General features: G+C 59.3%; 62 protein-coding genes and 1 pseudogene (1 of these 63 only partly in view). 48 read left to right on the top strand and 15 right to left on the bottom strand.

The window, feature by feature from the left end; all coding sequences use genetic code 11:
• A protein-coding gene (priA, locus tag AB5Y83_RS07925; protein ID WP_368174962.1) for a primosomal protein N' crosses the window boundary here: on the top strand, nt 1-1,869 show its 3' portion. The gene continues 339 nt to the left of window position 1, outside the view; the window shows 1,869 of its 2,208 coding nt (coding positions 340-2,208); its start codon lies off the left edge, out of view; its stop codon occupies nt 1,867-1,869.
• A 60-nt stretch (nt 1,870-1,929) separates the two neighbouring features.
• Here the strand turns inward: priA and AB5Y83_RS07920 are convergent, their stop codons facing one another.
• Nucleotides 1,930-3,036: a hypothetical protein gene (locus tag AB5Y83_RS07920; RefSeq protein WP_368174961.1), complete on the bottom strand. Its 1,107-nt coding sequence runs from the start codon at nt 3,034-3,036 to the stop codon at nt 1,930-1,932.
• 158 nt (nt 3,037-3,194) lie between these two features.
• Here AB5Y83_RS07920 and AB5Y83_RS07915 point away from each other — a divergent pair, with 158 nt between their 5' ends.
• The 5 genes from AB5Y83_RS07915 to dtd all read left to right on the top strand — a co-directional run bounded on the left by AB5Y83_RS07915 (nt 3,195) and on the right by dtd (nt 9,093).
• Complete coding sequence (locus tag AB5Y83_RS07915) at nt 3,195-4,628, top strand: DUF2867 domain-containing protein (protein WP_368174960.1); 1,434 nt, start codon at nt 3,195-3,197, stop codon at nt 4,626-4,628.
• Between the two features lie 168 nt (nt 4,629-4,796).
• On the top strand, nt 4,797-6,023 hold the full coding sequence (locus AB5Y83_RS07910) for an aromatic amino acid transporter (RefSeq protein ID WP_069527627.1): 1,227 nt from the start codon (nt 4,797-4,799) through the stop codon (nt 6,021-6,023).
• Between the two features lie 254 nt (nt 6,024-6,277).
• Nucleotides 6,278-7,519, top strand: coding sequence for a malic enzyme-like NAD(P)-binding protein (locus AB5Y83_RS07905; RefSeq protein ID WP_368174959.1), 1,242 nt, complete (start codon nt 6,278-6,280; stop codon nt 7,517-7,519).
• 177 nt (nt 7,520-7,696) lie between these two features.
• Nucleotides 7,697-8,569: a virulence factor BrkB family protein gene (locus tag AB5Y83_RS07900; RefSeq protein ID WP_005340664.1), complete on the top strand. Its 873-nt coding sequence runs from the start codon at nt 7,697-7,699 to the stop codon at nt 8,567-8,569.
• Between the two features lie 86 nt (nt 8,570-8,655).
• A complete protein-coding gene (dtd, locus tag AB5Y83_RS07895) occupies nt 8,656-9,093 on the top strand; it encodes a D-aminoacyl-tRNA deacylase (RefSeq protein ID WP_201947708.1) in 438 nt (145 codons plus the stop codon).
• On the opposite strand, the gene AB5Y83_RS07890 is transcribed toward dtd, so the two are convergent.
• Nucleotides 9,082-9,762, bottom strand: a complete 681-nt coding sequence (locus tag AB5Y83_RS07890) for a spermidine synthase (protein WP_368175002.1) — start codon at nt 9,760-9,762, stop codon at nt 9,082-9,084. The genes dtd and AB5Y83_RS07890 overlap by 12 nt on opposite strands.
• 51 nt (nt 9,763-9,813) lie before the next feature.
• Here AB5Y83_RS07890 and AB5Y83_RS07885 point away from each other — a divergent pair, with 51 nt between their 5' ends.
• The gene (locus AB5Y83_RS07885; RefSeq protein WP_005340658.1) at nt 9,814-10,722 is read left to right on the top strand and encodes a bifunctional GNAT family N-acetyltransferase/hotdog fold thioesterase; all 909 of its coding nucleotides are present in this window, start codon (nt 9,814-9,816) and stop codon (nt 10,720-10,722) included.
• Nucleotides 10,723-10,776: 54 nt separating this feature from the next.
• On the opposite strand, the gene AB5Y83_RS07880 is transcribed toward AB5Y83_RS07885, so the two are convergent.
• From AB5Y83_RS07880 to gntU, 4 genes are all read right to left on the bottom strand, one after another.
• The gene (locus tag AB5Y83_RS07880) at nt 10,777-12,894 is read right to left on the bottom strand and encodes an AsmA family protein (RefSeq protein ID WP_368174958.1); all 2,118 of its coding nucleotides are present in this window, start codon (nt 12,892-12,894) and stop codon (nt 10,777-10,779) included.
• A 58-nt stretch (nt 12,895-12,952) separates the two neighbouring features.
• Complete coding sequence (recG, locus tag AB5Y83_RS07875; RefSeq protein ID WP_368174957.1) at nt 12,953-15,022, bottom strand: ATP-dependent DNA helicase RecG; 2,070 nt, start codon at nt 15,020-15,022, stop codon at nt 12,953-12,955.
• A gap of 190 nt (nt 15,023-15,212) precedes the next feature.
• Nucleotides 15,213-16,562 carry a CDP-diacylglycerol--serine O-phosphatidyltransferase gene (pssA, locus tag AB5Y83_RS07870; RefSeq protein ID WP_005342654.1) on the bottom strand — a complete coding sequence of 450 codons (1,350 nt, stop codon included), beginning with the start codon at nt 16,560-16,562 and terminating at the stop codon, nt 15,213-15,215.
• 150 nt (nt 16,563-16,712) lie between these two features.
• On the bottom strand, nt 16,713-18,053 hold the full coding sequence (gene gntU / locus AB5Y83_RS07865) for a gluconate transporter (protein ID WP_368174956.1): 1,341 nt from the start codon (nt 18,051-18,053) through the stop codon (nt 16,713-16,715).
• Between the two features lie 245 nt (nt 18,054-18,298).
• Between gntU and AB5Y83_RS07860 the strand changes: the two genes are divergently transcribed.
• Genes AB5Y83_RS07860 through AB5Y83_RS07850 form a run of 3 tightly spaced genes read left to right on the top strand, consistent with a single transcriptional unit; the run spans nt 18,299 to nt 21,252 of the window.
• Nucleotides 18,299-18,808, top strand: a complete 510-nt coding sequence (locus tag AB5Y83_RS07860) for a gluconokinase (RefSeq protein ID WP_005340649.1) — start codon at nt 18,299-18,301, stop codon at nt 18,806-18,808.
• Nucleotides 18,805-20,601 (top strand): phosphogluconate dehydratase, encoded by a 1,797-nt coding sequence (gene edd / locus AB5Y83_RS07855; protein ID WP_236322893.1) that lies wholly within the window; start codon nt 18,805-18,807, stop codon nt 20,599-20,601. The genes AB5Y83_RS07860 and edd overlap by 4 nt, the downstream gene beginning before the upstream one ends.
• 9 nt (nt 20,602-20,610) lie before the next feature.
• Entirely contained in the window at nt 20,611-21,252 is a 642-nt protein-coding gene (locus AB5Y83_RS07850; RefSeq protein WP_005342660.1) for a bifunctional 4-hydroxy-2-oxoglutarate aldolase/2-dehydro-3-deoxy-phosphogluconate aldolase, read from the top strand.
• 84 nt (nt 21,253-21,336) lie between these two features.
• On the opposite strand, the gene AB5Y83_RS07845 is transcribed toward AB5Y83_RS07850, so the two are convergent.
• Nucleotides 21,337-22,344 carry a substrate-binding domain-containing protein gene (locus AB5Y83_RS07845; protein WP_076493932.1) on the bottom strand — a complete coding sequence of 336 codons (1,008 nt, stop codon included), beginning with the start codon at nt 22,342-22,344 and terminating at the stop codon, nt 21,337-21,339.
• A gap of 89 nt (nt 22,345-22,433) precedes the next feature.
• On the opposite strand from AB5Y83_RS07845, the gene AB5Y83_RS07840 reads away from it, so the two are divergent.
• The gene (locus AB5Y83_RS07840; protein ID WP_368174955.1) at nt 22,434-23,084 is read left to right on the top strand and encodes a Qnr family pentapeptide repeat protein; all 651 of its coding nucleotides are present in this window, start codon (nt 22,434-22,436) and stop codon (nt 23,082-23,084) included.
• Nucleotides 23,085-23,224: 140 nt separating this feature from the next.
• On the opposite strand, the gene envC is transcribed toward AB5Y83_RS07840, so the two are convergent.
• Both envC and gpmM read right to left on the bottom strand, forming a co-directional pair.
• On the bottom strand, nt 23,225-24,577 hold the full coding sequence (gene envC / locus AB5Y83_RS07835) for a murein hydrolase activator EnvC (protein WP_064335170.1): 1,353 nt from the start codon (nt 24,575-24,577) through the stop codon (nt 23,225-23,227).
• A 9-nt stretch (nt 24,578-24,586) separates the two neighbouring features.
• On the bottom strand, nt 24,587-26,116 hold the full coding sequence (gene gpmM, locus AB5Y83_RS07830; RefSeq protein WP_005356867.1) for a 2,3-bisphosphoglycerate-independent phosphoglycerate mutase: 1,530 nt from the start codon (nt 26,114-26,116) through the stop codon (nt 24,587-24,589).
• Between the two features lie 246 nt (nt 26,117-26,362).
• Here gpmM and AB5Y83_RS07825 point away from each other — a divergent pair, with 246 nt between their 5' ends.
• Genes AB5Y83_RS07825 through gpsA form a run of 3 tightly spaced genes read left to right on the top strand, consistent with a single transcriptional unit; the run spans nt 26,363 to nt 28,322 of the window.
• Nucleotides 26,363-26,794: a rhodanese-like domain-containing protein gene (locus AB5Y83_RS07825; protein ID WP_005340640.1), complete on the top strand. Its 432-nt coding sequence runs from the start codon at nt 26,363-26,365 to the stop codon at nt 26,792-26,794.
• A 50-nt stretch (nt 26,795-26,844) separates the two neighbouring features.
• Nucleotides 26,845-27,315: a protein-export chaperone SecB gene (gene secB / locus AB5Y83_RS07820; protein WP_005340639.1), complete on the top strand. Its 471-nt coding sequence runs from the start codon at nt 26,845-26,847 to the stop codon at nt 27,313-27,315.
• 2 nt (nt 27,316-27,317) lie between these two features.
• Nucleotides 27,318-28,322: an NAD(P)H-dependent glycerol-3-phosphate dehydrogenase gene (gpsA, locus tag AB5Y83_RS07815; RefSeq protein ID WP_368174954.1), complete on the top strand. Its 1,005-nt coding sequence runs from the start codon at nt 27,318-27,320 to the stop codon at nt 28,320-28,322.
• An 84-nt stretch (nt 28,323-28,406) separates the two neighbouring features.
• Here the strand turns inward: gpsA and nfuA are convergent, their stop codons facing one another.
• The gene (gene nfuA, locus AB5Y83_RS07810; protein WP_005340636.1) at nt 28,407-28,985 is read right to left on the bottom strand and encodes a Fe-S biogenesis protein NfuA; all 579 of its coding nucleotides are present in this window, start codon (nt 28,983-28,985) and stop codon (nt 28,407-28,409) included.
• A gap of 80 nt (nt 28,986-29,065) precedes the next feature.
• Nucleotides 29,066-29,794 carry a ComF family protein gene (locus AB5Y83_RS07805; RefSeq protein ID WP_279488557.1) on the bottom strand — a complete coding sequence of 243 codons (729 nt, stop codon included), beginning with the start codon at nt 29,792-29,794 and terminating at the stop codon, nt 29,066-29,068.
• A gap of 38 nt (nt 29,795-29,832) precedes the next feature.
• On the opposite strand from AB5Y83_RS07805, the gene bioH reads away from it, so the two are divergent.
• The 4 genes from bioH (at nt 29,833) to AB5Y83_RS07785 (ending at nt 32,035) form a co-directional block, all read left to right on the top strand.
• Nucleotides 29,833-30,597: a pimeloyl-ACP methyl ester esterase BioH gene (gene bioH / locus AB5Y83_RS07800; RefSeq protein ID WP_279488556.1), complete on the top strand. Its 765-nt coding sequence runs from the start codon at nt 29,833-29,835 to the stop codon at nt 30,595-30,597.
• Nucleotides 30,598-30,668: 71 nt separating this feature from the next.
• Nucleotides 30,669-30,902 carry a flagellar basal body rod C-terminal domain-containing protein gene (locus AB5Y83_RS07795; RefSeq protein WP_005340632.1) on the top strand — a complete coding sequence of 78 codons (234 nt, stop codon included), beginning with the start codon at nt 30,669-30,671 and terminating at the stop codon, nt 30,900-30,902.
• Between the two features lies 1 nt (nt 30,903).
• On the top strand, nt 30,904-31,671 hold the full coding sequence (locus AB5Y83_RS07790) for a putative metalloprotease CJM1_0395 family protein (RefSeq protein ID WP_368174953.1): 768 nt from the start codon (nt 30,904-30,906) through the stop codon (nt 31,669-31,671).
• Between the two features lie 85 nt (nt 31,672-31,756).
• Nucleotides 31,757-32,035: a hypothetical protein gene (locus AB5Y83_RS07785; protein ID WP_005340630.1), complete on the top strand. Its 279-nt coding sequence runs from the start codon at nt 31,757-31,759 to the stop codon at nt 32,033-32,035.
• Nucleotides 32,036-32,105: 70 nt separating this feature from the next.
• On the opposite strand, the gene AB5Y83_RS07780 is transcribed toward AB5Y83_RS07785, so the two are convergent.
• Nucleotides 32,106-34,415 (bottom strand): Tex family protein, encoded by a 2,310-nt coding sequence (locus AB5Y83_RS07780; RefSeq protein ID WP_031227719.1) that lies wholly within the window; start codon nt 34,413-34,415, stop codon nt 32,106-32,108.
• A 191-nt stretch (nt 34,416-34,606) separates the two neighbouring features.
• A complete protein-coding gene (greB, locus tag AB5Y83_RS07775; RefSeq protein ID WP_005340627.1) occupies nt 34,607-35,080 on the bottom strand; it encodes a transcription elongation factor GreB in 474 nt (157 codons plus the stop codon).
• Nucleotides 35,081-35,329: 249 nt separating this feature from the next.
• Between greB and ompR the strand changes: the two genes are divergently transcribed.
• Both ompR and envZ read left to right on the top strand, forming a co-directional pair.
• The gene (gene ompR / locus AB5Y83_RS07770) at nt 35,330-36,052 is read left to right on the top strand and encodes a two-component system response regulator OmpR (RefSeq protein WP_005340625.1); all 723 of its coding nucleotides are present in this window, start codon (nt 35,330-35,332) and stop codon (nt 36,050-36,052) included.
• Nucleotides 36,049-37,359, top strand: coding sequence for a two-component system sensor histidine kinase EnvZ (envZ, locus tag AB5Y83_RS07765; RefSeq protein ID WP_064339174.1), 1,311 nt, complete (start codon nt 36,049-36,051; stop codon nt 37,357-37,359). Before ompR ends, envZ begins: the two co-directional genes overlap by 4 nt.
• A 37-nt stretch (nt 37,360-37,396) precedes the next feature.
• On the opposite strand, the gene AB5Y83_RS07760 is transcribed toward envZ, so the two are convergent.
• Complete coding sequence (locus tag AB5Y83_RS07760) at nt 37,397-38,311, bottom strand: DMT family transporter (protein ID WP_227272841.1); 915 nt, start codon at nt 38,309-38,311, stop codon at nt 37,397-37,399.
• 356 nt (nt 38,312-38,667) lie between these two features.
• On the opposite strand from AB5Y83_RS07760, the gene rpsJ reads away from it, so the two are divergent.
• The 28 genes from rpsJ (at nt 38,668) to rplQ (ending at nt 52,291) form a co-directional block, all read left to right on the top strand.
• On the top strand, nt 38,668-38,979 hold the full coding sequence (gene rpsJ / locus AB5Y83_RS07755; protein WP_005307944.1) for a 30S ribosomal protein S10: 312 nt from the start codon (nt 38,668-38,670) through the stop codon (nt 38,977-38,979).
• Between the two features lie 22 nt (nt 38,980-39,001).
• Complete coding sequence (gene rplC / locus AB5Y83_RS07750; RefSeq protein ID WP_005340620.1) at nt 39,002-39,634, top strand: 50S ribosomal protein L3; 633 nt, start codon at nt 39,002-39,004, stop codon at nt 39,632-39,634.
• Between the two features lie 17 nt (nt 39,635-39,651).
• A complete protein-coding gene (rplD, locus tag AB5Y83_RS07745; protein ID WP_005340616.1) occupies nt 39,652-40,257 on the top strand; it encodes a 50S ribosomal protein L4 in 606 nt (201 codons plus the stop codon).
• A complete protein-coding gene (rplW, locus tag AB5Y83_RS07740) occupies nt 40,257-40,556 on the top strand; it encodes a 50S ribosomal protein L23 (protein ID WP_342690021.1) in 300 nt (99 codons plus the stop codon). The genes rplD and rplW overlap by 1 nt, the downstream gene beginning before the upstream one ends.
• A gap of 15 nt (nt 40,557-40,571) precedes the next feature.
• Nucleotides 40,572-41,393 (top strand): 50S ribosomal protein L2, encoded by an 822-nt coding sequence (gene rplB, locus AB5Y83_RS07735; protein WP_005340614.1) that lies wholly within the window; start codon nt 40,572-40,574, stop codon nt 41,391-41,393.
• A gap of 22 nt (nt 41,394-41,415) precedes the next feature.
• A complete protein-coding gene (rpsS, locus tag AB5Y83_RS07730; RefSeq protein WP_005307960.1) occupies nt 41,416-41,694 on the top strand; it encodes a 30S ribosomal protein S19 in 279 nt (92 codons plus the stop codon).
• Nucleotides 41,695-41,704: 10 nt separating this feature from the next.
• Nucleotides 41,705-42,049, top strand: a complete 345-nt coding sequence (gene rplV / locus AB5Y83_RS07725) for a 50S ribosomal protein L22 (RefSeq protein WP_005319741.1) — start codon at nt 41,705-41,707, stop codon at nt 42,047-42,049.
• 3 nt (nt 42,050-42,052) lie between these two features.
• Nucleotides 42,053-42,766: a 30S ribosomal protein S3 gene (gene rpsC, locus AB5Y83_RS07720; RefSeq protein WP_005307962.1), complete on the top strand. Its 714-nt coding sequence runs from the start codon at nt 42,053-42,055 to the stop codon at nt 42,764-42,766.
• 13 nt (nt 42,767-42,779) lie between these two features.
• Nucleotides 42,780-43,193, top strand: coding sequence for a 50S ribosomal protein L16 (gene rplP / locus AB5Y83_RS07715; RefSeq protein ID WP_005340612.1), 414 nt, complete (start codon nt 42,780-42,782; stop codon nt 43,191-43,193).
• Nucleotides 43,193-43,384: a 50S ribosomal protein L29 gene (gene rpmC, locus AB5Y83_RS07710; protein ID WP_005307965.1), complete on the top strand. Its 192-nt coding sequence runs from the start codon at nt 43,193-43,195 to the stop codon at nt 43,382-43,384. The genes rplP and rpmC overlap by 1 nt, the downstream gene beginning before the upstream one ends.
• Entirely contained in the window at nt 43,384-43,632 is a 249-nt protein-coding gene (rpsQ, locus tag AB5Y83_RS07705; RefSeq protein WP_005307966.1) for a 30S ribosomal protein S17, read from the top strand. Before rpmC ends, rpsQ begins: the two co-directional genes overlap by 1 nt.
• 147 nt (nt 43,633-43,779) lie before the next feature.
• Nucleotides 43,780-44,148 (top strand): 50S ribosomal protein L14, encoded by a 369-nt coding sequence (gene rplN, locus AB5Y83_RS07700; protein ID WP_005307975.1) that lies wholly within the window; start codon nt 43,780-43,782, stop codon nt 44,146-44,148.
• Between the two features lie 11 nt (nt 44,149-44,159).
• A complete protein-coding gene (rplX, locus tag AB5Y83_RS07695; protein WP_005307977.1) occupies nt 44,160-44,477 on the top strand; it encodes a 50S ribosomal protein L24 in 318 nt (105 codons plus the stop codon).
• A 13-nt stretch (nt 44,478-44,490) separates the two neighbouring features.
• On the top strand, nt 44,491-45,030 hold the full coding sequence (gene rplE, locus AB5Y83_RS07690; RefSeq protein ID WP_005331162.1) for a 50S ribosomal protein L5: 540 nt from the start codon (nt 44,491-44,493) through the stop codon (nt 45,028-45,030).
• 10 nt (nt 45,031-45,040) lie between these two features.
• On the top strand, nt 45,041-45,346 hold the full coding sequence (gene rpsN / locus AB5Y83_RS07685; RefSeq protein ID WP_005340609.1) for a 30S ribosomal protein S14: 306 nt from the start codon (nt 45,041-45,043) through the stop codon (nt 45,344-45,346).
• Between the two features lie 21 nt (nt 45,347-45,367).
• A complete protein-coding gene (gene rpsH, locus AB5Y83_RS07680) occupies nt 45,368-45,760 on the top strand; it encodes a 30S ribosomal protein S8 (RefSeq protein WP_005307980.1) in 393 nt (130 codons plus the stop codon).
• Nucleotides 45,761-45,773: 13 nt separating this feature from the next.
• The gene (gene rplF / locus AB5Y83_RS07675; protein ID WP_005340607.1) at nt 45,774-46,307 is read left to right on the top strand and encodes a 50S ribosomal protein L6; all 534 of its coding nucleotides are present in this window, start codon (nt 45,774-45,776) and stop codon (nt 46,305-46,307) included.
• A gap of 9 nt (nt 46,308-46,316) precedes the next feature.
• Nucleotides 46,317-46,670 (top strand): 50S ribosomal protein L18, encoded by a 354-nt coding sequence (gene rplR, locus AB5Y83_RS07670; RefSeq protein WP_005340606.1) that lies wholly within the window; start codon nt 46,317-46,319, stop codon nt 46,668-46,670.
• 14 nt (nt 46,671-46,684) lie between these two features.
• A complete protein-coding gene (gene rpsE, locus AB5Y83_RS07665) occupies nt 46,685-47,185 on the top strand; it encodes a 30S ribosomal protein S5 (RefSeq protein ID WP_005340605.1) in 501 nt (166 codons plus the stop codon).
• A gap of 6 nt (nt 47,186-47,191) precedes the next feature.
• The gene (rpmD, locus tag AB5Y83_RS07660) at nt 47,192-47,371 is read left to right on the top strand and encodes a 50S ribosomal protein L30 (protein WP_368174952.1); all 180 of its coding nucleotides are present in this window, start codon (nt 47,192-47,194) and stop codon (nt 47,369-47,371) included.
• A gap of 2 nt (nt 47,372-47,373) precedes the next feature.
• Nucleotides 47,374-47,811 carry a 50S ribosomal protein L15 gene (gene rplO, locus AB5Y83_RS07655; protein ID WP_005340604.1) on the top strand — a complete coding sequence of 146 codons (438 nt, stop codon included), beginning with the start codon at nt 47,374-47,376 and terminating at the stop codon, nt 47,809-47,811.
• A gap of 8 nt (nt 47,812-47,819) precedes the next feature.
• Nucleotides 47,820-49,148, top strand: a complete 1,329-nt coding sequence (secY, locus tag AB5Y83_RS07650; protein ID WP_005340602.1) for a preprotein translocase subunit SecY — start codon at nt 47,820-47,822, stop codon at nt 49,146-49,148.
• 27 nt (nt 49,149-49,175) lie between these two features.
• A complete protein-coding gene (gene rpmJ, locus AB5Y83_RS07645; RefSeq protein WP_005319705.1) occupies nt 49,176-49,289 on the top strand; it encodes a 50S ribosomal protein L36 in 114 nt (37 codons plus the stop codon).
• 139 nt (nt 49,290-49,428) lie between these two features.
• The gene (gene rpsM / locus AB5Y83_RS07640; protein ID WP_005307991.1) at nt 49,429-49,785 is read left to right on the top strand and encodes a 30S ribosomal protein S13; all 357 of its coding nucleotides are present in this window, start codon (nt 49,429-49,431) and stop codon (nt 49,783-49,785) included.
• A gap of 14 nt (nt 49,786-49,799) precedes the next feature.
• Nucleotides 49,800-50,189, top strand: a complete 390-nt coding sequence (rpsK, locus tag AB5Y83_RS07635) for a 30S ribosomal protein S11 (RefSeq protein WP_005307993.1) — start codon at nt 49,800-49,802, stop codon at nt 50,187-50,189.
• Between the two features lie 39 nt (nt 50,190-50,228).
• A complete protein-coding gene (rpsD, locus tag AB5Y83_RS07630; protein ID WP_005340600.1) occupies nt 50,229-50,849 on the top strand; it encodes a 30S ribosomal protein S4 in 621 nt (206 codons plus the stop codon).
• Nucleotides 50,850-50,874: 25 nt separating this feature from the next.
• A complete protein-coding gene (gene rpoA / locus AB5Y83_RS07625) occupies nt 50,875-51,864 on the top strand; it encodes a DNA-directed RNA polymerase subunit alpha (RefSeq protein ID WP_005307997.1) in 990 nt (329 codons plus the stop codon).
• 43 nt (nt 51,865-51,907) lie between these two features.
• Nucleotides 51,908-52,291 carry a 50S ribosomal protein L17 gene (rplQ, locus tag AB5Y83_RS07620; RefSeq protein WP_005307999.1) on the top strand — a complete coding sequence of 128 codons (384 nt, stop codon included), beginning with the start codon at nt 51,908-51,910 and terminating at the stop codon, nt 52,289-52,291.
• Nucleotides 52,292-52,527: 236 nt separating this feature from the next.
• On the opposite strand, the pseudogene AB5Y83_RS07615 reads toward rplQ, so the two are convergent.
• Nucleotides 52,528-52,635: pseudogene (locus AB5Y83_RS07615) on the bottom strand (gamma carbonic anhydrase family protein); the annotation flags it as partial.
• Between the last annotated feature and the right edge of the window lie 261 nt (nt 52,636-52,896).

The following is a 52,896-nucleotide window of genomic DNA, read 5'->3' as shown; positions in this document are numbered from 1 at the left end:
GCCGCCTATCGTGAGCTGGAGTTCTGGTTTGCTACCGAGGCTGGCATGGCCATCGACCTTAACGAGCTCAAGCGGGCGGCCAAGCAGCAGCAAGCGCTCGCCTTGCTGCGCAAGGGGCCGCAGACCCCCTCCGCCCTCAAGCAGGAGGAGATCCAGAGCGCCGCTCTCACCGCGCTGGAGAAGAAAGGCTTGCTGGAGAAGCGCTCGCTGGAGCCGAGCCACGATGGCGATTGGGCTGCCCGCTTTGAGCCGGGGGAGGGGCTGCGCCTCAACGGTGAACAGGCATTGGCCGTCTCTGCCGTTACCAGCCAGAGCGACAAGTTCGGTGCCTTCCTTCTCGATGGCATCACCGGTTCCGGCAAGACCGAGGTGTATTTAAGCATCCTCGAGCCCTTGCTCAAGGGGGGCAAGCAGGCGCTGGTGATGGTGCCGGAGATCGGTCTCACCCCGCAGACCATCAACCGCTTCCGGCGCCGCTTCAACGTGCCGGTGGTAGCGATGAACTCCGCCATGAACGACAGGGAGCGGCTCGATGCCTGGCTCGCCTGCCGCGACGGCGGCGCAGCCATCCTGATCGGCACTCGCTCTGCGGTGTTCACCCCGTTTCACAACCTCGGCATCATCATCATCGATGAGGAGCACGACGGCTCCTTCAAGCAGCAGGACGGTTTTCGCTACCACGCGCGGGATCTGGCGGTGATGCGGGCTCATCGTGCCGGTATTCCGATTCTGCTTGGCTCGGCTACACCGTCCCTGGAGACATTGCACAACGCTCGCACTGGCAAGTATCACCACCTCACCCTGACTCGTCGTGCCGGTAACGCCCAGACAGCCCGTCAGGTGATCCTGGATATCAAGAACGTGCGGTTGCAGGCCGGGCTCTCCCCTCAGCTGGAGCAGCTGATGGCGGAGCATCTGGCGGCGGGCAATCAGGTGATGCTGTTTCTCAACCGCCGTGGCTATGCCCCGGCTCTGATCTGCCACCAGTGTGGCTGGAGCGCCGCCTGTGAGCGCTGTGATGCCTGGTACACCTGGCATCAGGCCGGGCGACGGCTGCACTGCCACCACTGCGACAGCGTGCGCCCGCTGCCCCACCACTGCCCCGAGTGTGGCAGCAACGAGCTGATTGGCTCCGGGGTGGGCACCGAGCAGCTGGAGCAGCTGCTCACCACGGTTTTCCCGCAATATCCGGTAGTACGCATCGATCGGGACAACACCCGCCGCAAGGGGGAGCTGGAGACCCATCTCGGCGACATCAAGGCGGGCAAGTACAAGATCCTGATCGGCACCCAGATGCTGGCCAAGGGCCACCACTTCCCGGATGTGACGCTAGTGGGTCTGCTGGATGTGGATGGTGCCCTGTTCAGTGCCGATTTTCGCGCCGCCGAGAAGCTGGCCCAGCTCTACACCCAGGTGGCGGGTCGTGCCGGTCGCGCCAGCAAGCCCGGGCTGGTGGTGTTGCAGAGCCATCATCCCGAGCACGCCCTGCTGCAGGATCTGACCCAGAACGGCTATGGCCACTTCGCCGACACGGCGCTGAAAGAGCGCCGCCTGCTGGGGCTGCCGCCCTTCAGCTATCAGGGACTGTTTCGGGCCGAGGCCAACGGCCGTGACGAGGTGCAGCTGTTCCTCAGCCGCCTCGCCGATACCCTGCGCAGCGCCCGCTATCCCCACGTTCAGGTGCTCGGGCCCATCAGCGGCTTTATGGAGCGCAAGGCGGGCAAGTTCCGCATGCAGTTGCTGGTGCAGGGGGCGAACCGGGCTCCACTGGCCCAGCTGCTCGATTGGGCGGTGAAGGAGCTGGAAGGGTGGTCCGAGACCAAGCGGGTACGCTGGAGCCTCGACATCGACCCCACCGAGCTGAATTGAGTCAGGTTCTGGTCGCTGACGGCTTCGTCAGCGACCGGGTTTGCCATGCGGGTGCTGGGTTCAGACCCGCAGATCGATCTGCTGCACCCAGCCACCCTTGCCCTGTTCGGTCACATAGAGACCGGACTGGCGCAGTACCCCCTGATTGCCGCTTTCCCCCAGATGGTTGAAGGGGGTGTCGAGGGGATGGAGCAGTATGGCGCCGATCCCCAGCTCCACCAGAGCGATGGGGGATTGCTCCGGCTGCCAGAATTGCAGCGCCGAGAACTGGCTGTCCCGCTCGTCCAGCACCCCGTTGCCATCCTCATCCAGGGTCGCCAGCTCGCCGAAGCCATTGCCGGAGCGGGCCCCGAACAGCTCGCCACCGTCATCTATGGTGCCGTTGCCGTTGCGATCCAGCGCCACGAAGCCGCTCCCTTCGCGCAGGCCCGGCAGGCTGTCATCTTTGCCATCCTGATCGATGTCGAACTTGACCCGGGCGTCGGTCAGGTCGGCGATTTTTCCATCCAGACTGAGCACCAGCGGATCCTTGAGGGCATTGAGGGTAGTGCGGCGCTTGCTGATATCGAGCTGGCGCCAGTCCAGCACAAAACCCAGATCAAGTTGCAGGCTCTGGCCATCCTGAGTCTCTATGCTGGCCGAGGCGACTACGTTGAGCTGCTCCTTTTGCAGCAGGCTGTCGGTTACTTCCACCAGTTGATCCGGCTCGGCGGCGGGTTGACTGCTGTCGCCCGTCGGGGAGTTCACCCCCTCCGCGCTCTGGTCGGTCGGTTTGATCGGATCCGGCAGCTCGATTTCGTGGTCCAGCATCGCCTCGATCATCAGCTTGATAAGCCGCTGGTGGTTGTCGAGCCCGTCGTTGGGAACGCCGTTCTCCTCCTGATTTTTACTCCCCTCCGCTTTGGCTGGTGCGGCTGTCGTCTGCGGGGGAGTCTGGGTATTGCTCCGGCTGCTGGCTTGCAGCGTCAGGGCACTGGCTTGCATCAGGGTGGTTCGCTGCTCGCCAGATGGCGGTGTGGCGGCAGTTCCGTTGGTACTATTGGCCTGCGGCGCGACTGGCCCCAGTCTGCGCACCTTGCGGGCCTGCGCCTGTTGCTGCCGGTATTGCACCTCCCCCTGGAGGTCATAGTGATCGATGCGCATATCTTCGCCCTCGGCGCTATACATCTGGTCAGTTATCGACCAACAAATGAACCGGGATTAACACCAAATCGGACTAACAGGCAGAATTGTTAGTTCCATGTTGCAAAGTGACGGTGAGGCTGGATGATGGGCATTCAGGTTGCCAGCCCGGTAGCCGGGACGATAAGGGAAGGGGAGAGAGGATGAGAAATTGTCTGGTGATGGGGGCGGCGGGCTATATAGGCTCCTATCTGGTGCCTCACCTGCAAACCCTGGGCTACAGGGTGATTGCCGGGGCTCGCCGTCCCTGCCGCTTGCCTGAGGGAGTCGAGTTTCGACTCGCCGATAGCCTCAAGCCGATCACCTTGCTGCCTGCGCTGGCGGGCATCGATACCGTCTTCTATCTGGTGCATGCCATGGGGGCAGGGGCCGATTTTCACCGGCTGGAGCAGCAGGGGGTAAAGAATTTTGCCGCCGCTGCCCGCGCCGCCGGGGTGCGCCGCATCATCTATCTCGGGGCGATCCAGCCTGAACAGTGCAACAGCCGCCATCTCAACTCCCGCCGCCACTGTGGCGAGCTGTTTCGTGACTCCGGCGTTCCAACGGTGGAGCTGCGTGCCGGCATCATTGTCGGGCCCGGGTCAGCGGCGTTTGAGGTGATGCGGGATCTGGTGTTCAACCTGCCGCTGATGGTGACGCCCAAATGGGTGCGCTCGCGCACGCCGCCCATTGCGCTGTCCAACCTGCTGCACTATCTGGGCGGGCTGGTAGAGGCCGACGAGGTGGATGGCCGCATTTTCAATGCGGTCGGCCCCGAGCTGCTCAGCTATCAGCAGCAGTTGCAGAAGTTCGCCGCCCATATCGGCAAGCGCTGCCCCATCATTCCCATCCCGTTTCTGAGTCCGCGTCTCTCCGCCTGGTGGCTGCAGTTTGTTACCTCGGTGCCGCAGCCGGTGGCCAAGGCGCTGGTGGGTGGCCTCAAGCACGACATTCCGGCCGATGACGGCCCGCTGCGCACCCTGCTGCCGCAGACCCTGCTCAGCTTCGATGAGGCGCTGGCGGAGAGTCTGGCGCTGGAGCAGAAGCTGGGTGCCGAACAGCAGGGGCAGGAGACGCCGCTCGGCCTGCGCTGGCGCCATCCCGAATATGGCTTCTACGACCGTACCGCCAGCGGCGAGGCCATCTGCCTCGCCTCTCCCGAGGTGGTGTGGCAGGTGTTGCAGCAACTGGGGGGTGAGCAGCGCTACTTCTACATGAACGAGCTGTGGGTGGTGCGCGAATGGATGGATCACCTGATCGGCGGTCCGGCCCGCACCCGTGGCCGCACCAATCCGGATCGCTTCGTGAAGGGTGACATGCTCGACTCCTGGCAGATCCTCGGGGTGGATGAGGGGCGCAGGCTCGATCTGTTGTTCAACATGAAGGCCCCGGGCGTCGGGCGGCTGGAGTTCAACATCCTGCCGGAGGAGTCTGGCCTGACCCGCATCCGGGTCACCGCTCACTGGCATCCGCAGGGCGCCTGGGGGCTGGCCTACTGGCTCGCCATGCTGCCGTTCCACCTCTTTATCTTTCAGGGGATGACCGAAGCCATCGCCCGTCAGGCCGAGGCGAAGGCCGGTATCCCGGTGATGGATTAACCCTCTTCACATCATTCCCGCTGATAGAGTGCCCCGTTCGGGGCATTTTTTATGCGGCGGCCATGCCCGGTTATGACAGATAGTGGTAGGCGTCTTATGGCAAAGGCTGGCATCATGCCGCGGTCTTGTTTACCGCGGATAGATAATCAGTCAGAAAAAGAAGGGATTATGAAGAAAAAACCGTCAATTTTGGGGGGCGCCTGCATCATTGCCAGCGTCTGCGTGGGAGCCGGCATGCTCGGTCTGCCGAGTTCGGGGGCAGGGGCCTGGACCCTCTGGTCGGTGCTGGCGCTGACCGTCACCATGGTGATGATGACCCTCTCCGGCTGGATGCTGCTGGAATCCTTCCAGCACCACGACATGCGGGTCTCCTTCAATACCGTGACTCGCGAGCTGCTGGGGGAGAAGCTCAATCTCCTCAACAACCTCTCGGTCTACTTTGTTGGCGGCATTCTGCTCTACGCCTATATCACCTCCTCCGGTGCCATCCTGCAGGGGATACTGGGGATCGATAGCAAGCTTGCATCCGTGCTGTTTGTGGCGCTCTTCTCTGCGGTGGTGTGGCACTCGACTCGCGCCGTTGACCGCATCTCTGTGGTGCTGATCGCCTTCATGATCCTCAGTTTCGCCCTCGGTGTGGCCGGGCTGCTCGGCAGTATCAAGCTGCCGACCCTGCTCGATCTGGCGGGCAGCGAGAGTCGCTACGCCCCCTATGCCATGGCGATGCTGCCGGTGGCGCTCACCTCGTTCGGCTATCACCACTCGGTGGCCTCCCTCCGTGCCTACTACCAGAACGAGCAGCAGGCCAGATGGGCCATTCTGGGGGGAACCCTGATCGCGCTGGCGCTCTACGTGCTCTGGCTGTTGGGGATCTTCGGCAACCTGCCCCGTCAGGATTTTGCTCCCGTGATTGCCAAGGGGGGTGACGTGAGTGTGCTGCTCTCCGCGCTTTCAGGGGTGATCGAATCGGAGAAGGTGGCCAGCGCCATCAACGGCTTCTCCATGGCGGCGATCCTCTCCTCCTTTATCGGAGTGGGGCTCGGGGTGTTCGACTATCTGGCTGATCTGTTCAAGTTCGACAACAGCCGCGCCGGTCGCAGCAAGACCTGGGCGGTCACCTTCCTGCCGCCGCTGGTGCTCTCCCTGCTCTTCCCGTTTGGCTTCCTGCTGGCCATCGGCTATGCCGGTGCCGCCGCCACCATCTGGACCTGCATCATCCCGGCACTGCTGGTGCTGCGTACCCGGGCGCGGGCCGAGCGGGGCGAAGTGACACCCCACTTCGTCACCCCCGGCGGCAAGCTGATGGCCTGGCTGCTGATCCTGTTCGGATTGGCGACCGCGCTGTTCCACTTCCTGTCGATGGCGAATTTGCTGCCGGTCTATCTGGGCAACTGAGTCAGGTCTACAGCACTGACAGAAAGGGCGGCAAGGCCAACTTGCCGCCCTTTTTGCGCCATTTTTACCCCACACAGCAGGATCTATAACTAAAGTGGTAGGTGTGGGTGGGGTAAGGTGCTGAAATAACTGGTCTGATCTGGCTGATGGCAGCATGATCTGCTGGGCATGCCCGCCGCTTTCTTTTATGATCCCCGCCCTTCTGTGTGCCCCCTGTCGGCACCTCATTTGCACCAACCACATCGGGGTCCCCCATGTCCGATCTGCGTCAAGAAGCACTCGATTACCACGCCCAGCCCGTACCGGGCAAAATTGCCATCGCCCTGACCAAACCCGCCGAAACCGCCCGCGACCTGGCGCTGGCCTACAGCCCGGGTGTTGCCGAGCCGGTGCGCGAGATCGCCGCCAACCCGGCCGATGCCTACCGCTATACCGGCAAGGGCAATCTGGTGGCCGTCATCTCCAACGGCACCGCCATTCTGGGTCTGGGCAATCTGGGGCCGCTGGCCTCCAAGCCGGTGATGGAGGGCAAGGCCCTGCTGTTCAAGCGCTTCGCCGGCATCGACGCCATCGACATCGAGGTGAAGCACGAGACCAGCCAGCAGTTTATCGACACGGTGGCGGCTATCGCCGATACCTTCGGTGGCATCAATCTGGAAGATATCAAGGCGCCGGAGTGTTTCGAGATTGAAGAGGCGCTGATCGCGCGCTGCGACATTCCGGTGTTCCACGATGATCAGCATGGTACCGCCATCGTCACCGCCGCCGGTCTGCTCAACGCGCTGGAAGTGCAGGGCAAGCAGATCAGTGACAGCCGCATCGTCTGCATGGGGGCGGGGGCTGCCGCGACCGCCTGCATGGATCTGCTGATCAAGTGTGGCGCCAGGGCGCACAACATCTTCATGCTGGATCGTCAGGGGGTGATTCACACCGGCCGCACTGATCTTAACAAGTACAAGCAGCGTTTCGCCAACGAGACCCCGCTGCGCACCCTGATGGATGTCATCGAAGGGGCGGATGTGTTTGTTGGCGTCTCCGGCCCCGATGTGCTGCCCGCCGAAGCGGTCGCCCTGATGGCGCCCAATCCGGTGATCTTCGCCTGCTCCAACCCGGATCCGGAGATCAAGCCTGCGCTGGCCCACGCCGTACGCAGCGACCTCATCATGGGCACTGGCCGCTCCGACTACCCGAACCAGATCAACAACGTGCTCTGTTTCCCCTTCATCTTCCGCGGTGCCCTCGATGCCCGTGCCAGCCGCATCAACGATGCCATGAAGATTGCCGCGGTCGAGGCGATCCGCGCACTGGCCAAGGAGCCGGTGCCAGCCGAGGTGCTGACCGCCGCCGGGGTCAGCGAGCTCGCCTTCGGCAAGGATTACGTTATTCCCAAGCCGATGGATGCCCGTCTGCTGCCGCGCGTCGCCCGCGCCGTGGCGCTGGCGGCGGTGGCCTCTGGCGTCGCCCGCATCGAGCTGCCTGCGGACTACATGCTGTAATCCGGCGTTGCAAACGGCCCCTTTATCGGGGCCGTTTTTATCTCTGCTTCTGGCGACAGCCAGAGACGCCATCCGGGCGACAGGTTGGGGCAGATGGAGGCAAATCGGGTTCAAAGGTGGTCAAACAGCGCTCTCCTCTGACACAATATTGCCACTATGACGCTAACGAGAATCAAGATGCAGCAGCCTGTCAGCGGCCGTTTGGCCCACGCCCTCTCCTTCTTGCGCCATGATGGCCGCCACTTTGCCCAGTTTGTCTGGGGCCGTTTCCAGCAGGACAGATTGACGGTTACCGCCGGTTATCTGGCCTATGTCACCCTGCTTTCACTGGTGCCGATGATCGCCGTGGTCTTTGGCATGATGTCCGCCTTCCCGGTGTTCCAGAGCCTCAAGCAGGCGATGGAGCAGTTCGTCTACCACAACTTTGTGCCGACCGCGGGCGACATGCTCAAGGAGTACATCGACGGCTTCGTCGCCAATGCCACCAACACCACGGCTGTGGGGATCGGGGCGCTGGTGGTGGTGGCGCTGATGCTGATCTCCGCCATCGACAAGAACCTCAACTACATCTGGCGTTCGACCCAGGGCCGCCCGCTGGCGCAGGCCTTTGCCATGTACTGGATGATCCTGACCCTGGGGCCTGTGCTTATCGGGGCCAGTATCGCCATCTCCTCCTATATCTTCTCGCTGCGGCTGTTTGGCGCCGAGAGCCTGTTCGGTATCGGTTATCTGCTGTTGCGCGGTTTGCCGTTCCTCTTCTCGGTGCTCACCTTCCTGCTGGTCTATACCGTGGTGCCGAACTGCAAGGTGCGGCTGATCCACGCCTTTATCGGTGCGCTGGTAGCTGCGACCCTGTTCGAGCTGGCCAAGCGCGGCTTTGCCATCTACATCACCAACTTCCCCTCCTATCAGGCCATCTACGGCGCGCTGGCCACCATCCCGATCCTGTTTGTCTGGGTCTATCTCAGCTGGCTGGTGGTGCTGCTGGGGGCTGAAACCACGGCCTGCCTCGGCGAATACGAGAAACCGGCGAGTGAGGAGCTTGGCTAAGCCATCGCCTTGGCCACCGGTTTATTGGTAGCATCGACGACCGCCCCTGCGAGGGGGTGGTCGTTCTGTTTTGAGAGGAGAGGGATGTGATTGCATTGATTCAGCGGGTCAGCGAGGCCAGCGTGACTGTCGAGGGGGAGGTGACCGGCGCCATCGGTCAGGGGCTGCTGGTACTGCTCGGGGTGGAGCAGGGGGATGATGAGGCCAAGGCCGACAAACTGCTGCACAAGGTGAGCGGCTATCGGGTCTTCAGTGACGAGAACGGCAAGATGAACCTCAATGTCGGCCAGATCGGCGGCAGCCTGCTGGTGGTCTCCCAGTTTACCCTGGCGGCCGATACCAAGAGCGGGATGCGCCCGAGCTTCTCCTGCGGTGCCCACCCGAGCGAGGCCGAGCGGCTCTATGACTACTTCGTGGTCAAGGCTGCTGCCAGCGGCATCCCGACCGCAACCGGGCGTTTTGCCGCCGACATGAAGGTGGCGCTGGTCAACGACGGCCCGGTTACCTTCTGGCTACAGGTCTGAGGATGCCTGATCCCGCGGTATGACGTGGACGATCACGTTGATGAGCCCAGCGACCGGATAGGGGGTGGCCGGGCCAATCCACTGTTCTATCAGTGTCAGGGCGTGGGTTAGCTCAAGCGCGGTGCGCGGCAGCAGGTTGATCACCAGGGTGCCGCTGAGGCGGGGAGCCAGCGCTCGGTAGAGCCGCTCCTGAAACAGCAGCAGCGGGTTGCCATCCTGACTGAAGAGATCGAGCAGGATGAGGTCGTACTGCTGCTCACTCTGCTCCAGAAAGGCGAGGGCATCGGCCTGATGGAGTGCCGGAGCGGCGCGTTCATCGCTCTCCTGATGCTGGAAAAACTGCTGATAAACGGTCAGCACCTCTTCGTCGAGGTCGACGCACTCGTGGCGAGCATCGGGCCAGCGTTGGCAGAGATGGCGAGTGAGATCGCCGCCACCCAGACCCAGTTCTAGGATCCGGGTGGCCTGCTCCGGCAGCAGGCAGGCGATGACCCGTTGATGGGGCAGACAGAGGGCGGCGGGGTCGGCGAGCAACATGGCGGATTGCACCACGCCGTCTATCTCCAGCCAGCGGTGCTGGTCATTTTCCTGTACCGTGAGGCGGCGCTGGGGTTTGACGCTGAGGTGCAACAAGTGATCGGCTTGGTACGCTTGCAGATTGAAGTCCATGAATTTGCACGGCAAGATGGTTTCCGACCAGTGTAACTCAAGGATGAAACTATGTACCGGGTAGTCACCCCTCAGACAGTCGCCGAGCTGGATGCCTACTACCAGTTGCGCTGGGAACTTCTGCGTAAGCCCTTCAATCTGCCCGTCGGTTCCGAGCGGGACGAGTACGACACCGTCGCCATTCACCGGCTGATGCTGGCACCCGATGGCACTCCCATCGCGGTGGGCCGCCTCTTTATCGGCGGTGACGAGGCGCAGATCCGCTTTATGGCGCTGCGTCCCGAATATCGCGGTCAAGGGCTGGGCGCCCGAATGGTGGAGGATCTCGAGCAACTGGCCCGCAGCGAGAAGGTGAAACGGCTGGTAATGAACGCCCGTCAGGAGGCGGTGGAGTTCTATCGCAAGTGCGGTTTTCTCGAAGTGGGGGGCGGCCCGGTCTCTTTTGGTCGCATTCCCCATCGCCAGATGATCAAATCCCTGAGCCCGTTGCAGACAATCCAGTACCGCCCGGAGTGGTGTCAGGATCTCACCACCCGCTGGTCGCGCGGGGTGCCCATCAGCGAGAAGATGGGGATGCACATCAGCCACTACGACGGCCAGACCTTCCACCTCAAGGCCAATCTGGCGGCCAACTTCAACGTGCATGGCAGCATGTTTGCCGGCAGTGTCTACAGCCAGTGCGTGCTGGCGGGCTGGGGGCTGATCTGGCTGCAGCTTAAAGAGGAGGGGCTGGTGGGCGAGCCGGTGCTGGCCGAGAGCACCATCAAATATCATGGCCCTGTTGATGAGGAGCCGGAGGCGCGAGTGGCCCGCGAGGGTATGCCCGCCGTGCTGCAGCCGCTCAAACGGGGCGAGCCTGCCACCTTCAGCCTCAAGATCCAGCTGTTCAGCGGCAGCAAGCTGGCGGCGGAGTTCTGCGGCCACTACGTGGTGCAGCCGCCCCGCCGTCCGGGCCAGTAACCGCGCCGTTTCCCCATCAAACAACAAGGCCTCATCATGAGGCCTTGTCTGTTTTTACCCTTGCTGGCTTGTGCTTGTCTGCCCGGCGTGGGTCTGCACTTGGGCCTGGTTTTGGGCTTGCGGCGCGGGAGCCGGTCGCCAGAGCGGGGCGCTGTTGCCTTGCGGCGGATAGCGTACTCCCACCTCCCAGCCGCAGGCGTCCTGCTGCTGCGGGAAGCTCCAGGCCAGCGTGGGGGCCGTCAGCGGCCCGCGCCACTGGCCGAGCAGCTCGGCGCAGCGGTTGCCGTTGAGGATCCCCAGATCGAGCTGCCACTGTTCGTTGACCAGATCGATCCCCCCTTGCAGCGCCAGTAGATGGGTGATGGTGGAGGCGCCAGCCTGCTCGATCTGCAGTTGCCCCTTGTCGATCTTGCCCTGCAGCTTGATGCGGTAGAAGGGGGTGTCACCCTCCTGCATCGCCTGCCACAGCTGATCCGGCGTCAGGGTGGGCGGGGTCGCGCCCTTGAACCACTCATCCAGCAGCGGGTCTATCTTCACCTTGTCCCAGAACGGCTCGTCGGCATCGAGGGCAAAGCTGCCTTGCAGGGTCTGGCGCCACTCGCCCGCCGTTTTGCCGTGTTCGGCTTGCAGATCGGCGCTCACGTCCGCCTTGCCAGCGAACGAGACAGGGGAGTGGAATATCTTGCCCCATTGCTGCAGATCCAGCTTGGTCGCCTGCAGTTGGAGGCGGCTGCTCTGGCCCGGTTCGCGGCCCCACTGGCCACTCAGGCTGAGAGTGCCCTCATCCGGCAGCGAGCTGGTGAGTTTGCCCAGTTGCCAGGAGCTGGGGGTCAATTCACCATCCAGCTCGCCGTTGCGGGCGCTGAGGCCATCCCACACCAGCTCGAACCACTTGCTCTCGATACGGGCACGGCCGAGCAGCGGACCGGGTTGGTTATCGCGCAGGGCGAGATCGCTCAGATAGAGCTGCCAGCCGGTCAGTGACAGGGGCAGGGTATCGTCGAAGGAGAGCACCTTGAGCTTGTCGAACGCCAGCTTGCGGATATCGACCTGCTGCGGGCGCCAGCTCTGCCAATCCTGCCACCAACCCTGCGGCAGGCTGATATCCATGCCGCTCAGCGCCACGTCTTTCAGGGTCAGCTTCTGCTGCTGGCTATCGAGGGAGAGCTCGACATTGAACTCCCCTTCATAGGCCTTGCCCTGCAGTTCGCCGTCGATCTGCTGGGGCGAGAAGGCGAGCTTGCCCTTGATCTCCTCCAGCTGGAACAGGCCGCGCCCCATGTCGCCCAGGGTGCCGCTCAGATAGCCGGTGGGCTGGTTGCCCGCCTGCCAGTTGAAGGCGGTGAGCTGGCCGCTGAAGTTGTTGAAGGAGAGCTCCTGATTGATGTCGTTGAGGCTGACGCCGTCCAGCTGACCGCGATCCAGCGACACGCTTTGCAACGGGAAGCGCTGCGGGAAGCCTTGTTGTGCCAGATCACCCAGCTCAACCCGCATGCCGCGGGCCTTGAGATCGTGCAGTTGCAGGGTGCGGGCGGGCCAGTCCAACACCATGCCGGTCTCCAGCAGACCGTCAAACAGGTTGGTCACCAGCTTGTCGGTGCGCAGCACTTCCCCTTCCAGCCGTCCTTGCAGGTTGAGACGGGCGAAGGTGAATTGCGGGGTCTCCAGCTGGCCGATATTGAGGCTCAGGTTGGCCTGTGGCTGCCGTTTCGGATCGATCAGCTCCCAGTCGCTTACGGTGGCATTGAGGCCGCGCAGGGTCAGCTCGGGGCTCTCCAGACTGAGCCGGTCTATGGTGCTGTCACTGATGGTGAGGGAATGCACCGGCAGGCTCGGTAGCTGGTTGGGCAGCGGCAGCTTGATGGCGGGACGAATGAGATCGAGATGGGCGATGCGCACGTCGCGGCTCAGCCAGTCGATGCTCTCGATCTCCAGATAGATCTTGTCGAGGGAGACCGCATCGCCGTAACGCACCTGCTCAGCCAGCAGGGTGTAGGGGTGCAGCGGGTTGAACACCAGTCGCCCTATGGTGACCGGCACACCGGTCTGCTGGCTGATCCAGCTGGCGATGGGGCCTTTGGCGCGCTCGGCGTCGAACAGGCCGAGGGCAACCCAGACAAACAGCAGCAGGAAGGCGAAGGTGTAGAGCAGGCCGCGTAGCCAGGAATTCATAAGTGCTTTCCTCCTGTATTGGTTGAGTGATCAGGTGTTGGCAGCGTGATTCCGCAGGTCATGCATTGGAATAGTGATCCCGTAAGCCAAGCCAGCGCCGTATCAAGGGTTCGACATGACTCGGATGCCTATCCATGAGGAAGCGCGCCATCTTCTGTACCTGCGGAATAAGCGGCTGATCCCGCACCAGATCGGCGATCTTGAGATCGGCCAGACCGGTCTGGCGGGTGCCGAGCAGTTCCCCCGGGCCGCGCAGTTCCAGATCCCGCTGGGCGATGAGGAAGCCATCGTTGGTCTCACGCAGCACCCCGAGCCGGCTCTGGGCCGTTTTGGACAAGGGGGCATGATAGAGCAGCACGCAGTGCGAGGCTACCGCACCCCGGCCAACCCGGCCGCGCAGCTGGTGCAACTGCGCCAGCCCCAGTCGCTCCGGGTTCTCGATAATCATCAGGCTGGCGTTGGGCACATCCACCCCCACCTCGATGACGGTGGTAGCGACCAGCAGTTGCAGTATGCCCGCCTTGAACTCCTCCATCACCCGCTGTTTCTCCACCGGCCGCATCCGGCCGTGCACCAGCCCGATATGCAGGCCGGGCAGCAGGTTTTGCAGCTCGGCGGCGGTATCCTCGGCTGCCTGGCACTCCAGTACCTCCGACTCCTCGATCAGGGTGCAGACCCAGTAGGCCTGCTTGCCCTCGGTGCAGGCGAGCTTGACCCGCTCGATTACATCGCCGCGACGGCTGTCGGGCATCGCTACCGTGGTGATGGGGGTTCGGCCCGGTGGCAGTTCGTCGATGACCGAGGTGTCGAGGTCGGCATAGGCGGTCATCGCCAGGGTGCGGGGGATGGGGGTGGCGGTCATGATGAGCTGATGGGGATGTACCCCTTCCCGCTCCCCTTTCTCGCGCAGGGCGAGGCGCTGATGCACCCCGAATCTGTGCTGTTCATCGATGATGACCAGCGCCAGACGCTGGAACACCACCTGCTCCTGAAAGATGGCGTGGGTGCCCACCACCATCTTGACGCCGCCATCGGCGATGGCAGCCAGCGCCTCTTCCCGCGCCTTGCCTTTCTGTTTGCCCGCCAGCCAGCCGACTCCAATGCCGAGCGGCTCCAGCCACTTGGCGAAGTTGATAGCGTGCTGTTCCGCCAGCAGCTCGGTCGGCGCCATCAAGCCCACCTGACAGCCATTGCCGATAGCCTGCAGGGCTGCCAGTGCCGCGACCAGGGTCTTGCCGGAACCTACGTCACCCTGCACCAGCCGCATCATGGGGTGACTCTGTTGCAGATCCTTACTTATCTCCGCTACTACCCTGCTCTGGGCGCCGGTGGGTTTGAACGGCAGAGCACCGAGCAGTTGTTCAACCAGCTCGGGCGCCGGTTTGAGAGCGCGAGCCAGCTGGGTTTGTGCCTGAGCACGCACCTTGAGTACCGAGAGGTTGTGCGCCAGCAGCTCCTCCAGTACCAGCCGCTGTTGGGCCGGATGCTGGCCGCTTTCCAGCAGCGGCAGCGCTACCGAGGGGGGCGGGCGATGCAGCAGCTTCAGGGCGGCGGCCAGTTCAATCTGATGGGGATAGAGTCCGGCGGGCAGCAGCTCCTCCACGCCATAGAGATCGAGCTGGGCCAGTGCCTGATCGGTGAGGTTGCGCAGGGTGAGCTGGCGCAGTCCTTCGGTAGTCGGGTAGACGGGGGTGAGCGCTTCTTCGGTCTGGCCGGCTTGCTCTTCGCCGAGCAGCTTGTACTCGGGGTGTGCCATCTCCAGTCCGTACTTGCCGGGGCGCACCTCGCCAAAGCAGCGGATCAGGCGACCCGCCGCCAGACTGTTTTTCTGGGCGGCGGTGAAGTTGAAGAAGCGCAGGGTGAGGGTGCCGGTGCCATCGCTGATGCGACAGACCATCATGCGGCGGCGCCCCATCACCAGCTGAGTGTCCTGGATTTCGCCCTCGACGGCGCCATGCAGCCCGGGCGGCAGATCGCCGATGGGCCACACCTGGGTGCGGTCCTCGTAGCGCAGGGGAAGGTGGAACAGCAGATCCTGTACCGTGGCCAGTCCCAGCCGCTCGAGCTTCTCCAGCATCTTGCTGCCGACACCCTTGAGGCTATCGAGAGGAATTTTATCCAATTTCATCAATTAGATGCCCGAAAACACTGTAAATATGTCCAGATGATAGGGGTTGTTGAGGGGCCGATGCAAGCCGAGTTGCTGCTGGCTGGGCCGCCAAGGCGGGGGAAACGGCGGATATAACAAAGGCCTGCCGAAAACGGGAGGCCTTTGTGTGGTTGCCAACAGGCAAGGTGCGGGCGCATGGCGCCCAAGGTCAGATGATGCGTTTTAGCAGCAGGTGGGCCTTGACCCTGTGGATCCGTCCCAGCAGCTTGCGCACCTGTTCCGGGTAGTCCTGGATCTGCTCCACCTGATCGAAGTGGCTGATCCGCTTGGTGTTGGTCAGGATGTTCTCCCGCTCGGCATTGAACTGGGGACGCAGCAGGTGGCGACGATCGTGTACCAGCAGGCCGTTCTCCAGATCCAGCGCCCAGGCGCGGGGGTTGAGGTTGTTGCCGGTGAGCAGGGCCCACTCGTCATCCACGAAGATCCCCTTGAGATGGTAGGAGTTGCGCTCGCAACACCAGAGCATCAGGTTGAGGCGACCGTCGTCGATGTGGCGCTGGTTGCGCTCGGCAAACTTGCGCAGGTTGGTCTCGTAGAGATAGGGCAGGCCACCGATAGTGGAGAACTTCTCTTCCGGCGGAATGAAGAAGTCGTTGGCGGTCTTGTCGCCCACTACGATGGTGACTTTGCAACCGCGCTGCAGCAGATCCTCGATATCCTTGCTCAACTCCTTGGGCGGGTTGAAGTAAGGGGTGCAGATGAAGATCTCCCGCTCGGTGGCGCGCACCAGATTGCGGATCATCAGGTTGAGCTGATTGTTGCGCTTGCCCAGACCCACCATGGGGGTGACGGCCACCTCCTGAGTGTTGACCGGCATGGTGCTGAAGCGGTACTGGCTCTGGCGCAGGTTCTGCTTGAAGCGGCGGATTGGCCCCTTCAGCTGCTTGGCGCTGGGGATATCGCTGTGATCCAGTCGCTGCACCGCGTCGCTCTTCACGAACAGGTCATCCACATAGTTGACCATGCTGCGGGCCAGCTCCGGGCTGGTGATCTGGTGATAGCGATCGAAGCGGTAGCGATCCTGCTGGTGCAGGTAGATGTCGTTGAGGCTGGCACCGGAGTAGAGCACCACATCATCAAAGATGAAGCCCTTGAGGTGGAGCACGCCGAGCAGCTCGCGCCCCTTGACCGGCACGCCATAGATTTCGATCTGGTGCTCGTGTTCGGCAGCCATGGCCTGATACATCAGGTGGTTGCCGCCCTGCTTGCCCTTGCCGATCAGGCCGCGCTGGGCACGGTGGAAGTCGACGAACAGCTTGATGTCGAGGGCCGGATTGCGCTGCTTGGCAGCGTAGAGGGCGGAGAGGATCTCCCGGCCTGCTTCGTCATCCTGCAGATAGAGCGCGACCAGATAGATGCGCCGGGTGGCACTGGCGATAAGCGCAAGAATGCGGCGTTTGAAATCCTGGGCGCTGTAGAGCACTTCAAACTGATCCGCTGCGACGGCGATCTGGGGCAGGCGCGCCAGCAGTTGTCGATAATGGGCCGATGAATGCATAGATAAACCTGAAATCACGGGGTTAAGCGTTCCACTCGGAGCGATGAATAGGCGATTCTAGCAATCTCGCCCTCTGGGCCAAAGCAAGAATCATCAGAAAGATGAAAAAGGCCTCACGAGTGAGGCCTTTTTGTCAGCATTTTGCCCTTGTCAGAGGAAGCTGTAGATGATCATCGCCATCACGCCGCCAGTGGTGCCGATGATGGTCTCCATCACGGTCCAGGTCTGCAGAGTCTGCTTCTCGGTCAGGCCGAGGTAGCGGTTCGCCAGCCAGAAACCGGAGTCGTTGACGTGGGAGAGCACGATGGCACCGCCGCCGATGGCGATGGTGACGGCCGCCAGCTGGGCGCCGTTCAGACCTAGCGGCTCCAGCATCGGCAGCACCAGACCGCAGGCGGTCAGCATGGCGACGGTGGCGGAACCCTGAATCACCCGTACCGCAGCGGCCAGAATGAAGGCCAGCGCGACGATGGGCAGACCGGAGTCGGCCAGCATGTTGCCCAGCGCGGCGCCTACGCCGGAATCAACCAGCACCTGCTTGAACACGCCACCGGCACCGGTCACCAGGATGATGACACCAGCAGGCTGGATGGCGCTGTTGCAGACGTTCATCACCTCGTCACGGGACATGCCGCGGCGAATACCCAACAGATAGAAGGCGGCCAGACAGGCGACCATGATGGCGGTGAAGGGGTGACCGATGAACTCCAGCCAGTTGTGCAGGGTGGAGCCCGCCTCGACGAAGCGACCGACAATGGTCTTGAGGCCGATCAGCAGCAGCGGCAGACCGATCAGACCCATGGCCAGCCCGAAAGAGGGCAGGGATTTGCTGTCATCGTGGACGCTGTTCTGGGCATCGGCAGGCAGCGGCACATCGACGATCTTGCTGATGAAGTCACCGAACAGCGGGCCCGCCAGGATCAGCGCCGGCACGGCGGCGATCAGGCCGAACAGGATCATGTAGCCGAAGTCGGCACCCAGTTGGGATGCCACCAGGATCGGGCCCGGCGCCGGGATAAGGAAGGCTTGGCAAGTGGCGATACCGGCCAGCAGAGCGATACCGATCTTCACCACGCTGCCGCCGCCACGACGGACGATGGCGAAGGCGACGCCGATCAGCAGCACCACGGCCACGTCAAAGAAGAGCGGCAGGGCGCAGACAAAGCCGGTCAGGGCCATGGCCCAGTTGGCGCGCTTGACGCCGAACTTGCCGAGCAGGGTGTGAGCCACCCGGTCGAGGGCACCGGTCACTTCCATCACCTTGCCAAACATGGCACCCAGCGCCACCACCACCGCGACGAAACCGAGGGTGCCACCCATCCCTTTCTGGATGGTGGCGGCGATGTCGGCCGGGTTCATGCCAGCGGCGAGACCCGCCACCATGGAGACCAGAATGAGGGAGACGACGGCGTGCAGACGAGCCTTCATCACCAGGAAGAGCAGCAGCACAATCGAGCCGGCGGCTGTCATGATCAGGGAGAGGTCAGACATTGTTATGCGTTCCTTTTTCCAAGTTCAGTCGTGACACCTTGCCGATCCGTCGGCAAACCATATCTTTATGATTTATTTAGATTTATGGCAAGGGCTCAACATCATATGCCCAGGTGACTATGGGTTTGCTCAGTCTGTGGCAGACTTCACATTTTCAATCGTTACCGGTAACATGTTACCGGTAACGTGTTAGATTAGAACCCATCAACAGCTGGTTTTTTGAAAAGTGGGACAGAGGTCAAATTATGGCGGGTAAGTGCATTATCGTGATGGGTGTGTGTGGTAGCGGCAAATCCAGCGTGGGTCTGAAAGTGGCCGAAGCGCTGGGCGCCAAGTTCATCGATGGTGATGACCTGCACCCCAAGGCCAACATCCAGAAGATGGCTGGCGGCAACCCCCTCAACGATGAGGATCGTGCCCCCTGGCTGGAGCGGATCCGCGACGCCGCCTACAGTCTCGAGCAGAAGAACGAGACCGGCATCATTGTCTGTTCCGCCCTCAAAAAGAAGTACCGCGACCAGATCCGCGAAGGCAACGAGTCGGTCAGCTTCATCTTCCTCGATGGCAGCCAGCCGCTGATCCTCGAGCGGATGCGTGCCCGCAAGGGCCATTTCATGCGTGAAAGCATGGTACAAAGTCAGTTCGATACTCTGGAGCGCCCGGATGGCGAAGCTGGTGTATTCCACATTGATATCGACGGCACCTTCGAACAGGTGGTTGACCGCGCCGTCACAGCATTGGAGCAAGCCCAATGATTCATCAGGTAATTTCCGACGTCACCGCCCGCATCCGCGAGCGCAGTGTCGCCCGTCGTCAGGCATTTCTGGCTCGCATCCAGCGTCAGGCAGAGCAGGGCAAGACCCGCGCCGCGCTGGCCTGTGGCAACCTGGCCCACGCCGTGGCCGCCTGCAGCAGTGACGAGAAGGGTCGCATTCTCGATATGACCCGCGCCAACGTCGGCATCGTCACCGCCTACAACGACATGCTGAGCGCCCATCAGCCCTATCAGGGCTATCCGGATCAGATCAAGGCAGTGCTGGCCGAGCTGGGCCACAGCGCCCAGGTTGCTGGCGGCGTGCCCGCCATGTGCGACGGCGTGACTCAGGGTCAGCCGGGGATGGACATGTCCCTCTTCTCCCGCGACCTGATCGCCCAGGCGACCGCGCTGTCGCTCTCTCACAACACCTTTGATGCCACCCTGCTGCTCGGTATCTGCGACAAGATCGCTCCGGGTCAGATCATGGGGGCCCTCTCCCACGCTCACCTGCCGACTGCATTTGTTCCTGCTGGCCCGATGGCGAGCGGCATCAGCAATGACGAGAAGGTGAAGGTGCGTCAGAAGTACGCTGCCGGTGAAGTGGGTCGCGATGCCCTGCTGGAGATGGAGTGCGGCGCCTACCACGCGGCAGGCACCTGTACCTTCTACGGCACCGCCAACACCAACCAGCTGGTATTCGAGGCTATGGGCCTGATGCTGCCGGGCTCCGCCTTTGTGCATCCGCATAGCGAGCTGCGCCGTGCCCTGACCGCCGAAGCGGCCCGCCGCATCAGCGCCATGATCCCGGGTTCTCCGGCCTATCGCCCGCTGAGCGAAGTGCTGGATGAGCGCTCGCTGGTCAACGGTCTGGTGGCCCTGCTCGCCTCTGGCGGCAGCACCAACCACAGCATCCACATGGTGGCGCTGGCCCGCGCGGCCGGTCTGGTTCTGACCTGGGATGACATCAGCGATCTCTCCGACGTGGTGCCGCTCTTGGTTCGCATGTACCCGAACGGCCCGGCCGACGTCAACGCCTTCGAACAGGCAGGCGGCGTGCCCGGCCTGATGCGCCGTCTGGCCGAAGAGGGGCTGATCCACATGGACGCCACTCCGGTCTTTGGCGAGATGCAGGATTACCTCAGCCGTCCGGCTCTGGTGGATGGTCAGCTGGTATGGCAGCCGGTCGGCGAGAGCGGCGATGCGAGCGTGCTGTCGCCTTCCGGCAGCGTATTCCAGGCCACTGGCGGCACCAAGCTGCTGGCGGGCAATCTGGGCCGCGCTGTGGTCAAGGTCTCCGCCGTGGCTCCCGAGTATCGCGTCATCGAGGCGCCAGCACGGGTCTTCTCCTCCCAGCATGCGGTGGAAGCGGCCTACAAGGCGGGCGATCTCAATCAGGATGCCGTGATCGTGGTGCGCCACAATGGCCCGGCCGCCAACGGCATGCCGGAGCTGCACAAGCTGATGCCGGTGCTCGGCAACCTGCAGAAGGCTGGTTACAAGGTGGCGCTGGTCACCGATGGCCGTCTCTCCGGTGCTTCCGGCAAGATCCCGGCCGCCATCCACGTCACCCCGGAAGCGCTGCACGGCGGGGCCATCGGCCTGCTGGCTGATGGCGATCTGCTGCGGGTTGACGCGGTAAACGGCAGCCTCGACTGCCTGACCGATTTGAGTGGCCGCACCCAGGCCGAGATTGACCTCACTCTGGAACAAGAGGGGTGGGGCCGTGAACTGTTCAGCGTGATGCGTCGCGCGGTATCGAGCGCCGAGTGTGGCGCCACCATCTTTGACTAAGGAAGAGCTATGCAGAACTGGAAAGTGACCCCGGCCGAGGTGTTTGCCGCCTCCCCGCTGGTACCCGTGATGGTTATCAACGAGCTGGATCAGGCCCTGCCGATGGCCAAGGCGCTGCTCGACGGCGGCATCTCTGTCTTCGAAATCACCCTGCGCACCCCGGTGGCGCTCGATGCCATCGCCCTCATCGCCAAGGCGATGCCGGATGCCATGGTCGGTGCCGGTACCGTGCTCAACTGCGAGCAGTTTGACGCCGCCGTCGCCGCCGGTGCCCGTTTCGTCATCTCCCCGGGGATGACCCCGGCCCTGTTGGCCCACGCGGCCAAGAGCACTGCACCGCTGATCCCGGGCGTGGCAACTCCGTCTGAAGTGATGCAGGCGCTAGAAGCGGGCTATGACCATCTGAAGTTCTTCCCGGCCGAAGCGAACGGCGGCACCAAGGCGCTCTCCGCCATTGCCGCGCCGCTGCCCCAGGTGAAGTTCTGCCCGACCGGCGGTATCGGCCCGAAAAACGTGGCTGACTATCTGGCGCTCAAGTGCGTGGCCACCGTCGGCGGCTCCTGGATGCTGCCGGCCGATGCGGTCAAGAGCGGCAACTGGGAAGAGGTGACCCGCCTCTCCCGCGAAGCGGTTGAGCTGGTAAAACGCTAAGCATCAGTTGTGCAGAAAACCAAACAGGCCACCCTCGGGTGGCCTGTTTGTTATCGGCGTGGCTTCAGTGTGTGCGGGAAGGGATTACCCCAAACTCTCCCCGACATAGAGGGAGAAGCCGATATCCTTGCGGGTGTCGGGTTGGGATTGGCCGTTGAGACGCGCCAGCAGCATGGTGGCCGCCTCCCGACCGATCGCTTCCCGCGGGGTGGCGATACTGGCCAGTTTGGGGGTCATGGCGTGGCCGATGTCGAGGGCGTTGCAACCGGCGATGGCGATCTGCTGGGGCACCGGGATCCACTTGGCCTGACACTGAAGCAGGGCGCCCACCGCCAGGTCATCGTTGGTACAGAACAGGCCGTCGAGGTCGGGATAGCGCACCAGCGCCTGATCCAGCAGCTCGCCCCCCAGAGTGAAGCTGGAGGATTGTTCGGTCAGCAGATGCTGGCCGGTGAGGCCGAAATCAGTCATCGCCTGATAGTAACCCTCCATCCGCAGCTGGGTGCGCACGTCGAGCCGCGCCCCCAGATAGACCACCTTGCGTCGGCCCCGGCGCAGCATCTCTGTTACCATGGCCCGGGCCGCGGCTCTATGGTCCATACCGACCACCATATCGATGGGGGTTTGCGGCAGATCCATGGTCTCCACCACCGGAATGCCGGCGGTGGCGATCATCTTGCGAGTGCGCTCTGTGTGCTGGCTGTCGGAGAGGATGAGGCCATCCACATGGTAGGAGAGTAGGGACGCGACCTGCTCCTCCTCCCGCTCCGGACTGTAGCCGTAGTGGGCCAGCAGGGTCTGGTAGCCGGCCGGTCGGGTCACCGACTCGATGCCGTGGATCACCGCCGAGAATACTTGGTTGGAAAGTGAGGGGATCAGGATGCCGATCGCCTTGCTGGTCGCGTTGGAGAGAATATCCGGCGCCCGATTGGGGATATAACCCAGCTCTTCCACTACAGCTGCGATCCGCTCGCGGGTCCCCTCCGCCACGGTCTGCGGGTCGCGCAGATAGCGGCTGACAGTCATCTTGGTCACGCCGGTCTGGTCGGCGATATCTTGCAGGGTGGGGCGGCGCTTGCGGGTGGGGCTCATAGGGGTGTCCAGCGTGGATGTTACATGTAACATTACCGTTTTTGGCGGATAAAGTCAGCATATGAAGCCGTTTTTGCAGGAGTTTTCCGATGATCAGAGGCAAGCAGTTCGTGGATGTCCGGTTCGAGCAACAGGATGTGGAGGGGGAGCAGTTCTCGGAGTGCCGCTTTATCGGCTGCAACTTCTCCTGGCTGGATTTGAGCGATAGCCGCTTCATCGACTGCAGCTTCTACGATCGGGAGAGTGAACGGGGCTGCCTGTTGCAGGGTTGCGATCTGCGCGAGGCCAGCTTCCTGCGCTGCGATCTCACCATGGCCGATTGCAGCCGCAGCCAGTGTCTGGGGTTGGAGATGCGCGACTGTCAGGCGGTCGGCATCAACTTCGGCCACGCCAGCTTCGCCAACCAGATCACCGCCAAAAGCTACTTCTGCGAGGCCCATCTGACCGGCAGCAACTTCAGCTACGCCAGCTTCGAGGGCTGTCTGCTGGAGAAGTGCGAGCTGACCGGCAACCGCTGGCAGGGGGCCAACCTGTTTGGTGCCTCGCTGGCGGGTTCTGATCTCAGCGGCTCCGAGTTTGGCCAGATTGACTGGACCAGCTTCAAGCTGCAGGGCTGCGATCTGCGCCAGTGCGATCTGCCGGGGCTGGATCTGCGCCGGGTCGATCTGCAAGGGGTGCAGATCAACGAGGATCAGCAGCAGGCCTTGCTGGAGCAGATCGGTCTGGTTGTCTTCCCCTGAACCGAGCGAAAAATTAGGTAATTTTTCATCAAATGGGAGCGACAGCGGGTTGCTGTACTCCTGAAACGACAAAAGCCTGCGTGAGGCAAGCTTTTGTTGTGAGCGTGTGAGCGTGTGAGGCGTTTGTCGGCCGGGTTGACTCAACCCTTGGCCAGCCATTTGGTCGGGTTGATCGCCTCGCCCTGATAGCGAATTTCGAAGTAGAGGCCCGGTCTGTCCTGACCGCCACTGTCACCGACCAGTGCCACCGGTTCACCCTGTTCCACATTCTGGCCAACCTGACGCAGCAGCGACTGATTGTGACCGTAGAGGCTCATATAGCCTTTACCGTGGTCGATCACCAGCAGCATACCGAAGCCGTCGAGCCAGTCGGCGTAGACCACTTGTCCCGGTGCAACCGCCTTGACCTGGGTTCCTTCGCTGGCGCCGATCAGGGTGCCTTTCCACTTGAGCTGGGCGGTACGGGGCGAGCCATAGGAGATGAGGATCGGTCCCTGCACCGGCCAGCGCAGGCTGCCATTGGTCTTGAGGCCGCTATAGTGACCGGCACTGCTGATGCCCGAGCCGCGCTCCGGTTTGCTGCTGGCCACCTCTTCGGCCGGTTCTGCCGGTTTGACGGTTTTGTTCTGCTGAGCGGCGAGTCGTTGTTGCTCGGCGCGGCGCTGTTCGGCCAGCTTGCGCTGACGCTCCTGCTCCGCTTTCAGCTTGGCCAACCGCTCCCGCTCGGCCCGTTCACGGCGCTCCTGCTCTTCACGCTTGCGGCGCAGCTCTTCCAGCCGGGCTTTCAGCGCCTTCTCCGCCTTGACCAGCTTGGTGAGCTTCTGCTCGTCATCTTGTACCGACTGCTGCAACTGGTTGCGCACCTTGGCCCGGCTCTGCTGGCTGGCCAGCAGGGTCTGGTGATGCTCCTGCTGTTCGGCAAGCAGGGTCTGCAGTCTGGTTTCGGTCTCTTTGGTTGCCTGCTGGTTTTTCGCCAGCTTGTCGCGGGTGGCGCGCAGGGCGTCGATGGCCTCGATGCGGGCCTTGTTGAGGTAGTCGTAGTAGTCGAGGGAGCGGCTCAGTTTGGCCGGATCCTGCTGATTGAGCAGCAGTTTCAGGTAGTCGTGGTTGCCCGCCTGAAAGGCGCTCTCCGCCTGTTTGGCCAGCAACTGCTTTTGATGTTTGGCTTGAACTTCCAGCCCCTGCTTGTCTTTTTGCAGGGTCGCCAGCGTCTGCTGGTTCTGCTTCAACTGTTGCCTGGTCTGGTTGAGTTTGGCGGCGGCAGCCGAGATGGCCTGCTCGTCAGCCTTGAGCTGGGTATTGAGCTTGGCAAGCTCCTGCTTGCTGAGCTTGATGGTCTGCTGTTGTTCCTTGATCTGGGACTGCATGGTCCCCAGCTGCTGATTGGCGGCCAAAGCCGGTTTGCTGGCGCCAAACGACAGGCAAAAAAACAGCGCGCCGGCCAACAGGCCGACGCGACTGGTTTTCTGTGAAATAACTTCGCATCCCCGCATGGGGAAGGATTATTTCAGAATCATCAGGGGCTTGCCAGTCATTTCCGGCGGCACCGGCAGACCCATCAGGGTCAGCATTGTGGGGGCCAGATCGGACAGTTTGCCACCTTCAACTACCTCGGCTTTGCGACCGAAATAGATGAGCGGAACCGGCAGATTGGTGTGGGCGGTGTGGGCCTGACCAGTCTCTTCGTCCAGCATCTTCTCGGCGTTACCGTGGTCGGCAGTGATCAGGCACTCGCCACCCACTTCGGCCAAGGCGTCGGTGACGCGACCGATGCAGTGGTCAACGGCTTCACACGCTTTGACGGCGGCATCGAACACACCGGTGTGACCAACCATGTCGCCATTCGGGTAGTTACAGATGATGACGTCGTACTTGCCGCTCTTGATGGCCGCAACCAGCTTGTCGGTCAGCTCTTCGGAGCTCATCTCCGGCTGCAGGTCATAGGTCGCCACTTTCGGGCTGGCCACGATCTCGCGATCTTCGCCGGTGAAGCAGGACTCTTCGCCACCGTTGAAGAAGAAGGTGACGTGAGCATACTTCTCTGTTTCGGAGATGCGCAGCTGGGTCTTGCCCTGCTTGGCCAGCCACTCACCCAGGGTGTTGACCAGAGCGGTCGGCGGGTAGGCACAGGCAGTTTTGATGTCGGCCGCGTATTCGGTCAGCATCACGAAGTTCAGCTTCGGCTCGACTGCACGGGCGAAGCCGGTGAAGTCGGTGTCAACGAAGGCGCGGGTGATTTCACGGGCACGGTCGGCACGGAAGTTCATGAAAATCAGCGCATCGCCATCTTCCATCGGGGCAGCTTCGCCGATGCGGGTTGCTTTGACGAACTCGTCGTTCTCGTCGCGGGCATAGGCGGCAGCCAGTGCTTCGGTGGCGCTCTCGGCGGTGAACTCGCCCTTGCCCTGGGTCATCAGGTCATAGGCTTGCTGCACGCGATCCCAGCGGTTGTCACGGTCCATGGCGAAGTAACGACCGATCATGGAGGCGAAACGACCCTTGCCCAGCTTGGCGAAGAGGGCGTCGAACAGCTCGATGGAGGACTGGGCGGAGCGCGGCGGAACGTCGCGGCCATCCAGGAAGGCGTGCAGATAGATCTTCTCGGCGCCACGCTTGGCAGCCATTTCGATCATGCCCATGATGTGCTCTTCGTGGCTGTGTACGCCACCCGGGGACATCAGGCCCATGATGTGAACGGCTTTGCCGTTGGTCACGGCAGCGTCAACAGCCTTGGCCAGCTCGACGTTCTGGAAGAATTCACCGTCCTGGATGTCTTTGGAGATGCGGGTCAGCTCCTGATAGACGATGCGACCGGCACCGATGTTGACGTGGCCTACTTCAGAGTTGCCCATCTGGCCGTCCGGCAGACCGACATCCAGACCGGAGCCGGAGATCAGGGTGCTGGTGTAGTCACGGGCCAGACGATCGAGGTTGGGAGTCTTGGCGGCAGCGACGGCGTTGTGCTCTTGCTTGGTGCTGTAGCCCCAACCGTCCATGATGACCAGAACCAAAGGTTTCTTAGCTGTTGACATAAGACTATGTCCTCTCGGATTGGAAAAAATGCGGGAAATGAAACTAGCGTAATATTACTACATCTGCCGAAATAGTCACCTGATAGCCAAGGGGCGCTCCCGCGGCCCCGCAAGCCACGCCCTTCCTGCCATGCTCGCTGCCCAATGATGATGGGAGCCTGCTCGCGCTTTGCCGCCAAGATGGCTGATCTTATCAATACCCCCATGTATACTCGGGCCCTTGTCTTGGTCCCTGGATAGTAGAAGATGCAAGAGTATTTGGATTTTGCGGCCCGTAACCCGCTGCTGACCGCAGCCTGGTTGGGTCTGGCTGGCACCCTGGTTTACACCACTGTGCGTGCCCGTTTGTCCCCGGTAAAAACCGTCAACAACCACACCGCGACCCTGCTGATCAACCGCGAGAATGCCACCGTGGTGGATATTCGCAGTCAGGAAGAGTATGCCAAGGGCCATCTGGCCGGTGCCCAGCACCTGCCGCTGACCCAGATCCAGAGCAATAATCTGGGCCCGGTTGAAAAGCATAAAGATGCCCCCATCATAGTGGTGTGCGAGTCGGGAATGACTGCGGGCGGCGCGGGCCGTCAGCTGAGCAAAGCTGGCTTCAAGCAGGTTTACGTGCTCGGCGGTGGCATGGCCCAATGGCGTGCAGAAAATCTGCCGGTAACCAAGAAACGCTGATTTAAGCAGGGCCTGAGCCCACTTATCCATATAACAAGGAATCAAACGAAATGGCTGACGAGATCAACAACCAGGAAGTACAACCGGAATTCCACATCCAGCGTGTTTACACCAAGGATGTCTCTTTCGAAGCGCCGAACACCCCGCACATCTTCCAGAAAGAGTGGCAGCCGGACGTCAAGCTGGATATGGATACCAAGACCAACATCCTGGCTGAGAACGTGTACGAGGTTGTCCTGACCCTGACCGTAACTTGCAAACTGGAAACCGAAACTGCCTTCCTGTGCGAAGTACAGCAAGCCGGTATCTTCACCATCGGTAACCTGCCGGAGCCGCAACTGGCTCACTGCCTGGCTGCCTTCTGCCCGAACATCCTGTTCCCGTATGCCCGCGAAGCCGTGGCCAACATGGTGAGCAAGGGTTCCTTCCCGCAGCTGAACCTGGCACCGGTCAACTTCGATGCCCTGTTTGCCCAGCACATGGCGCAAGCACAGGCCCAGCAGGCGACTGCGGAAGCCTGATAATGGCTGACCAGATCGCTATCTCGGTCTTGGGGGCGGGGTCTTATGGCTCCGCCCTTGCCATTTCTCTGGCGCGCAATGGTCATCCGACCCTGCTGTGGGGTTACGACCCTGCTCATGTCGCCGAGCTGGAACAAGACCGCTGCAACAAGGCTTTTCTGCCTGATGTCCCTTTTCCTGCCGATCTGCAGCTAACTGCGGATCTGCAACGTGCGGTACAAGCGGCTCCCGTGCTGCTGCTGGTCGTGCCGAGCCATGTATTTGGCGATGTGCTGACCCGGATCAAACCCTTCCTGCGCCCCGATACCCGCATCGCTTGGGCCACCAAGGGTCTGGAGCCGGATAGTGGCCGTCTGCTGCAGGATGTGGCCCGTGAAGTGCTGGGTGACGAGATACCGCTGGCGGTGATCTCCGGTCCCACCTTCGCCAAGGAGCTGGCTGCCGGTCTGCCGACCGCCATCTCGGTCGCCTCGACTCACGACGAGTTCGCCGACGATCTCTCCCATCTGCTGCACTGTGGCCGCTCGTTCCGGGTCTATACCAATCCGGACTTCGTCGGTCTGCAGCTGGGTGGGGCGGTGAAGAACGTCATCGCTATCGGTGCCGGTCTCTCCGACGGGCTCGGGTTTGGCGCCAATGCCAGAACCGCGCTCATCACCCGGGGTCTGGTGGAGATGCAGCGTCTGGGTGCGGCGCTGGGTGCCGATGCCAAAACCTTTATGGGGATGGCGGGGCTCGGGGATCTGGTGCTCACCTGTACCGACAACCAGTCGCGCAACCGTCGCTTCGGGCTGGCCCTCGGGGCTGGCAAGGATGTGAACACCGCCATGACCGAGATCGGTCAGGTGGTGGAGGGGTATCGCAACACCAAAGAGGTGCATCTGCTGGCGGCCCGCTGCGGCGTCGAGATGCCCATCTGCGAGCAGATCTTCAAGGTGCTCTACGAGGGTAAGAACCCGAAAGAGGCGGCCATCGCCCTGCTGTCGCGCGACAAGAAGGACGAGTAATCTGCCGATTGCCCATGCAAAAGGCCCCGCCAGATGGCGGGGCCTTTTCTTTGCAGCATGTTTTTGCCACAAGGGCTGTGCAAATCAGTAGTAGGAGTGGTCGCCGCGCTGGTGCTCGGTGGCGTCTTTCACCCCGTTGAGCTCGCCCGGGAACTTCTCCAGCAGCTGCTTCTCGATCCCCTCTTTCAGGGTGTAATCGACCATGGAGCAGCCGTTGCAACCGCCGCCAAACTGCAGGATGGCCAGTTTGTCCTCGGTCAGCTCGACCAGAGTGACCTTGCCACCGTGACCGGCCAGCATGGGGTTCACTTCGGACATCAACACGTACTCGATGCGCTCGATCAGCGGCGCGTCATCGGCCACTTTACGCATCTTGGCGTTCGGCGCTTTCAGGGTGAGCTGGGAGCCCATCTGATCGGTCACGAAATCGATGGTGGCATCCACCAGGAAGGGGGCGCTCAGGGGATCGACCATGCAGTCAAAGCCGCTGAAGGGCAGGTGTTGATCTTCCGGGTCCACGGCATCGGGCGGGCAATACGATACGCCACACTCGGCATTCTGGGTTCCCGGATTGACCACAAACACCCGGATATTGGTGCCATCAGGCTGTTTTTCCAGCAGTTTACGGAAATGGGCCTGGGCGGCGTCGGAAATGCTGATCATCACTATCCTCATAAACCTGAGTGTACGACTAGGGTATTCATGATAACGCGGTTATTAATGCTTGGGTAGCATGCCGATGGCTACTTGCTGTGCCGCAGGGTTCGACAGATTGCCCACACTTCCACCTTTGTGATGCCGCTCTCATGGAGCAGACGGCTGAGCTGCCCGGCGGTGGCGCCTGTGGTCACGACGTCATCGAGCAGGGCGACATGACGGTATTGGTGGGAGCGGATCCGGAATGCCCCGCGCAGATTGCGCCGCCGCTGCCCGGCGCTCAAGGTTGTTTGTTGCGGGGTCGCCTTGATGCGTTGCAACAGAGTGTTGTCGCAGGGAATACCGGTGAACTCGCCAAGGGCTTGTGCGATCTCCTCCGCCTGATTGAACCCACGCCGCCACTGCCGCCACCAGTGCAGGGGGACCGGAATGATCGCCTCCGGCGGCTCGCGGCTATCCAGATGATCGGCCAAGAGGCGTGCCAGTAGCGGCGCCAGCAGGATCTGGCCGGAATATTTGAGCCGGGGGATCAGCATGGGGTAGGGGGCCCGGTAGTCGCCGATCACCTGCAACCGCTCCCAGGGGGGAGGTCTGCGCTGGCAGCGACCACAGACCTGTATGCTCTCTTCTATATAGTCAGCCAGCGGTGCGGCGCAGAGGTGGCATCTCGGCTGTGACTGGTGCAGCGCCTGCCGACACCAGCTGCAGAGCAGGGGCTCGTTGTCACAAGGCTGATGACAGAGCAGGCAGCTCCCTTGCCAGTCGCCGTGGCTGCCGAGTAGCGGGCTTGCTTTAGCGAGCAGTCGCTTTAACATGCTGACCCCAAGAGCATGAACAGGGATCTTGAGTCTAGATGAGCATATCGGTAGAGCAGTTTGGCCAGGGGCCCGATCTGGTGCTGTTGCACGGTTGGGGGATGAACGGTGCGGTCTGGCATGGTATTGCCCAACAGTTGGCGCCCCACTATCGGGTTCATCTGGTAGATTTGCCCGGTTTTGGCAACAGCCCGCTGGCAGATGAGGTGGATTACAGCCTGCCCTGGCTTGCCGAGCAGGTGGCTGCCATCTTGCCGCAGAAGTGTCATCTGCTTGGCTGGTCGCTCGGCGGTCTGGTGGCAAGCCAGTTGGCGCTGACTCATCCCGATCGGCTGCACTCCCTGAGCACGGTAGCCAGCTCCCCCTGTTTCATGGCCCGTGATGAGTGGCCGGGGATCGCCCCCAAGGTACTGACCGGCTTCAACCAGATGCTGGCGGGGGATTTTCGCCAGACCATAGAGCGCTTTCTGGCGATCCAGGCCATGGGCAGTGAACACGCCCGGGACGATATCCGTCAGTTGCGTCACTGGCTGGCCGAGCGCCCGGCTCCCCAGTTTGCCGCTCTCGAGGCCGGGCTGACGCTGTTGGCCGAGATTGACCTGCGCGAACCGCTGCGGGAGCTGGATCTGCCCTGGTTGCGGATCTATGGTCGACTGGATTCATTGGTACCCAAGGCGGCCATTCCCCTGCAGGATGACCTCTACCCTGCCAGCCGCAGCGTGACCCTTAATAAGGCCTCACACGCACCTTTTATCTCCCATCCTGACGAATTCATTGAAATCGTTAGAGATTTTGTTGGCTAAAAAACAGCCTGCAAGCTTCATTAATCCTCTGGTCTGGCGGATAATTAAGCTGTGATCAGAGGAGTAACACCATGCGTATTGATTCTGCTTTCAACAGCGGGGTACAGGGATTTCAGCGAGCCGAGCAGATTGCCGACAAGGCATCCAATCAGATCGCCCGCCTCAACACCCCCAGCGGGGATCAGGTGCAAGTGACCGATGAGCTTGTCAATCTCAAGGTGGCCGAGCAACAGGCTGGGGCTTCCGCCAAGGTAGTGCAGACTGCCAGCGATATGATGGGAACCCTGATCGACATCCGGGTGTGAGATGAACATCAATGTCAGTCTGCCTCCCCTTATCCCGACACAGCTGCAACCCCAGGTGGAAGCGGCGAGGACGGATAATCGCCGGGCAGAACTGATCCCGCAGGCCCGAGCGGGTCAAGCCTCCGTTGCCGAATCCGAAGTCGGCTCCCAGAAAGAGAAATCCAAAGCCGGTCAGACCTCCAGCAATCAGACCTCCCAGAACAGCCGTGAAACCGGGCAACCGGCGCCGACGACACTGCCAGATAATCGCTTTGTCGAGGCAACCGGTGAGGATGGTCAGCGCAAGCAGCAGGATCCCAAACAGCAGGAGCAGCAACAGCGGCAAGAGCAGCAGGTTCAGGATCTTGTCGAGCGTGACAAGGAGGTGCGCACTCACGAGCAGGCGCACCAGTCTGCGGGTGGAGAGTACGCCAGCTCGCCCACCTATCAGTTTACGCAAGGGCCGGATGGCAAGCGTTATGCGACGGGTGGCGAAGTCCAGATCGATACCAGTGTCGTACCCGGTGACCCTGCCGCTACCATCGCCAAGATGCAGCAGATCCGCTCTGCAGCGCTGGCGCCTGCCGAGCCTTCCGCGCAAGATCTGGCCGTCGCGCGCAGCGCCGCCGCCAGTGAAGCCAAGGTGCGCAAAGAGCTGATGGCCGAGCAGAGCGCAAAATCGGGCGGCGTGCTGAGTGCCTATATGGACAAGCGCAACAGCGTCATCGCGGGCCACTATCGACAGGCTGTCAGCCCGGCCTCGACCCAGTCCCTCAGTCTGCATATCTGAATCCCCCTCACCAAACTTTCAGCTGCTTTGCCTGTTTTGCAACTAACCTGAAGATCAGGCCCATTCCAATTTCACAGGAGCTGTCATGCATTTCGATGAAGTCAAAGCGGAAGATTTCACCACCTTCTCCCGTGTACCGCCCCCCCACCTGCAGATGGAGCAATTTCTGATGCAGCTCGGAGGAGGGGGAACTGAAGGAACCAGTTTCAAGAAGAAAGTGATGCTGGCGGCTGGCTGGAGCCACACCGGCGTCGTCTCTTACGGCAAGTATCCGCAAGAGGCCTGCAAGGCATTCAACCGACTGCGGGAGGTGCTGGCCCAGCATGGAGAGCCCGAGAGCATTCTTGCTGCCCTGGCGCAGTGATCCTGAGCTTCGCGTGTAAAAAAGCCCCTTGCGGGGCTTTTTGCATTCAGAGGTGTTCTGGAAGGTGTCGTTACTTTTTCGCTTTGGAGAGCGCCGCCGCGAAGGCGTTGCCCATGGCACCACCCATATGGGGGCTTTGGCGCGGCTCATTTCTTGGCTTGGTGTTGCCAGCACTGCTGTTGCGCGCTTCAGCCGGCTTGCGGGCGGGCTGCCCTGCCTTTTCGTCGAGGCGCATAGTGAGGCTGATCCGCTTGCGCGGGGCGTCCACTTCCAGCACCTTGACCCGCACAATGTCGCCCGCCTTGACCACCTCACGGGGATCCTTGACGAAACGGTCGGTCAGGGAGGAGATGTGCACCAGACCGTCCTGATGAACACCGATATCGACGAAGGCGCCGAAGTTGGTGACGTTGGTGACCACCCCTTCCAGTACCATCTCTGGCACCAGGTCGCTGATCTGCTCCACACCTTCCTTGAAGGTCGCGGTTTTGAACTCGGGGCGCGGGTCGCGGCCCGGCTTGTCCAGCTCGCCGATGATGTCGGTGACGGTAGGTACGCCGAATTGCTCATCGGTATAGTCGGCCGGTTTCAGGCTGCGCAGCAGGCTGCTGTTGCCGAGCAGGCTCTCCACGGTCTGCTCCAGCTTGGCGAGGATCCGCTCCACCACCGGATAGGACTCCGGGTGTACCGCTGAGCTGTCGAGGGGATTGCTGCCGCCGCGAATGCGCAGGAAGCCGGCGCACTGTTCGAAGGCTTTGGGGCCGAGTCGGCTCACTTTCAGCAATTGCTGACGGCTCTTGAATGCGCCGTGCTCATCCCGATAGGCGACGATGTTCTGGGCCAACGTCTGGGAGAGGCCGGAAACCCGGTTGAGCAGGGCGACCGAGGCGGTGTTCACATCGACCCCGACCGCGTTCACGCAATCCTCAACCACGGCATCCAGCCGGCGGGCCAGCTGGCTCTGGCCGACGTCGTGCTGATACTGGCCGACCCCGATACTCTTGGGATCGATTTTGACCAGTTCGGCCAGCGGGTCTTGCAGGCGGCGGGCGATGGAGACGGCGCCACGGATCGAGACGTCGAGATCCGGGAACTCCTGGGAGGCGAGTTCGGAGGCGGAGTAGACCGAGGCTCCTGCTTCGCTCACCACTATCTTCTGCGCCTTGGCGGCGGGGTAGCGCTCGAACAGGTCGCTCACCAGCCGGTCGGTCTCTCGCGAAGCGGTGCCGTTGCCGATGCTGATGAGCTCGACCTTGTGCTTCTGGCACAACTCGCTCAGGGTCTTGAGGCTTTGATCAATCTGGCGTTTTGGTTCGAACGGATAGATGGTGGCGTGATCGACCAGCTTGCCGGTGGCATCCACCACGGCAACCTTGACCCCGGTGCGGATGCCCGGATCCAGCCCCATGGTGCAGCGCATGCCCGCCGGGGCCGCCATCAGCAGATCCTTGAGGTTCATGGCGAACACCTTGATCGCCTCCTCCTCTGCCGATTCGCGGATACGGCCGATCAGCTCGGTCTCCATCTGAAGCGACAACTTGATCTTCCAGGTCCAGCTCACCACCCCTTGCAGCCATTTGTCGGCCGGGCGGTTCTGCAGATTGAGCTTGAGGTGGTGGGCAATGATCCCTTCGCAGGGGCTGGCACTCTCATCGTCACCGGTTACCAGCGCCAGATTGAGGATCCCTTCATTACGGCCGCGCAGCATGGCCAGCACCCGGTGGGAGGGGGCCTTGTGCAGTGGTTCGTCGTGTTCGAAATAGTCCTTGAACTTGGCCCCTTCCTGCTCCTTGCCTGCCACCACGCGGGCGCGCAGGGTGGCATTCTGCCACAGGTAGTCGCGCAACTTCTCCAGCAGGTCGGCCTGCTCGGCGAAGCGCTCCATCAGGATATAGCGGGCGCCGTCGAGGGCAGCCTTGCTGTCGGCAATGCCCTGTTCGGGATTGAGGAAGGTGGCTGCAGCTTGCTCGGGATCCTGCATCGGGTCGCTGAGCAGCAGGTTGGCAAGCGGCTCCAACCCGGCTTCGATCGCCATCTGCCCCTTGGTGCGGCGCTTGGGCTTGTAGGGGAGATAGAGGTCTTCCAGTCGGGTCTTGCTGTCGGCGCCATTCAATTCGCGCATCAGCTCGGGGGTCAGTTTGCCCTGCTCTTCGATGGAGCGAATGATCACCTGACGGCGATCTTCCAGTTCACGCAGATAGCCGAGGCGGCTCTCCAGAGTACGTAGCTGGCTGTCGTCCAGACCGCCGGTCACCTCTTTACGGTAACGGGCGATAAAGGGCACGGTCGAGCCTTCATCCAGCAGGCGCACTGCGGCCTGCACCTGCTCCGGGCGAGCATTGAGCTCACCGGCAATCTGTCTCTCTATGGTTTGCATCATGATGTTGTTGAGGGCCTCTGTGGTCGAGTCCGCGCCATCAGGCGCCAAGTGTGAGCACTATATGGGGTCGTGTTGCGGGATGCCACCCTGCGCCGGGGTCTGCACCCGGCAGACTGATAAAGTCGCAGGGGAGGGCGTTTATCTTGCCATTGCACCTGTGACTCAGGATGTGCCTGTGGCAAGCAGTCCGGCTATTTGGGGTAGCTGATCTCGTTGATATACCAGCAGACGTCACCAACTGGCGTACGGACGATGGCCTCATCACCGACCTCTTTCTTGAGCAGGGCGCGGGCCATGGGGGAGTCGATGGAGATGTAATCCTTGCGCTCGAAGATCTCGTCATAGCCGACGATGCGAAAGCGCTTGGTCTCGCCCTCATCGTTTTCCACCTCGACCCAGGCGCCGAAGAAGACCTTGCCCTCCTGCGCGGGGGCATAGTCGACGATCCCCAGCTCTTCGAGGCATTTGCGCAGGTAGCGCACCCGCCGGTCGATCTCCCGCAGCCGCTTCTTGTTGTACTGGTAGTCGGCATTTTCGCTGCGATCCCCCAGGCTGGCGGCCCATGCCACCTTCCTGGTGACCTCGGGGCGCTCCTGACGCCAGAGGAAATCGAGCTCTTCTTTCAGCTTGTTGTAGCCTTCGCGGGTGATCAGCTTTGTCTTCATGGTGATGCGGACCTGGTCAAAGAGGGGTATTCATCGCTAACTGCTCGGGAATATTAGCTTTTGTCCTCTTGCTGTCGAGAGAAATTGCGCCAGCTTGGCGGGAGCCATTGAGGATGTGGCTGGACAGCGCAGTGACTTGATGGTCGTCACGCTCTCGGGATGGGTAATAACCGGTAACATATTTGTGCTTTGCTCCCGCTATATCCCCCCCTAGTATTGGGGGCAGCTAAAGAATGAAGAGGCAAAGCAATGAGTCAGCAGCAATACAAGGTCCTGGTCGTGGACGATGACCTGAAATTACGTTCCCTGTTGGAACGCTATCTCACCGAGCAGGGATTCGTAGTGCGCGGCGTAGCCAATGGCGAGCAGGCCGATCGCTTGCTGACTCGTGAAAACTTCAGCCTGATGGTGCTCGACCTGATGCTGCCGGGGGAGGATGGGCTCTCCATCTGCCGCCGTCTGCGGGAAGCGGGCAACCAGATCCCTGTTCTGATGCTCACCGCCAAGGGGGATGAAGTGGATCGCATCGTCGGGCTCGAGATGGGGGCCGATGACTATCTGCCCAAGCCGTTCAACCCCCGCGAACTGCTGGCGCGGATCCGTGCCGTGCTGCGCCGCCATACCGTCGAGCTGCCGGGGGCTCCTTCTGCTGCAGAAAAGGTGGTCAACTTCGGTGCCTTCCAGCTCAATCTGGCGACCCGCGAGCTGAGTCGGGATGGTGAACCGATGGCGCTCACCAGCGGTGAATTTGCGGTGCTCAAAGTGCTGGTCAGCCATCCGCGCGAGCCGCTCTCCCGCGACAAGCTGATGAATCTGGCCCGTGGCCGTGAATACACCGCCACCGAGCGCAGCATCGACGTGCAGGTCTCTCGCCTGCGCCGCCTGCTGGAGCAGGATCCGGCCCAGCCCCGCTATCTGCAGACTGTCTGGGGTCTGGGGTATGTGTTCGTGCCAGATGGTGACGGTGCATGAAAAAGGTCGGCAGCATGTTCTCGCGCATGCTCTGGTTTCTGGCTGCCGTCCTAGTGGTCTATCAAGCGGTCTCCTACGTCACCTTCTACAACTATCTGCTGGCGCCAACCGTCAAGCAGATCAGTCACTTGCTGGCCAATCAGGTCAAGCTGATCTTTCCGGTCAACACGGAACAACTGGCGCTGAGCGAAGATGCCGAGGCGCTGGTCTATGTGACGACCGGTACTGATATCTATACCCAGAGCGAGGCGGTGCAGCATGGCTTCAACGAGGCCAAGCCGTACCCCTATCTGGAGGAGAACATCAGCCGCGAACTGGGTGGCCCGGCCAAGGTGCGGGTCGAGATCCAGGATCACTACATCATCTGGATCCAGCCGCCGCAGGCCAGCAAAATCTGGGTGCGGATCCCGCTGACCGAGATTGAAGATGACGATATCGAACCCCTCATCATTTATCTGAGCGTGCTGCTGGTGATCACCCTGTTTGCGGCCTGGCGCTTTGCCCGGCAGCTGGTGCGCCCGCTCGAGGATCTCGAGGCTGGTGCAGTTGCGGTGGCCAGAGGCCATTTCCCCGAGGCGCTGGGGGAGCTGGGATCACGGGAAGTAAGGCGACTGACCCGCACCTTCAACCACATGTCGCACTCCATCAAGAGCCTGATCGAAGAGCGTAACCTGATGATGGCGGGGGTTTCCCACGATCTGCGTACCCCGCTGACCCGCATCCGGCTGGCCACCGAGATGATGTCCTCCGGTGACGAGTACCTTAAGGAGAGCATCAACGCCGACATCGATGAGTCCAATGCCATCATCGATCAGTTCATCGATTACATCCGCCCGGATGAGGGCCAGGATCTGGAGCCGATCGATCTGACCCAGCTGGTGCACGATACCTTGCTGATCTACTCGGAGCAGGGGCTGGAGGTTGATCTGGCGCTGCCGCAAGAGGCGGTGCGGGTGGCCTGCAATCCGGTCAGTATCCGGCGGGTATTGAACAACCTCTCAAGCAACTCGCAGCGTTATGGGGCGAGCCGCTTGTATGCCGAGTTGAAGGACGACGGGCACTGGGTGCGCCTGCGCCTTTCCGATGATGGCCCCGGCATTCCGGAGCAGGACTATTCCCGGGTGCTCAAGCCGTTTACTCAGGGTAATGTGGCGCGGACCGTTGGCGGCAGTGGCTTGGGGTTGGCCATCGTGGCCAAGATAGTCGCCCAGCACCACGGCACTATCCGGTTGGGAAGTTCGGATCTCGGCGGCTTGCTGGTCGAGATGCGGCTGCCGAAACATCAGCCACAGGAGTGGATGGATTGAGAGAAGGGCGTATCCGTGGATACACCCTTCTGCATGGTCAGCTCTTGGTTTCGACTGATGCTCGATAGCGTTTGCCGTACTTGAGCTGCTGGATCAACAGGGCGGCAACGATGAGCGCCAACCCGATTGGGGTGGCTGGATGGATGGCTTCGCCTATCAACAGGTTGAGCAGCACCAGTGAGGCAAACGGCGAGATAAAGATGAGGTTGCTGATGGGGGCCGTGTTGGTGGCATGGCGCAGCGCCATCAGCCAGAGCACGAAACCGAAGCCCATTTCGAACAGTCCCACATAGATGGCTCCAGCCCATCCCTGCCAGGCGGTCATGGCAAAATCGGAGAGCAACCAGGTCGCCACGACGATAAAAGGCAGGCTGATCATAAAGCCAAGCAACAGGCTGACGATGGGATCGCCCTGATTGCGGGTGTTGAGGATCCAGTAGCTGGCCCAGATGAGGGTCGAGACCAGCGCCAGCGTCACGCCGAGGGGGCTGTCGAACTGGAGGCCGAATACATCCCCTCTGGTGGCGATCACCAGCGCGCCAAAATACCCCAGCACGATAGCGATGCCATCGCGCCGACGCAGCTTCTGGCCGAGGAAGGGGACTGCCAGCAGACTGAGAGTGATAGCCCAGGTGTAGTTGAGGGTCTGTGCCTGCTGGGCAGGCAATAGGTCATAGGCCTTGAATAGCAACAGGTAATAGAGAAAGGGGTTCAGCACGCCCAGAGTCAGGTAGTAGAAAGGGCGGGCCTTGATGTAGCTTACCAGCAGCGGCAGTTTGCCCTGTTTGGCGACGACGGCTGTCAGCGTGAGAGTCGAGGTGAAGGCGGCCACAAGCAATAGTTGCACAGGTTCGAAATAGGCGAGGGAGATCTTGAAGGCGGTGGCGACCGTCGACCAGAGGGCAACGGCGCAAAGGCCATACTGATAGGCTTTCTTTTGATCTTTGAGCATGGGATGTCGTTCCACTGACAGAGGCAAGCGCACAGTCTACCAGTCTGCTTGTAACATTGTCGTTACCTTGGTGTCGGCAGCAGAGTGTGTTGCCGCAGGCGAGATCCATCTGTCACATAAAACTGCGCATAATCTGTTCGCTCTCCCTTGCGCAAATTTGAAAAATCCGTATAATCCCCTCCGCTTACCCATGAGGTAAGCCAGACGATATGTCTGCTGCTGAGTTTCCTGTTTACAGGAGCCAGCCATACAGTCCTCCCGATATGGGGGGAAACGTGAAAAATCACACCTCTGGCGGGAGAAATCTCGGTCGGGCGGTGTTGATTTATGTTCTTTTATCTATTGGAGCTCTGTCAATGCAGAACCAAAGAATCCGTATCCGCCTGAAGGCTTTTGATCATCGCCTGATTGATCAATCCACTGCGGAAATCGTTGAAACTGCAAAGCGCACTGGCGCGCAGGTTCGCGGTCCTATTCCGCTGCCGACTCGCAAAGAGCGCTTCACCGTCCTGATCTCCCCGCACGTCAACAAAGATGCGCGTGATCAGTACGAGATCCGCACTCACAAGCGTCTGGTAGACATCGTTGAGCCGACTGACAAGACCGTAGACGCCCTGATGCGTCTGGATCTGGCAGCTGGTGTAGACGTCCAGATCAGCCTGGGTTAATTACGGAAAGAGGTTGATAACAATGACAATCGGTCTTGTAGGTCGCAAAGTGGGTATGACTCGCATCTTCACCGAAGATGGCGTTTCTATCCCGGTGACTGTTATCGAAGTTGAAGCTAACCGTGTAACTCAGGTCAAATCTGTAGAAACCGACGGCTACAACGCTATTCAGGTTACCACTGGCGCCAAGAAAGCCAGCCGTGTGACCAAGCCGGAAGCTGGCCACTTCGCCAAAGCTGGTGTAGAAGCCGGTCGCGGTCTGTGGGAATTCCGCCTGAACAACGGTGAAACTTTCACTGTTGGTAGCGAGCTGAAAGTAGATCTTCTCGCTGACGTTAAGCTGGTAGACGTTACCGGCACATCCAAAGGTAAGGGCTTTGCTGGTACTGTTAAGCGCCACAACTTCCGCACCCAGGATATGACCCACGGTAACTCCTTGTCTCACCGCGTTCCGGGTTCTATCGGTCAGAACCAGACTCCGGGTCGTGTATTCAAGGGCAAAAAGATGGCTGGTCACATGGGTGCTGAGCGTGTAACGACTCAGAACCTGGAACTGGTTCGTGTTGACGCTGAACGCAACCTGCTGCTCATCAAAGGTGCAGTACCGGGTGCAACCAACGGCAACGTGATCGTCAAACCTGCCGTCAAAGCGTAACGTCTGAGGAGATAGTAATGGAATTGGTAATGAAAGACGCCAAGAGCGCTCTTGAAGTTTCCGAGACTACCTTCGGGCGCGAATTCAACGAAGCTCTGGTTCACCAGGTCGTCGTTGCATATGCCGCTGGTGCCCGTCAGGGTACTCGTGCGCAGCTGACTCGCTCTGAAGTGTCTGGTGGCGGCAAAAAGCCGTGGCGTCAGAAGGGTACTGGTCGTGCCCGTGCTGGCTCCATCCGTTCGCCCATCTGGCGTTCCGGTGGTGTGACTTTTGCTGCTAAGCCGCAAGATCACAGCCAGAAAGTAAACAAGAAGATGTACCGCGGCGCTATCCGTAGCATTCTGTCCGAGCTGGTACGTCAAGAGCGCCTGATCGTTGTTGAGAAGTTCGGCATCGAAGCTCCGAAGACCAAAGAACTGATCGCCAAGCTGAAAGAAATGGAACTGACTGACGTTCTGATCGTGACTGCTGAAGTCGATGAGAACCTGTTCCTGGCTGCTCGCAACCTGTACAAAGTTGACGTGCGTGACGTTGCCGGTATCGACCCGGTCAGCCTGATCGCTTTCGACAAGGTTCTGATGACTGCTGACGCAGTTAAGCAAATCGAGGAGATGCTGGCATGATCCGTGAAGAGCGTCTGCTGAAAGTTCTGAAGGCTCCGCACATCTCTGAAAAGAGCACCATGGTTGCAGAAAAGCAGAACACTATCGTGTTCAAAGTTGCTGTTGATGCTACCAAGGCGGAAGTCAAAGCTGCAGTTGCGAAACTGTTCGAGGTCGAAGTTGAGACCGTCCGTACCCTGAACATGAAGGGTAAGACCAAGCGCGCAGGTGCACGCGTAGGCCGTCGTTCCGATTGGAAAAAGGCTTATGTGACCCTGAAAGCTGGTCAGGACATCGACTTCATGGGCGCAGCCGAGTAAGAGGAGTTCTCAAAAATGGCAATCGTTAAGTGCAAGCCTACTTCTCCGGGCCGCCGCCACGTCGTCAAGATCGTCAATCAAGAGCTGTACAAGGGCAAGCCCTTCGCCGCTCTGCTGGACAGCAAAAGCAAGTCCGGTGGTCGTAACAACAACGGCCGTATCACTACCCGTCATATCGGTGGTGGTCACAAGCAGCACTACCGTATCGTCGACTTCAAGCGCGACAAAGACGGTATCCCGGCTAAAGTAGAGCGCCTGGAATACGATCCGAACCGTACCGCTAACATCGCTCTGGTGTTGTATGCAGACGGTGAGCGTCGTTACATCCTGGCTCCGAAAGGCCTGAAAGCTGGTGACGCGATCGCTTCTGGTGCTGATGCAGCCATCAAGGTAGGTAACGCCCTGCCGATGCGCAACATCCCGGTTGGTTCTACCGTTCACGCTGTAGAGATGAAGCCTGGTAAAGGTGCCCAGCTGGCTCGTTCCGCTGGTACTTTCATCCAGATCCTGGCTCGTGAAGGTAACTATGTAACTCTGCGTCTGCGTTCCGGCGAAGTACGTAAAGTTCTGGCCGAGTGCCGCGCTACCATCGGTGAAGTCGGTAACTCCGAGCACATGTTGCGTCAACTGGGTAAAGCCGGTGCAAACCGCTGGCGTGGTATTCGTCCGACCGTTCGCGGTATGGCGATGAACCCGGTTGACCACCCGCACGGTGGTGGTGAGGGTCGTAACAAGGGCATGCAGCCTGTGTCCCCATGGGGCCAGAAGGCTAAAGGCTTCAAGACCCGTAAGAACAAGCGTACCGACAAGTACATCGTACGTCGTCGTAACAAGTAATTGTTAACATAGAGGAATCACCATGCCACGTTCTCTCAAGAAGGGTCCATTTATTGACCTGCACTTGCTGAAGAAGGTAGAGAAAGCGGTGGAAAGCGGGGATAAAAAGCCGGTTAAAACCTGGTCCCGTCGTTCAATGATCATCCCGAACATGATCGGTTTGACCATCGCTGTCCATAATGGTCGTCAGCACGTTCCGGTTTTCGTTACCGAAGAAATGATCGGTCACAAACTGGGTGAATTCGCACCGACTCGTACTTATCGCGGCCATGCTGCTGATAAGAAGGCTAAGAAGCGCTAAGGGATAAATGATGGAAGCTATCGCTAAACACCGTTATGCCCGTACTTCTGCCCAGAAAGCTCGTCTGGTAGCCGATCAAGTACGTGGTCTGTCCGTAGACAAGGCTCTGAATATCCTGACCTTCAGCCCGAAAAAGGCTGCAGTGCTGGTTAAGAAAGTGCTGGAATCTGCCATTGCAAACGCTGAGCACAACGAAGGCGCCGATATCGACGCGCTGCGTGTTGCTACTATCATGGTCGACGAAGGTCCCTCCATGAAGCGCATCCGTCCGCGTGCCAAAGGTCGTGCGGATCGTATCCTCAAGCGTACCGCTCACATCACTGTAGTGGTATCCGACGCTAAGGCTGGGAGATAAGCAATGGGTCAGAAAGTACATCCTAATGGCATTCGCCTGGGTATTACCAAGCCTTGGAATTCTACCTGGTTCGCGAACACCAAAGACTTCGCTGACAACCTGTACAGCGATTTTCAAGTACGCCAGTTCCTGACCAAGGAACTGAAAAACGCGTCCTTGTCCAAGATCACCATTGAGCGTCCGGCCAAGAGCATCCGTGTGACCATTCACACCGCTCGTCCGGGTGTTGTCATCGGTAAGAAAGGCGAAGACGTTGAGAAGCTGCGCAAAGCTGTAGCCACTATTGCTGGCGTGCCTGCTCAGATCAACATTTCCGAAGTCCGCAAGCCGGAGCTGGATGGCAAACTCGTTGCCGACAGCATCACTTCCCAGCTGGAGCGTCGTGTAATGTTCCGTCGTGCTATGAAGCGCGCCGTACAGAACGCAATGCGCCTGGGTGCCAAGGGCATCAAAGTGGAAGTTTCCGGTCGTCTGGGCGGCGCTGAAATCGCGCGTACCGAATGGTACCGTGAAGGTCGTGTGCCGTTGCACACCCTGCGTGCCGACATCGACTACGCAACTTCTGAAGCCCACACCACTTACGGTGTGATCGGCGTTAAAGTTTGGATCTTCAAGGGCGAAGTTCTGGGCGGTCTGGCTGCTGTTAACGCTGCCGCTGCTCAAGAGCAAGCTCCTGCAAAGCCCAAGCGTGACAACAAGCGCCGCGCTGCTAAGTAAGGAGATTCGGTAAATGTTGCAACCTAAGCGTACTAAATTCCGCAAGACCCACAAGGGTCGTAACCGCGGTCTGGCCACCTCTGGTAACGAAGTATCCTTCGGTACCTTTGGCCTGAAGGCGACATCCCGTGGTCAACTGACTGCTCGTCAAATCGAAGCAGCCCGTCGTGCCATGACCCGTCACGTTAAGCGTCAAGGTAAGATCTGGATCCGTGTGTTCCCGGACAAGCCCATCACCGAAAAGCCCCTCGAAGTTCGTATGGGTAAAGGTAAGGGTAACGTGGAATACTGGGTTTGCCCGATCCAGCCTGGCAAGGTTCTGTACGAGATGGACGGTGTACCTGAGGCTCTGGCGCGTGAAGCGTTTGCCCTGGCCGCAGCTAAGCTGTCTGTTCAGACCACTTTCGTAATTAAGACGGTGATGTGATGAAAGCCCAAGATCTGCGTCAAAAGAGCGTCGAAGAACTGAACCAGGAGCTGCTGGGCCTGCTGCGTGAGCAATTCAACATGCGCATGCAAGCGTCCACCGGCCAGCTGGCTCAGACTCACACTCTGAAACAAGTGCGTCGTGACGTCGCACGTATCAAGACTGTACTGACTGAGAAGGCAGGTGCGTAATGACTGACAAGATCCGTACTCTGCAAGGTCGTGTAATCAGCGACAAGATGGACAAGTCCATCACTGTTGCTATCGAGCGCAAGGTAAAGCACCCGATCTACGGTAAGATCATCAAGCGCACTACCAAGCTGCACGTGCATGACGAAAACAACGAGTGCAAAGCTGGCGACCTCGTGGAAATCCGCGAATGCCGCCCGCTGTCCAAGACCAAGTCCTGGACCCTGGTTGCCGTTGTAGAAAAGGCCTAATCGGTACTTTGTAGTCCAAGCGGCCCCTTTCAGGGGCCGTTTGTTTTTTAGGCTACCTTTTCTGAAAATCCTGTGTTATAGTTTCGCGCCTTTTGAAGGCAGCCAGATCCCATTAGGGATAAGAAGTAAACAAAGCGGAGCACTAAGATGATCCAGATGCAAAGTATGCTGGGTGTTGCCGACAACTCCGGCGCTCGCAGTGTAATGTGTATTAAGGTTCTGGGTGGCTCGCACCGCCGTTACGCCGGCATCGGCGACATCATCAAGGTTTCCATCAAGGAAGCCATTCCTCGCGGTAAAGTGAAGAAAGGTGATGTGTATAACGCGGTGGTCGTACGCACCCGTAAAGGCGTTCGTCGTCCGGACGGCTCTGTCATCCGTTTCGACAACAATGCGGCTGTGTTGCTTAACAACAACCAACAGCCAATCGGTACTCGTATTTTTGGCCCGGTGACCCGTGAACTGCGTAATGAGAAGTTCATGAAGATTGTGTCCCTGGCACCCGAAGTACTGTAAGGAGTCGAACGATGGCAGCTAAAATCCGTCGCGAAGACGAAGTGATTGTTCTTACCGGCAAAGACAAGGGCAAGCGTGGCAAAGTCACTCAAGTCCTGATTGCAAAAGGTAAGGTAATCGTGGAAGGCATCAACCAGGTGAAGAAACACCAGAAGCCGGTACCCGCACTGGGTCAGGCTGGCGGTATCGTCACCAAAGAAGCCCCCATCGATGTATCAAACGTAGCGCTGTTCAACTCTGCCACTGGCAAAGCTGACCGCGTTGGTTTCCGGATTGAAGACGGCAAAAAAGTCCGTTTCTTCAAATCCACCGGCGAACTTGTGAAGTAATTGGAGTTTAACGATGGCGAAACTGCATGATTACTACAAATCCGATGTAGTAAATGAACTGTCCAAGCAGTTCGGTTACAAGACTATCATGCAAGTCCCTCGGATCGAGAAAATCACCCTGAACATGGGTGTTGGTGAAGCGATCTCTGACAAGAAGTTGCTGGAAAATGCTGCTGCCGATATGGCTGCCATTTCCGGTCAGAAGCCGCTGATCACCAAAGCTCGCAAATCTGTTGCGGGCTTCAAGATTCGTGAAGGCTACCCGATAGGTTGTAAAGTAACCCTGCGTGGCGAGCGTATGTGGGAGTTCCTGGAACGGCTGATCTGCATCTCCGTACCGCGTATCCGTGACTTCCGTGGCCTGAACGCTAAAGCGTTCGACGGTCGTGGTAACTACTCCATGGGCGTGCGTGAGCAGATCATCTTCCCGGAAATCGACTATGACAAAGTCGATCGCGTCCGTGGTCTGGATATCACCATCACCACTTCCGCGAATACCGATGAAGAAGGCCGTGCTCTGCTGGCTGCCTTTAACTTCCCATTCCGCAAGTAAGGTTAGGGTTATGGCTAAAACATCCATGAAAGCGCGCGAAGCAAAGCGTGCCAAGCTGGTAGCCAAGTACGCGACCAAGCGTGCCGAGCTGAAAGCTATCATCGTTGACATGAACGCTTCTGAAGAAGCGCGTTGGGATGCTGTACTGCAACTGCAACAGCTGCCCCGTGATTCCAGTCCGTCCCGCCAGCGTAACCGTTGCAATATTACTGGTCGTCCGCACGGTTTCCTGCGCAAGTTTGGCCTGTCTCGCATCAAGGTGCGTGAGCATGCCATGAAGGGCGAAATTCCGGGCCTGAAGAAGGCTTCTTGGTAACGAATCTCGGGAGTTAGACTTATGAGCATGCAAGATCCGATCGCGGATATGCTGACCCGCATCCGTAACGGTCAGGCGGCGAGCAAAGTTGCGGTTTCCATGCCTTCTTCCAAGCTGAAAGTGGCTATCGCCAAAGTGCTGAAAGAAGAAGGTTACATCGCTGGCTACTCCGTAGCTGGTGACGTGAAGCCGGAACTGGAAATTGAACTGAAATATTTCCAGGGCAAGCCAGTTGTAGAACTGATCCAACGCGTAAGCCGTCCAGGCCTGCGTATTTACAAGCGCACTACTGATCTGCCGAAAGTTATGGGCGGTCTCGGTGTTGCTATCGTGTCCACGTCTAAAGGTGTGATGACTGACCGTGCTGCTCGCAAAGCAAGCATGGGCGGTGAGATCATCTGCTACGTCGCTTAATAGGAGGTAGGAAATGTCTCGTGTTGCTAAGGCACCCGTCACTATTCCTGCTGGCGTAGAGGTGACTCTGAACGGCCAGGAACTGACCATCAAAGGTGGTAAAGGTTCTCTGGTTCGCTCTATTCACGCCGGTGTAGAAGTGACCAAAGAAGACAATGTACTGAAGTTCGCCCCGCGCGGCAGCATCGCTGGTGCTGACGCTCAGGCCGGTACTGCCCGTGCATTGGTCAACAACATGGTAATCGGTGTTACCCAAGGCTTCGAGCGCAAGCTGCAGCTGGTTGGTGTAGGTTATAAAGCCTCCATCAAGGGCAATGCTGTTGCGCTGGCTCTGGGCTTCTCTCACCCGGTAGAGCATGCGCTGCCGGCTGGTGTGACCGCTGAGTGCCCGACTGCTACAGAAATCGTTCTGCGTGGCGTCGACAAGCAGCTGGTTGGCCAAGTCGCCGCCGATATCCGTGCTTACCGCGCTCCGGAGCCCTACAAGGGCAAGGGTGTACGCTATGCCAACGAGCAAGTGCGTACTAAAGAAGCTAAGAAGAAGTAAGGTAACACTATGGACAAGAAAGCAGCTCGTCTCCGTCGTGCTACTCGTGCTCGGAAAAAGATGCAGGAACTGGGAGCTACCCGTCTGGTTGTTCACCGTACCCCGCGTCATATCTATGCGCAGGTTATTGCAGCCAACGGTTCCGAAGTTCTGGCCTCTGCTTCCACAGTAGAGAAAGCCATCAGTGAAGCTCTGAAATACACCGGTAACGCAGATGCTGCTACCGCTGTAGGTAAGGCTATCGCTGAGCGTGCTATTGCCAAAGGCGTTCAGAACGTATCTTTCGATCGTTCCGGTTTCAAGTATCACGGTCGCATCGCTGCCCTGGCAGCTGCCGCACGTGACGCTGGTCTTCAGTTCTAAGCTAGGAGTCGAAGATGGCTAAAGTCGAATCTCAAGCCGGCGAACTGCAAGAAAAGCTCATTGCAGTAAACCGTGTTTCGAAAACTGTTAAAGGTGGTCGTATCATGTCCTTCACCGCGTTGACCGTGGTGGGTGATGGTAACGGCCGTGTAGGTTACGGTTACGGTAAAGCCCGTGAAGTTCCGGCTGCTATTCAAAAAGCAATGGAACAGGCTAAGCGTAACCTGAACAAGGTTGAGCTGAACAACGGCACTCTGCACCACCCGGTGCGTGGTGTTCACTCTGGCTCCACCGTGTTCATGAAGCCGGCCTCCCAAGGTACTGGTATCATTGCAGGCGGCGCTATGCGTGCTGTTCTGGAAGTTGCCGGTATCCACAACGTGCTGGCCAAGACCTACGGTTCCACCAACCCAATCAACGTTGTTCGCGCTACTGTAGACGCTCTGGTTCACGGTCAATCACCGGAACAGATCGCTGCCAAGCGTGGTCTGCGCGTTGAAGAAATTCTGGGGTAATGCGACATGGCTAACACTGTAAAAGTAACTCAAACTCGCAGCTCTATCGGCCGTCTGCCAAAGCACAAGGCGACTCTGCGTGGTCTGGGTCTGCGTCGCATTGGTCACACCGTTGAGCTGGAAGATACTCCTTGCGTACGCGGCATGATCAACCAGGTTTATTACATGGTTAAGGTGGAGAGCTAAGCATGCGTCTGAACACTCTGTCTCCGGCCGCTGGTTCCAAGCCTGAAAAACAACGTCGTGGTCGTGGTATCGGCTCCGGCTTGGGCAAGACTGGTGGTCGTGGTGTTAAAGGCCAGACCTCTCGTTCCGGTGGCGGTAAAGTCCGCAACGGTTTCGAAGGCGGCCAGATGCCTTTGAAAATCCGTCTGCCGAAGTTCGGTTTCTTCTCTCGCAAATCTTTGGTTTCTGCCGAAGTGCGTCTGAACGAAATCGCCCTGGTAGAAGGTGATGTGGTCGACCTGAGCACTCTGAAGCAAGCCGGTGTTGTTACTAAGAACATCGTGTTCGCTAAAGTTGTTCTGTCAGGCAACATTGACCGTGCTGTGACCGTTCGTGGTCTGTCCGTCACCAAAGGTGCACGCGCAGCCATCGAGGCCGCTGGCGGTAAAATCGAGGAATAATCAGTACAATGGCTAAGAAACCAGGATTGGATGTTAAAGCACAGGGTGGTCTGAGTGAACTGAAGAGCCGTCTGCTCTTCGTTCTCGGGGCGATTATCGTTTTCCGTGCAGGCTCTTATGTGCCGATTCCTGGTATTGACGCCGCCGTACTGGCCGAGTTGTTCCAGCAACAGAAGGGCACCATCATTGAGATGTTCAACATGTTCAGTGGTGGTGCACTCTCGCGTGCTTCTATTCTTGCGTTGGGGATCATGCCGTACATTTCGGCTTCGATCATTATCCAGCTGCTGACAGTGGTTCACCCCGCTCTTGCTGAACTCAAGAAAGAAGGTGAATCCGGCCGTCGCAAGATTAGCCAATATACCCGTTGGGGCACGCTGGTTTTGGGAACTTTCCAGGCCATTGGTATTGCAACCGGTCTGCCGAATATGATGCATGGACTCGTGACTAATCCGGGTCTGGGTTTCTATTTCACAGCGGTTGTGAGTCTGGTCACCGGTACCATGTTTTTGATGTGGTTGGGTGAGCAGATTACCGAGCGTGGGATTGGTAATGGTATCTCGTTGATTATTTTCACAGGTATCGTTGCTGGTCTGCCGCATGCCATTGGCGCTACGGCCGAACAGGCACGTCAAGGGGAATTGCACATCCTGCTGTTGTTGTTGCTGGGCTTGATTGTTTTCGCAGTGACTTACTTTGTGGTGTTCGTGGAGCGTGGTCAGCGTCGTATCGTCGTTAACTATGCCAAGCGTCAACAAGGCCGCCAGGTATTTGCCGCGCAAAGCACACACCTGCCGTTGAAAGTGAATATGGCTGGTGTGATTCCTGCGATTTTCGCATCCAGTATCATCCTCTTCCCGGGGACCATTACCTCTTGGTTTGGTCAGGGCGAGGGTAAAGTAGCTGATATCCTGCAACAGGTCTCTATGGTCCTGCAGCCGGGTCAACCGCTTTACGAGATGCTGTATGCAGCAGCCATTATCTTCTTCTGCTTCTTCTATACCGCGCTGGTGTTCAACCCCCGCGAGACAGCAGATAATCTGAAGAAGAGTGGAGCCTTTATCCCGGGGATTCGCCCGGGCGAGCAGACAGCACGTTACATCGATAAGGTTATGACTCGCCTGACATTGGCAGGTGCGCTCTATATAACCTTTATCTGTCTGGTACCCCAGTTCTTGATGACTGCCTGGAACGTACAGTTCTACTTCGGTGGCACTTCGCTGCTGATTATCGTGGTAGTTATCATGGACTTCATGGCTCAGGTACAAACCCATATGATGTCTCATCAATATGGCGACGTCCTGAGGAAGGCCAACCTGAAGGGCTACGGCCGCTAAAGGTCGGCGTAGTTACGGAGTTAAGCAATGAAAGTTCGTGCTTCCGTTAAGGCAATCTGCCGTAACTGCAAAATCATCAAGCGTCACGGTGTGGTGCGTGTGATTTGCAGCGAGCCAAAGCATAAACAGCGCCAAGGCTAATTTTTTACGGTTAGTACTTGCAACAAATAGTTGTGCTGGCTAATATAGCCAGCCAACTTTTGTTGTGTATTGGTTGACCGCCACGTATCCGCTCACGGGCTTTGTGGTGGTCGTAATCTACTATATGTAGGAGTGAATAGTGGCCCGTATCGCTGGCATTAACATTCCTGACCATAAGCATGCAGTCATCGCTTTGACTGCTATTTATGGCGTCGGTCGTACCCGCTCCAAGGCCATCTGTGCCGCAGCCGGTATCGCTGAGAATGTGAAAATTAAAGACCTGGACGAAGCTCAGATCGAGAGTCTGCGTGAACAAGTAGGTAAATTCACCGTTGAAGGTGACCTGCGTCGTCAGATTTCCATGAACATCAAGCGATTGATGGATCTGGGTTGCTACCGTGGTTTGCGTCACCGTCGTAGCCTGCCTGTTCGTGGTCAACGTACCAAGACCAACGCTCGTACCCGTAAGGGTCCGCGCAAGGCTATCAAGAAGTAACGGGAAGGTAGAAAATGGCTAAAACTCCGACTCGTGCTCGCAAGCGCGTTAAAAAGCAAGTGAGCGACGGTATTGCGCACGTTCATGCATCTTTCAACAACACAATCGTGACCATTACTGACCGTCAGGGCAATGCTCTGTCTTGGGCTACTTCTGGTGGTTCCGGTTTCCGTGGTTCTCGTAAGTCCACCCCGTTCGCTGCTCAGGTAGCTGCCGAGCGCGCTGGTGAGATGGCCAAAGAATATGGCGTCAAGAACCTGGAAGTCATGGTCAAAGGTCCGGGTCCCGGTCGTGAGTCTTCCATCCGCGCCCTGAACGCGGCTGGTTTCCGCATCACTAACATTACTGATGTGACTCCGATCCCGCACAACGGTTGTCGTCCTCCCAAGAAGCGCCGCGTATAACGCTGTAGCTACTTGGTCTAGGATTGTTGGAGAAAGAAGATGGCAAGATATATCGGTCCTAAGCTTAAGCTTAGCCGTCGTGAGGGCACCGACCTCTTCCTGAAGTCAGGTGTTCGTGCGATTGATTCTAAGTGCAAGATTGACACCGCCCCTGGTCAGCACGGTGCGCGTAAAGCGCGTCTGTCCGACTACGGTGTTCAGCTGCGCGAGAAACAAAAAGTTCGTCGTATCTACGGCGTATTGGAAAAACAGTTCCGCAACTACTACCGCGACGCTGCCCGTCAAAAGGGTAACACCGGTGAAAACCTGTTGCAGCTGCTGGAAGGTCGTTTGGACAACGTTGTTTACCGTATGGGCTTCGGCGCTACCCGTGCTGAATCTCGTCAGCTGGTGAGCCACAAGGCCATCATGGTAAACGGTCGCGTTGTGAACATTCCTTCTTTCCAGGTTTCCCCTGAGGACGTGATCTGCGTTCGTGAGAAGGCTAAGAAGCAAGCGCGTATCAAAGCTTCCCTGGAAGTTGCTGGTCAGCGTGAGAAGCCGACTTGGGTAGAGGTTGACGCCGCTAAAATGGAAGGTGCTTTCAAGCGTCTGCCAGAGCGTTCCGACCTGTCTGCCGACATTAACGAACAGCTGATCGTCGAGCTTTACTCCAAGTAAAGCTAGCTTCTAAAGAGAGGACACAATGCTGGGTTCTGTAACAGATTTTCTTAAACCGCGGCTAGTTGACATCGAGCAAGTTAGCCCGACTCATGCGAAAGTGACTCTTGAGCCACTCGAGCGTGGCTTTGGTCACACGCTGGGCAACGCCCTGCGTCGTATTTTGCTGTCATCTATGCCCGGTTGTGCAGTTACTGAAGTCGAAATTGACGGGGTACTGCATGAGTACAGCAGCAAAGAAGGTGTACAGGAAGACATTCTTGAAATCCTGCTCAACCTGAAAGGTATCGCTGTGAAGCTGGAAGGCAAGGACGAGGTAACTCTGTCCCTGACCAAGTCTGGAACAGGCCCCGTTACCGCTGGTGATATCACTCACGGTGATGAAGTCGAGATCGTAAACCCGGAGCACGTAATCTGCCACCTGACTGGTGCCAATGCTGAAATCAGCATGCGCCTGAAAGTTCAGCGCGGTCGTGGTTATGTGCCTGCTTCTGCTCGTGTTCACAACGATGACGAAGAGCGCCCGATTGGTCGCCTGCTGCTGGACTCTGCGTTCAGCCCCATCGTTCGTATTGCCTACAATGTTGAGGCAGCACGTGTGGAACAGCGTACCGACTTGGACAAGCTGGTCATCGACATGGAGACCAATGGTACCCTGGATCCTGAAGAAGCCATCCGTCGTTCTGCCACTATTCTGGCCGAGCAACTGGAAGCCTTCGTGGATCTGCGCGATGTCAGCGTGCCCGAGAAGAAAGAAGAGAAACCCGAGTTTGATCCGATTCTGCTACGTCCTGTCGATGATTTGGAGCTGACAGTTCGTTCTGCGAACTGTCTGAAGGCAGAAGCTATCCACTATATTGGTGATCTGGTACAGCGTACCGAAGTTGAGTTGCTTAAAACTCCTAACCTCGGTAAGAAGTCCCTGACTGAGATCAAGGACGTGTTGGCCTCCCGTGGTCTGTCTCTTGGCATGCGCCTTGAGAACTGGCCGCCCGCCAGCATCGCTGACGAGTAATCCAGATTACGGGTTTCACAGATTTAGTTAGAAGGATAAGGTCATGCGCCATCGTTTGAGTGGTCGTCAACTGAACCGGAACAGCAGCCATCGTCAGGCAATGTTCCGCAACATGGCCAGCTCCCTGGTTCGTCATGAGATCATCAAGACGACTCTGCCTAAGGCAAAAGAGCTGCGTCGTGTAGTTGAACCGCTGATCACCCTTGCCAAGACTGATAGCGTTGCTAATCGTCGTCTGGCATTTGCCCGCACTCGCGACAACGCGATCGTGGCTAAGCTGTTCAATGAACTGGGCCCGCGCTACCTGGAGCGCGCCGGCGGTTATACTCGCATTCTGAAATGCGGTTTCCGTGCAGGCGACAACGCCCCTATGGCTTACATTGAGCTGGTAGACCGCCCGGCCGCTGCTGAAGCAGCTGCTGAGTGATAAAGAAAAAGCCGGGCTTGTCCCGGCTTTTCTTTTAATTAATTCTGATACTGCCTCAACTGCCTCAACTGCCTCAACTGCCTCAACTGCCTCAACTGCCTCAACTGCCTCAACTGCCTCAACTGCCTCAACTGCCTCAACTGCCTTCTCTCATTATTCAACTCCTTCTATATAAGGAGTAAGAGTTGCCCCTGAGCCTGGCGAAATGGTGAATGGCTTGCGCACTTCATTTGAGCATCGTCGGCCAGTTCGATATCGCCCACCAGTGTCGCGCAGGGATCTACATACACCCGTTTGCCCAGTTGCGGGCGTTTTCCCTTGTAGGGTCTCAGTCGCAAGTCCATCTTGACCTCCTTGTTTTCGGCCATTCTAGCAATCTCGAACCGGTTTCTGTGGATAAGCTTGTATAAAAGCTGTGTCTGGATATGAATAACTAAAAAAGTGCGGTTTTTTGCAATTTTATTGCAGATAAGGGGTTGCCAGAAAGAATTCACTCCCTATAATGCGCCTCATCGACAGGGCAAGCGGCAACGCAGAAAGCCAAGTCGATAACCTCGAAAAGCCTTTAAAAATAAGGCTTGACTCGAGAAAGCGGTTGAGTAGAA

This window comes from Aeromonas sp. R5-4 (assembly GCF_040908215.1).
GTDB classification, from domain to species: domain Bacteria; phylum Pseudomonadota; class Gammaproteobacteria; order Enterobacterales; family Aeromonadaceae; genus Aeromonas; species Aeromonas veronii.
The sequence above is the reverse complement of the archived record's forward strand: the minus strand, read 5'-3'. Positions and strand labels throughout refer to the sequence as shown.

What these genes read in the sequence shown, in the direction of transcription:
- AB5Y83_RS07920 (WP_368174961.1), bottom strand. Translation starts at nt 3,036, where the DNA reads ATGTATAGCGCCGAGGGCGAAGATATGCGCATCGATCACTATGACCTC.
- AB5Y83_RS07915 (WP_368174960.1), top strand. Translation starts at nt 3,195, where the DNA reads ATGAGAAATTGTCTGGTGATGGGGGCGGCGGGCTATATAGGCTCCTAT.
- AB5Y83_RS07910 (WP_069527627.1), top strand. Translation starts at nt 4,797, where the DNA reads ATGAAGAAAAAACCGTCAATTTTGGGGGGCGCCTGCATCATTGCCAGC.
- AB5Y83_RS07905 (WP_368174959.1), top strand. Translation starts at nt 6,278, where the DNA reads ATGTCCGATCTGCGTCAAGAAGCACTCGATTACCACGCCCAGCCCGTA.
- AB5Y83_RS07900 (WP_005340664.1), top strand. Translation starts at nt 7,697, where the DNA reads ATGCAGCAGCCTGTCAGCGGCCGTTTGGCCCACGCCCTCTCCTTCTTG.
- AB5Y83_RS07890 (WP_368175002.1), bottom strand. Translation starts at nt 9,762, where the DNA reads ATGGACTTCAATCTGCAAGCGTACCAAGCCGATCACTTGTTGCACCTC.
- AB5Y83_RS07885 (WP_005340658.1), top strand. Translation starts at nt 9,814, where the DNA reads ATGTACCGGGTAGTCACCCCTCAGACAGTCGCCGAGCTGGATGCCTAC.
- AB5Y83_RS07880 (WP_368174958.1), bottom strand. Translation starts at nt 12,894, where the DNA reads ATGAATTCCTGGCTACGCGGCCTGCTCTACACCTTCGCCTTCCTGCTG.
- recG (WP_368174957.1), bottom strand. Translation starts at nt 15,022, where the DNA reads ATGAAATTGGATAAAATTCCTCTCGATAGCCTCAAGGGTGTCGGCAGC.
- pssA (WP_005342654.1), bottom strand. Translation starts at nt 16,562, where the DNA reads ATGCATTCATCGGCCCATTATCGACAACTGCTGGCGCGCCTGCCCCAG.
- gntU (WP_368174956.1), bottom strand. Translation starts at nt 18,053, where the DNA reads ATGTCTGACCTCTCCCTGATCATGACAGCCGCCGGCTCGATTGTGCTG.
- AB5Y83_RS07860 (WP_005340649.1), top strand. Translation starts at nt 18,299, where the DNA reads ATGGCGGGTAAGTGCATTATCGTGATGGGTGTGTGTGGTAGCGGCAAA.
- edd (WP_236322893.1), top strand. Translation starts at nt 18,805, where the DNA reads ATGATTCATCAGGTAATTTCCGACGTCACCGCCCGCATCCGCGAGCGC.
- AB5Y83_RS07850 (WP_005342660.1), top strand. Translation starts at nt 20,611, where the DNA reads ATGCAGAACTGGAAAGTGACCCCGGCCGAGGTGTTTGCCGCCTCCCCG.
- AB5Y83_RS07845 (WP_076493932.1), bottom strand. Translation starts at nt 22,344, where the DNA reads ATGAGCCCCACCCGCAAGCGCCGCCCCACCCTGCAAGATATCGCCGAC.
- AB5Y83_RS07840 (WP_368174955.1), top strand. Translation starts at nt 22,434, where the DNA reads ATGATCAGAGGCAAGCAGTTCGTGGATGTCCGGTTCGAGCAACAGGAT.
- envC (WP_064335170.1), bottom strand. Translation starts at nt 24,577, where the DNA reads ATGCGGGGATGCGAAGTTATTTCACAGAAAACCAGTCGCGTCGGCCTG.
- gpmM (WP_005356867.1), bottom strand. Translation starts at nt 26,116, where the DNA reads ATGTCAACAGCTAAGAAACCTTTGGTTCTGGTCATCATGGACGGTTGG.
- AB5Y83_RS07825 (WP_005340640.1), top strand. Translation starts at nt 26,363, where the DNA reads ATGCAAGAGTATTTGGATTTTGCGGCCCGTAACCCGCTGCTGACCGCA.
- secB (WP_005340639.1), top strand. Translation starts at nt 26,845, where the DNA reads ATGGCTGACGAGATCAACAACCAGGAAGTACAACCGGAATTCCACATC.
- gpsA (WP_368174954.1), top strand. Translation starts at nt 27,318, where the DNA reads ATGGCTGACCAGATCGCTATCTCGGTCTTGGGGGCGGGGTCTTATGGC.
- nfuA (WP_005340636.1), bottom strand. Translation starts at nt 28,985, where the DNA reads ATGATCAGCATTTCCGACGCCGCCCAGGCCCATTTCCGTAAACTGCTG.
- AB5Y83_RS07805 (WP_279488557.1), bottom strand. Translation starts at nt 29,794, where the DNA reads ATGTTAAAGCGACTGCTCGCTAAAGCAAGCCCGCTACTCGGCAGCCAC.
- bioH (WP_279488556.1), top strand. Translation starts at nt 29,833, where the DNA reads ATGAGCATATCGGTAGAGCAGTTTGGCCAGGGGCCCGATCTGGTGCTG.
- AB5Y83_RS07795 (WP_005340632.1), top strand. Translation starts at nt 30,669, where the DNA reads ATGCGTATTGATTCTGCTTTCAACAGCGGGGTACAGGGATTTCAGCGA.
- AB5Y83_RS07790 (WP_368174953.1), top strand. Translation starts at nt 30,904, where the DNA reads ATGAACATCAATGTCAGTCTGCCTCCCCTTATCCCGACACAGCTGCAA.
- AB5Y83_RS07785 (WP_005340630.1), top strand. Translation starts at nt 31,757, where the DNA reads ATGCATTTCGATGAAGTCAAAGCGGAAGATTTCACCACCTTCTCCCGT.
- AB5Y83_RS07780 (WP_031227719.1), bottom strand. Translation starts at nt 34,415, where the DNA reads ATGATGCAAACCATAGAGAGACAGATTGCCGGTGAGCTCAATGCTCGC.
- greB (WP_005340627.1), bottom strand. Translation starts at nt 35,080, where the DNA reads ATGAAGACAAAGCTGATCACCCGCGAAGGCTACAACAAGCTGAAAGAA.
- ompR (WP_005340625.1), top strand. Translation starts at nt 35,330, where the DNA reads ATGAGTCAGCAGCAATACAAGGTCCTGGTCGTGGACGATGACCTGAAA.
- envZ (WP_064339174.1), top strand. Translation starts at nt 36,049, where the DNA reads ATGAAAAAGGTCGGCAGCATGTTCTCGCGCATGCTCTGGTTTCTGGCT.
- AB5Y83_RS07760 (WP_227272841.1), bottom strand. Translation starts at nt 38,311, where the DNA reads ATGCTCAAAGATCAAAAGAAAGCCTATCAGTATGGCCTTTGCGCCGTT.
- rpsJ (WP_005307944.1), top strand. Translation starts at nt 38,668, where the DNA reads ATGCAGAACCAAAGAATCCGTATCCGCCTGAAGGCTTTTGATCATCGC.
- rplC (WP_005340620.1), top strand. Translation starts at nt 39,002, where the DNA reads ATGACAATCGGTCTTGTAGGTCGCAAAGTGGGTATGACTCGCATCTTC.
- rplD (WP_005340616.1), top strand. Translation starts at nt 39,652, where the DNA reads ATGGAATTGGTAATGAAAGACGCCAAGAGCGCTCTTGAAGTTTCCGAG.
- rplB (WP_005340614.1), top strand. Translation starts at nt 40,572, where the DNA reads ATGGCAATCGTTAAGTGCAAGCCTACTTCTCCGGGCCGCCGCCACGTC.
- rpsS (WP_005307960.1), top strand. Translation starts at nt 41,416, where the DNA reads ATGCCACGTTCTCTCAAGAAGGGTCCATTTATTGACCTGCACTTGCTG.
- rplV (WP_005319741.1), top strand. Translation starts at nt 41,705, where the DNA reads ATGGAAGCTATCGCTAAACACCGTTATGCCCGTACTTCTGCCCAGAAA.
- rpsC (WP_005307962.1), top strand. Translation starts at nt 42,053, where the DNA reads ATGGGTCAGAAAGTACATCCTAATGGCATTCGCCTGGGTATTACCAAG.
- rplP (WP_005340612.1), top strand. Translation starts at nt 42,780, where the DNA reads ATGTTGCAACCTAAGCGTACTAAATTCCGCAAGACCCACAAGGGTCGT.
- rpmC (WP_005307965.1), top strand. Translation starts at nt 43,193, where the DNA reads ATGAAAGCCCAAGATCTGCGTCAAAAGAGCGTCGAAGAACTGAACCAG.
- rpsQ (WP_005307966.1), top strand. Translation starts at nt 43,384, where the DNA reads ATGACTGACAAGATCCGTACTCTGCAAGGTCGTGTAATCAGCGACAAG.
- rplN (WP_005307975.1), top strand. Translation starts at nt 43,780, where the DNA reads ATGATCCAGATGCAAAGTATGCTGGGTGTTGCCGACAACTCCGGCGCT.
- rplX (WP_005307977.1), top strand. Translation starts at nt 44,160, where the DNA reads ATGGCAGCTAAAATCCGTCGCGAAGACGAAGTGATTGTTCTTACCGGC.
- rplE (WP_005331162.1), top strand. Translation starts at nt 44,491, where the DNA reads ATGGCGAAACTGCATGATTACTACAAATCCGATGTAGTAAATGAACTG.
- rpsN (WP_005340609.1), top strand. Translation starts at nt 45,041, where the DNA reads ATGGCTAAAACATCCATGAAAGCGCGCGAAGCAAAGCGTGCCAAGCTG.
- rpsH (WP_005307980.1), top strand. Translation starts at nt 45,368, where the DNA reads ATGAGCATGCAAGATCCGATCGCGGATATGCTGACCCGCATCCGTAAC.
- rplF (WP_005340607.1), top strand. Translation starts at nt 45,774, where the DNA reads ATGTCTCGTGTTGCTAAGGCACCCGTCACTATTCCTGCTGGCGTAGAG.
- rplR (WP_005340606.1), top strand. Translation starts at nt 46,317, where the DNA reads ATGGACAAGAAAGCAGCTCGTCTCCGTCGTGCTACTCGTGCTCGGAAA.
- rpsE (WP_005340605.1), top strand. Translation starts at nt 46,685, where the DNA reads ATGGCTAAAGTCGAATCTCAAGCCGGCGAACTGCAAGAAAAGCTCATT.
- rpmD (WP_368174952.1), top strand. Translation starts at nt 47,192, where the DNA reads ATGGCTAACACTGTAAAAGTAACTCAAACTCGCAGCTCTATCGGCCGT.
- rplO (WP_005340604.1), top strand. Translation starts at nt 47,374, where the DNA reads ATGCGTCTGAACACTCTGTCTCCGGCCGCTGGTTCCAAGCCTGAAAAA.
- secY (WP_005340602.1), top strand. Translation starts at nt 47,820, where the DNA reads ATGGCTAAGAAACCAGGATTGGATGTTAAAGCACAGGGTGGTCTGAGT.
- rpmJ (WP_005319705.1), top strand. Translation starts at nt 49,176, where the DNA reads ATGAAAGTTCGTGCTTCCGTTAAGGCAATCTGCCGTAACTGCAAAATC.
- rpsK (WP_005307993.1), top strand. Translation starts at nt 49,800, where the DNA reads ATGGCTAAAACTCCGACTCGTGCTCGCAAGCGCGTTAAAAAGCAAGTG.
- rpsD (WP_005340600.1), top strand. Translation starts at nt 50,229, where the DNA reads ATGGCAAGATATATCGGTCCTAAGCTTAAGCTTAGCCGTCGTGAGGGC.
- rpoA (WP_005307997.1), top strand. Translation starts at nt 50,875, where the DNA reads ATGCTGGGTTCTGTAACAGATTTTCTTAAACCGCGGCTAGTTGACATC.
- rplQ (WP_005307999.1), top strand. Translation starts at nt 51,908, where the DNA reads ATGCGCCATCGTTTGAGTGGTCGTCAACTGAACCGGAACAGCAGCCAT.